Raw genomic sequence first — 47,212 nt, forward strand, 5'->3', positions numbered from 1 at the left:
CAGATTGTCCGTGGGATAAAAAGCAAAGCAATCATAGCCTCATTCCGTACGCGATTGAAGAAGCCTATGAGCTCGGCGAAGCGGTTCAAAGCGATGATGACGAAGATATCAAGGGCGAGCTTGGCGATGTGCTTTTGCAAGTGGTGTTTCATTGTCAGATGTACGCAGAGCAAGGGCGCTTTGATATTAGCGATGTGATTACCACGTTGCAAGAAAAGCTGATTCGCCGCCATCCGCATGTCTTTGAAGCCGAAACGCTACAAGGCGACGCTGCGGTAAAAGGTCGCTGGGATGAGATTAAAGCACAGGAAGACCAAGCTCGCGCCGCACGTGGCAAGCCGAAGCGTCGTTTGGATAATACCAAGGCAGGTAGTGCGTTGATGCAAGCGCAGGAAGTGCAAAAACAAGCGTCAAAATTGGGGTTTGATTGGGAAGGGGTCAGCGGCGCATTTGATAAACTCGATGAAGAAATTGCCGAGCTAAAGGCCGAGATTTTAGATAAGCCCCAAGTTGAAATCAAAACCAATATCAGAGAGATTGAAAGGGAGCTTGGCGATTGCATGTTTGCCTTGGTCAATGTCGCCCGTAAACTCGACCTCGATGCTGAAACTGCAACATTAACCTGTGTACATAAATTTAAATCACGCTTTGGTTATATAGAAGAGCAGTTAGCGGCTGCTGGCAAGCGTTTAGAAGATAGCGATATCAATGAGATGGATGCGTTATGGGAAGCGGCGAAACAGCATGAACGCGACTAATAAAAGCCTATTTATTAAATGGCAGCATGCTAATTTATTTAAAAATGCCGCCGTTTTTTTAGTAGGCATATTTTCTATCATGGTGATGCTGTCTCATCCTGCCCTTGCCGCACCATGTTTTGATAATGCTAAAAGCGCTTATCATTATCTATTGACGCAAGAAGCAGCACAAAGCCAAGCGCGCACGCAGACTAGAATTAATATCAATCGCGCCACAGAAGCCGAGCTGGTGGCATTAAACGGTATTGGCAGCAGTAAAGCGCAGGCGATTATTTTATATCGCGAGATGTTTGGCGGCTTTAAAACGGTCGATGAATTAACGAAAGTCAAAGGCATCGGCGCAAAAACGGTTGAGAGAAATCGCCAGCGTTTAAGCGTACAAGATTAAGCGCTTTATTTTGTATTATTTAACCCCCATATTGACAAAATAGCATGTAAGTAAATGTCATAACACACCCACCATGGTCAAAATTTGTTAAACTAGCGGGTACATCCGCCTGATAGACGCTGTGTTCGTCGGGGTGGTTAAGAATAAAGGCGAGGAGTAGATGCATGGCCGAGCGTGCCGCCAAGCAGTTAGAACTGAATAAATCTGAATTACCCAATTCCATTACCGAAGTGATAGCCACCCTAACCCGAGCTGGGTTTGATGCCTATATCGTCGGTGGCGGCGTGCGCGATACTTTGCTAGGCCTGCGTCCAAAAGACTTTGACGCGGTCACTGATGCCAAACCTCATGAGATTAAAGACGTCTTTGGCAAGCGTTGCCGTATTATCGGTCGCCGCTTTCAATTGGCGCATGTCTACTCTGGGCGCGAACTTATTGAAGTGGCGACCTTTCGTGGACCACCACTGAATAATTCTAATACCAATCAAGACGGGATGATTCTGCGCGACAATGTCTGGGGCGATATCAAACAAGACTTTGCCCGTCGTGACTTTTCTATCAATGCACTTTATTATCAACCGCTTAAAGGCGTGGTACATGATTTTTGCGGCGCCCTTGAAGATATCGACAATAAAGTTATCCGTCTCTTAGGTCATGCACCGACCCGTATCGAAGAAGATCCGGTCAGGTTGCTGCGTGCCCTACGTTTTAAAGCCAAGCTTGGTTTTGATTTTGATAGCGAACTCGCCGCCCAGTTCCACGATGACAATTGGGCGCTGCTGGAGCAAATCTCTCCGCATCGTTTGTATGATGAAACGCAAAAAATGTTTACCGGTGGCTATTTAGTGCCGCTACTACCGTTATTGTTTGAGTCGGGCGCGATTGACAGTTTAGTTATTTATCCGCCTGCCGAGCCAAGTGCCTTGGTCAAACAAGTCGCTATCAATACCGACAAACGTATCGCTGCTGGCAAAAGTATCAATCCTGCTTTCTTTTATGCCGCGTTATTGTGGGAAAATTATCTACATCAATTGGAAAAAGCCAAAAAACGCAATATGCCTTTTGCTGACGCGCAATTGCATGCAGCCGGCAAAGTCATCGACCGTCAGCGTATCAAGACCGCTATTCCAAAATTTGCCGAACAATTTATCCGTGATATTTGGATATTACAGCCAAAGTTGGCGGCGCCGCGCAGCAAACAAATTATCCAGTTGTCTGAGCATCCTCGTTTCCGCGCCGGTTTTGATTTCTTGCTATTGCGTGAGCAGTGCGGTGATGCCGAACATCCGCTTTCAGAGTCGACCAATGGCATGGGCGAGTGGTGGCAAACCTATCAAACCCTGACCGAACAGCAGCAAGATCAAGCGATTGATGATTTTGATGAAAACATTCGTCGCGGTGCCTATAAACAAGGGCAGCGTGGTCGCGGGCGTAATCGTCAAAAGCCGCAAGCTTTAAACACATCAAACCATGATAAGGTAAATCACATAGAAAACAATCAACAAAATAATGTAGACGGTAACGCCCATAGCAAGCAGGCTAATGATGCCTCAAACGTGCCGTCACGCCGCCGCCGCGCTGCCAGCCAGTCTACTCAACAGGCTAATAACAATGGCAGTCATAGTGCCAGCAATAATAGTCATCATAAGGGCTATGATAAGCAGCAAGCAGCACAAGATAATAATGAGCTGGCGCAATTGCAGCAGTTATCCCTGGCGAACACTGGCAAGCAAACGGCAAATAAGCGCCACGATGCCAAGCCTGCACCGTTATTTGTCATCGAGCATGAAAAAGTAGTTCCGCCATTACGCAAGCAGTTGCCAACGGACGATCAGCCAAAATCTAATGCTAAACCAAAGCAAGCGTCTGTGGAGCAAAGCCCAAAAGCTGAAAGCACTTCATTTAAGAAAGCAGGAGTTGCAAGACAATCTGACAGCTCTGCTAACGCTGATAAGCAAGCGCAGCAGCATGCAAAAGCTAAACCAGTCGATACCAAGTCTGCTGCTAGCAAAGCCGATTTTGACCAGTCAGCTTTATCTACAACGGCCAATACTAATGTCCATACTAAGCGTACTGTCGCCCAAACACCAGCGCTTGTCAGCATAAACAACGAGCCGATACCGTATAAACGTCGCCGTCATCAACCTACTGTGATAGCGGATAATAGTAATACTGACAGTAAAAATAACGCTGATAACTTGCTTAACGTAGCGGCAAAACCAGCTAGCGATAAAGAGCAAGTAGTAAATACGGCCAAGTATGAGAAAAAAGCCCCTAAAACTGCGGCAGAATTTGCTGAGGATGCACCGTCTGTTGCTAAAAAAGCTGCTTCTAACAAACCTGCTAAAACCAAGCAGGATACTAAGAAAAAGACCACTCAAACTCAGTCAGCTCAGAATCAAACAGCTGCTAGTAAAATGAATGAGCAAAAAGGGCCGGTACCATCAAAACGCCGCCGCCGTCAGCCAAGCACTAACAACGCTTAAGCTTACAAACCGACTTTAAAGTACTAAAGCACAGTGAGAATTATGAACAGGCACTTTGAAGCTAGTAATGACAACGCCAATGACAATAAAAGTAGTAACGGTATGACTTGGGTTACTTGTTATGTTGGTTTAGGCAGCAATCTAGAAAACGAGCTAGGTTCGCCGGTAGAGCATTTACAGCAAGCCGTCGTAGCTATGCAAGAAAATAAGCAAATACGAGCGGTACGTGTGTCTTCTTTCTATGCTTCGGCGCCAATGGGACCGCAAGACCAGCCTGACTTTGTCAATGCGGTGGTAGGTTTTGAGACTACCTTAACTGCGTTTGAGCTGCTTGCATTTTGTCAATTGCTAGAGCAACAAGCCAAACGCGCTCGTCTGCGCCGCTGGGGTGAGCGCAGCCTTGATGTCGATATTTTATTGTATGGTGATATCGAAATCTCAGAGCCGCAATTAACGATACCGCACGCAGGTTTGCATGAGCGTAATTTTGTTTTGTTACCGCTACGAGAGTTGGCGCCAGAGTTAATCATTTTAAACAAACCAATAACGGATTATCCGCCCAGTGACGATTGGACGGGGCTGAAGCTATTAAAACTGAATTAACGCCTCTTTAGTGCCTCTGTAGAGTTATGAATAAGTTGGATGCTACGATAGTGGCTGTGCATTTTATTAAAATATCAAAAGCTATAAATAGTTAACCGCATTGAGGGTGATATGACAACGTTATCTACTTTAAATAAATTTAAAAAAGACGGTGTTAAATTCACCTGTCTGACCTGCTATGACGCCATGTTTGCGCGTATGATGGACAACGCGCAAATCGATACGATTTTGATTGGTGACAGTCTGGGCATGGTGGTACAGGGTCATGATTCAACCTTGCCAGTTAGCGTCGATGATATGGCTTATCATACGGCCAATATCGCCCGTAGTAATAAGCATGCGCTGATTTTAGCGGATTTGCCATTTATGAGTTATGTGACGCTAGCAGATGCGGTCGCCAATAGCCGCAAGCTGATGCAGGCGGGCGCGCATGTGATTAAGATTGAAGGCGGTCGTGAGCTTTGCGATTTGGTCAAAACCTTGGCGCAAGCAGGTACGCCGACTTGTGTGCATTTAGGACTGACGCCGCAATCTGTCAATGTCTTTGGTGGTTATAAAATCCAAGGGCGCGGTGATGCTGCGGCAGAAAAACTGCTTGCTGATGCTAAAGCGGTGGTCGAGGCTGGTGCGGCGCTTTTGGTATTAGAATGTGTACCCGCTGAGCTTGCTAAAGCAGTTACAGAAGCCGTAGCTGTGCCAGTTATTGGGATTGGCGCTGGTGCTGCTACTGATGGTCAAGTTCTGGTCATGCATGACATGCTTGGTATGGTGCACGGCCGCGTGCCACGCTTTGTCCATGACTTTTTAACTGACGAGCGTAATAGCGCGGGTAGTATTGAAGGGGCTTTTGCGCTGTATCAGCAGTCGGTACGTGACGGCAGTTTTCCCACTGAGCAGCACCAATTTAGCTAGCCGTATTAAAGTAAATTGTATTAAAGTAAGTCGTATTTGATTTAATGATTTGACCATTATCAGTAGCACAAGCTGTCAGGATAAAACATAGTAACCATGCCAATTATTCATCATCACATCTCAGCACTGCGTAACGTTCTAAACCCTTATCGTGGTCAGCAAGAGGGCAAGCAGCGTATTGCGTTAGTGCCAACGATGGGCAATCTACATGATGGCCATCTTGAGCTGGTCAAGCTTGCCAAGCAACATGCCGATATTGTCGTGGTGAGTATCTTTGTCAATCCTACCCAATTTGGCGTCGGTGAAGACTTTGATAGCTATCCTCGGACGTTAGATGAGGACGTTGCCAAACTTACTACCGTGAATGCCGATTACGTGTTTGCGCCCAGTATTGATGAGATGTATCCGGTATTACCACCGCCAACGTCGGTTCGAGCAGGCGCAATCACCAGCCAGTTATGTGGCCAATCGCGTCCAAGTCATTTTGATGGTGTTGGCATTGTCGTCTCTAAACTATTTAACATCGTCCAGCCGGAAGTGGCCGTATTTGGGCAAAAAGACTATCAGCAGTTGGCCATTATTCAGCAGTTGGTGCGTGATTTAAGTTATCCGATTGAGATTGTCGGCGCACCTATCGTACGGGCGGCTGATGGTTTAGCTTTGTCTTCGCGCAATCAGTATTTAACTGAAACTGAGCGCAATATCGCTCCTATACTTCATCAAGAATTACAGCTACTAGCCGACCAGCTAATGAATGGCGCGCATATCGAACAAGGGCCTGCGCATTTATTAGCAGCGGCTAGCGCGCGTATCTCTGCCGCAGGTTTTATCATTGATTATTTAGAAGTCAAAACGGCGCAGCTTGAGGCTTTAAAGGCAGACAATTTGCAGGCAAGTTTAGAAGAAAATCAGCAAGATTTGGTGATTTTGGTTGCCGCATGGTTGGGCCGTGCACGCTTGTTAGACAATCAGCTAGTGACGGTAACACTGCCGTCATGAGCGCGGGAGTGGCTAGACGCAATGTATAAGGATGACGGATCATGAGTACAACTAAGGACAATGAGCACGCCAAATCAAATAACGAGCAGACACAGACACATAAAGATGGTTTAAGTATCTTGGTGGTGTCAGGGCGCTCAGGCTCGGGCAAAACCTCCGTACTCAATATCCTAGAGGATTTGGGCTATTATTCTATTGATAATATGCCTTTGTCATTGGTTCCTGAGGCGGCGCAAAAGCTGGTTTGTGATAGCGGGATTAAGCGCGTCGCCCTTGGGGTCGATATTCGCACTCCGCGTGCCGATTTGTCCAATTTTGCCGAAATACACGATACGTTAAAGCGGACGTATGGCGAAGAGGCGCTCACCGTCATTTATGTGACGGCGCAAGAGGATATCTTGGTGGCGCGCTTTAATGCCACCCGCCGCATTCATCCTTTGATGGTGCAAGATAGCAAAGGAATAGAAAATACCACTGACAATTTACCAGCGGCGATTGAAAAAGAAAACCAGCTTTTACAGCCGATATTTAGGCGTGCGGATCTTAAAATTGATACCAGTATGCTTAATATTCATCAGCTAAAAGAACGCCTGCGCGATTATGTTGGGGCTGACAATCAAATCGCCATTAACCTGTTATCCTTTGGTTTTAAATACGGCAGCCCAATCGATGCCGACTTTGTCTTTGATGTGCGCATTTTGCCCAATCCGCATTGGAACCCAAAACTGCGCGCCGCGACGGGTCTTGATGCGGAAGTTGCTGAGTTTTTTGCTGATTATCCAGAGGTGGCAGAGATGACTGACGATATCGCTACATTTTTGACGCGCTGGTTGCCAGATTTTTTACACAACAACCGTCATACGGTAACGGTTGCGATTGGCTGCACCGGTGGTAAGCATCGCTCAGTATTTATTACCAAGCACTTGCAAAATATATTGACTGCCAGCCTGCCCGAAGGTTTGAGCATTACCGCTAAGCACCGCGAAAAACATCGTTGGTAAAGCTAGGCTAGGCTAGTAATGCTAATTATTAATGGTTATTAGCTACGATGAATGCTCAAGCAATATAATTAGCAAGACGCAATAAAATCTATTATTTACTATCTCGAAAAATGGAAAGCTTTTATGATTGACTGGTCAGAACAGGATATGCGCGTCTCGCGCACAGAGCTCAAAAAAGCTCATGAGCGCTTACAGGCGTTGTCGATACCGCTTGCCAGCTTATCGAAAAAACAGCTCAAAAACCTGCCAGCAAGTGATTACTTTATGGCGGAGCTGATGGCGCTTGCTGATATTACCAGTGCCAATGCGCGCAATCGCCAGACCAAACGGGTCGGCAAACTTATCAGTGAAGAAAACCGCCATGAATTGGTTAAAGCCTTGTTCGACGCTTTTTTTCCAAAAGAGCAGATTTCTAAAATCGAAAGCTGGATTGAGCGTTTAAATATCAATGATGAAGGTACGCTAAAGCAGTTTGTGAAACAGTACAAAGCCTCTGAGCGTAATAGTTTGTATCAGCTGCTGCTATGGATTGAATACGCCAAACATACACAAGACGATGAATTGATGGCGGAATCTAAAGAAGATTTGGCCAGTTATATTCGTGAAGTGGCGATATTGTCGCAGCTTAAAAGCTAATTAATAATAATGCTTATATTAATTTATAAACCATGACCTATAAAAAAGCCAATCGTTAAAGATTGGCTTTTTGCATTTTTATAAACGTTCATTTTCTTAATAATTCACACACTTTAAATTATTTTTTCTCGGCGCGTACTTTATCAACGAGATAATCAACCACTTTAGGAACAGTGGCGCTTTCACCAGTCACCACATACTTGCCATGGACGACTACTGCTGGTACGCCCGAAAGCTGATAACGCTTAGCACCAGCTTGTGAGCGACCAATTTTTGTGCCAACGGCAAATGAGTTATAAAGACTATTGAATTTCTTTTCATTCACCCCTTTAGATGCGTACCATTTGCTCAGTGACGCTTGGTCAAATAACTGTTTGCCGTCTTTATGCACCGCATCAAATAGGGCATCATGGGTTTTGTCTTCATAGCCTAGTAATTGCGCGGCGTAGAAACCACGGGCGCTGGCTTCCCAAACAGGGTTTAGCGCGGCTGGGGTTTTGAAAAATGCCACGTCTTTGTCTTTGGTTTTTGCCCATTTTTCCATATGTGGATTGAGGACGTTACAATGCGGGCAGCCATACCAAAAGAATTCACGCACAATGATAGCATCACCGCTGATTTTTTCTGGATTGTCTAGCACGCGGTAGTCTTTTCCTGCGACATAATTGGCAGCTTGTGCGCCCATATTGGCAAACCCAATAGCACAAGCCAAACCAGTCAATGCGATGATACGTTTCATACTTTTTCCTTGAGGTGTCGAGATTCAGAATAATTGTTTCAGAAGGTTCGATTCAGCAGTCATTTAGCGCATTTGTATATAGGTCTCACAAGTTTAAGCGGCAATGCGTCGCCTAAATCACCCTTTTATAGACTACTGCCTATAATAGCGTAAAATGCCCATAGTTGTGAACCCGATTCTTAACTAACGGTTGTAAAGCTGTGAGCTATTATTTAAGGTATCTTACTTATGGTTTTGCGCTTATTTTATATCTTAAATTTCAGCCCGATCGTCAATCCAAAGTCGTTAAGCAAGATGTTTTACAGTTAAAAATAACTGACTTATAGCGCTATAACCTGCGCGTTTCACAAACGGTGACGATGTACTCACGACAAAGTTGCTGCTCTCATGCTAATATTGAGCATAGCATCATACTTCCCGATAATAACTATAATGCCAATAAAGGAAAAATCCTATGAGCCAAGTTTCACCTTCTGCGCAGCCTGTGAATCATCAACAAAACAACCCTACTGACAATATGAGCAATATCGATAATGCTGCTAGCACATTCAGTCAAAATACGGCAATTAATGTCGATGCCAGCGAAGTAGAAAAATTTAACAATTTGGCGAGCGAGTGGTGGAATAAAACCGGCGCCTTTGCGACCTTACACGAAATCAATCCGCTACGCCTTAATTGGATAGAAGACAACGTCAAGCGCGGCTTTATGAGTGCCGATAGCAGTAAAACCGCAGAGATGGGCTTGGCGGGTAAAAAAGTTCTTGATGTCGGCTGCGGTGGCGGTATCTTGTCAGAATCAATGGCGCGCCGCGGCGCTGATGTTACTGGTATTGACCTAGGTACCGAAAATCTCAAAGCGGCAGCCTTACATGCAGAGCAAAGCAATTTAGATGATACCTTGCGTTATCAGCACATTCCGATTGAGCAATTGGCTGAAAGCCATGCCGGTCAGTTCGATGTGGTGACTTGTATGGAGATGCTTGAGCATGTACCAGACCCAAACGCCATCGTTGAGGCGTGCTTTAAGCTACTAGCGCCAGGCGGCGTTTGCGTGCTCTCGACCATTAACCGCAACCCCAAATCCTACTTATTTGCCATCGTTGGCGCTGAGTATGTATTGCGCCTACTTGATCGCGGCACCCATGATTACGCCAAATTTATCACCCCAGCGGAATTGGATAAAATGGCGCTCAATGCAGGCTTTAGCCGTCAAGATATCATTGGGCTGCATTATAATCCGTTGACCAAACGCTACTGGTTGGCGCAAAACGTCGATGTCAATTATATGATGGCGGTACAAAAACCGCTGTCGTAAATCTTTTTTATAAGTATTCCTTTTTAACCACTTTTTAAATCAATGTTTTAAATCAAAATTAAGAGCGCCTGTTATGAGTCAATTTGTAAAAGCTGTCTTGTTCGACCTTGATGGGACGTTAATCGACACTGCCGCCGATTTCGTCCGGATTATTGGTAAAATGAGCGGCGAGAATGATTGGCAAGCGCCACCTGAAGCCGAGATTCGTGAGCAAGTTTCCGCAGGCGCTTCGTCGATGGTACGCTTGATGCTGCGGCACAACGGCCAGCTTGAGGTTAGTGAAGAAGAGTTGCTTGAGTTTCGTCAGCAGTTTTTAGACGATTATGAAGCCGATATATGCGTCGATAGCTGTGTTTTTAGCGAGCTTGAAGAAGTACTGCGCACCTTAGAGGATAAAGGCGTGCCGTGGGGAATTGTCACCAATAAGCCGCGCTATTTAGCAGAGCTTTTGCTAGAAACAATGCAGTTAGATGAGCGCTGCTCGGTACTGGTCTGTCCTGATGATGTATCACGCTCTAAGCCAGATCCAGAGCCGATGTATATGGCGTTGGAAAAACTCGCTATCCCGCGTGGTGCTGCTGAAAGCGTACTTTATATTGGCGACCATATACGCGATATCGAAGCGGGCAACGCCGCTGGTATGACAACCATTTTAGCTGCCTATGGTTATATCCCGCCTGAAGATCAAAAAAACTTAAAGAAATGGGGCGCTGACTATATTACCGACACTCCTAAAGAGTTGAGTAAGCTTTTACTCTCTTCTGGTAAGTTTGACTATTTATAAAATAACTACTTATAAAGCAAATAAGCCATTCATTGAGATAGCTAATAAGCAACCTACTATTAAATCATCAAATAATAAGCAGTGAGTAATGCCATGAGTGACAATACTAATCCGCCCACGCCGCAGCAAGCCAATCAAGCAGCTGCGCAAAACGCTGTACCATCTGTATCGCACGACGCTATTCGTAATTTTATACCGCCTGATAACTGCTTAGATGGTAAAACAATCTTAGTCACGGGTGCTGGTGATGGGATCGGCCGTGTTGCCGCCTTGACCTATGCGCGTTACGGTGCGACGGTGTTATTGTTGGGGCGTACCAGTAGCAAAATTGAATACGTTTATGATGAAATCGAAAGCTTTGGCGGCAGGCAGCCTGCCATGCTACCGATGAATCTCGAAGGCGCGACTTATGCTGAGATGCAAACGCTAGAGAATCTGATAGCAAAAGAAGTCGGACAGCTCGATGGGGTATTGCACAACGCTGGCATGCTAGGTGCTTTGACACCGCTTGAGATGTACGATGTCGATATGTTTGCTCAGGTGATAAAGGTTAATTTTACGGCCACTTTTATGCTCACCCAAGCGCTACTGCCGTTGCTTAAGGATGCCGCGCATGGTTCTATCGTCTTTACCTCTAGTAGCGTTGGCACCCATCCGCGCGCGTTTTGGGGTGCTTATGCACTCTCGAAGCAAGCGGTTGAGGGCATGAGTGATATCTTTACCCAAGAGACGCAAAATACCACCAATTTACGCTTCAATTGTATCAATCCTGGCGGCACCCGTACCAATATGCGTGCTCATGCATTTCCCGGTGAAAATCCGATGAGCCTGAAAACGCCAGAAGATATTATGGGCGGCTATGTGTTTTTGATGAGTGATGAAAGCATCGGCGTGCGTGGTCAAGTGGTTGAGCTGCAACCAAAAGACTAATCATCATTTGCTATCTTATTGCTCACTATTTTTATCGCTATTAATGGTATTTATAAACGCGTTTATTGATTGAAATAAGTGCTCTATAACCCCATCTATTTGTTATTAAAGACTTTTATCAATTAAAACCTAAATAGCATTAATAAAAAATAGGATACGATTATGGCAGGTGGCTGGTCAAGAGATGGAGCAGAACATGAGCAAATGGATGCAACGGTCAACGATGCGTTAGAGCGTGCACGGCGTGCGCTGCCAACGGGTGAAAGCGCTGAGTTTTGCGATGAGTGTGGCAATCCGATTCCAGAAGCGCGGCGCATAGCGGTACCGGGTGTGCAGCACTGCGTTAGCTGTCAGTCTGAGCTTGAAAAAGAAGCAAAGGCGACCGAGCTATTTAATCGCCGCGGTAGTAAGGACAGTCAATTGCGTTAGGCTTACGTACTAAATATTTAGCGTTAAACCAATAGTTAGAACAATAAAAAGCCCTGCACGTTGATTGCAGGGCTTTTTTATTGCATTAATTTTTATGGCAATAAATAGTATCAACATTGAATGCTAAAGCTATTCATTTTTAGCGGCTTCTACTTCTGCTTCATCGGGCACGAATACATAGCCGACGCCCCAAACAGTTTGGATATAACGCGCCTGTGACGGATTATCCTCAATTAGGCGGCGCAAACGTGATACTTGCACATCGATAGAACGCTCCATCGCGCCCCATTCACGGCCGCGAGCAAGGTTCATCAATTTATCACGCGTCAACGGCTCACGCGGATGCTGCACCAAGGCTTTTAATACTGAAAATTCACCAGTCGTCAAAGTGACCACATTACCATCACGTTTCAGGGTACGGGTCGATAAATCAAGCGTCCACGGTCCAAACTCAACCACTTCAAGCTGATGACTTGGCGCACCTGGCAGCTCACGATTCTGACGACGCAGCACCGCCTTGATACGTGCTAGTAGCTCTTTTGGGTTAAATGGCTTTGGCAAATAGTCATCAGCACCGGCTTCAAGGCCAGCGATACGATCGGCATCGCCACCTTTGGCCGTCAGCATGATGATCGGTATATCGCCATTGTCTTCACGCAAACGCTTACAGATACTAATACCGTCTTCGCCTGGTAGCATCAAATCCAATACCACCAATGAGAACAGCTCACGTTGCATCAATTTGTCCATCTGATTGCCATCATGAGCAGTACGAACGACAAAACCATCGTCTTCTAGAAAACGCTGCAATAAAGAGCGCAAGCGTGCATCGTCATCAACGACCAAAATACGCTGGTTTAAGGTGTCAGGGCTGTTGTTATCTGTCATACAGTCATCCTCTTATAAAAATTATTATTGGTAGAAATTGTGATTAAAAATACAAGGGTAAATATTTTTGTTAATAAAAATAGAATCCAGAAAAGCATCCATAAAGGTAACAATATTAGTGCTGCTAGCTAGAAATCATTCCATCGATTGCTAAAAATCAATAAATATAACAAACTAGTGTTCAGTACAGTAGTAAACTGCAATATTTGTGCGATTGAGACTTTAGTGTATAAGATTGCTGTAATAATTGCATCAACGATAATGCTAAATGCTGTATGCGTTTGTTTAACAGGGCGCAAGAACGGGCGATATCAGACGATTTTTGCCAGAAAACAGGTGATAAATAACGAAAAGATAAAAAGGATTTTTATTCATGCAGCTTTTGCTATAATGCAAAACTACATTTCTCAACGATTGATACGTCTATGAGTAGCACTGATACCTTAACGCCATCTCAAACCTCGACAAATGCACAGGTTTTGGATGCAACCACACACGCGAATATTCACGACAAGCTTGCTCGCGCGCTTGGCATTAAGACTGCTCAAGTCAATGCGTTTGTCGAACTTTACGATGAAGGCGCGACCGTACCTTTTATCGCCCGTTACCGTAAAGAAAAGACGCAGAATCTTGATGATGCGCAGCTGCGAGCTTTAGAGAGATCGCTCAATTATGAGCGCGATATGGCAACCCGTCGCCTCAAAATCACTGAGCTGCTAAGCACGCAGGGCAATTTGACTGACGAGCTGCAGACGCGTATTGATAATGCGACGTCGAAACTCGAGCTTGAAGACATCTACTTGCCATACCGTCCGCGTCGCCGCTCACCAGCGGCCAAAGCACGCGCCGCTGGTCTTGATGTGGCCGCACAAGCGCTGTCAACACAAGAGATTACGCCGACAGAGGCGCTTGCCGACTATCAAGCACAATCTAGCATTACCGACGATAGTGGTAATGAGATTGAAGTCGACTTCAGCGATATCGACAAGCAATTGGCAGGCGTACAAGCCATCATCGTTGATGAATGGACGCAAGCGTTAGACTTACTCGATAATCTACGCAGTGGCTTTGCGAAAACGGCGAGTATCGTATCGAGCGTTGCTAGTGAAGAAAAACGCGAAGTTGGTGAGAAGTTCAAAGATTACTTTGAACATAGTGAAAGCTTGGCGCGTCTGCCAAATCATCGCCTATTAGCCATGCTGCGCGGTCGCCAAGAAAACGTTTTAGGTCTTAAAATCGAAGGCGAAGACGCGCCATTTATCGAAAAAATCGTCAAGCACTTTGAGATTGATGCCAAAGCGCCAGCAGAACGTCAAGAGTTTTTAGTTGAGGCCGCGACCAGCTTATGGAAAGAAAAATGGCGTCCGCATATCGAGCACCGTTTATTGACGGAAAAACGTCTGACCGCTGAAGCGGATGCGATTGATGTATTTGCCAATAACTTACAGCATTTACTTATGGCAGCGCCTGCTGGCCGTAAAGTGATTTTAGGTGTCGATCCGGGTATCCGTCATGGCGTCAAAATGGCGATTGTTGATGCCCAGGGCCATGTCATGCTAGACAGTGAAGACAAGCCTGTCGTTGCCACCGTTTATCCATTCGCTCCTGATAATAAGATGGATGAAGCCAAAAAAGTCATCGATGAATTATTAAGCACTTATAACGTCGATTTGGTCGCTATCGGTAATGGTACCGCGAGCCGCGAAACAGACGCGATGATTAAAGAGATTTTGGCCGCTAACGCTGAGTTAAAAGCCAAAGCCGTAATCGTTAATGAGTCAGGCGCGTCCGTTTATTCGGCGAGTGAGCTTGCCAGCGACGAGCTTGCCAATTTAGATGTCTCGGTACGCGGTGCGGTTTCTATCGCCCGCCGCTTGCAAGATCCGCTATCAGAGCTAGTTAAGGTTGACCCAAAAGCGATTGGCGTTGGTCAATATCAGCATGACGTCAATCAAACCCAGTTGGCAGATAGCCTAGATAAAGTCACCCAAGACAGCGTAAACGCCGTTGGTGTCGATGTAAATACGGCAAGTCCTGCTATCTTGGCGCATATTGCGGGTTTGAATAAAAACGTCGCACAGCAAATCGTCACCTATCGTAAAGAGCATGGTGCCTTTGATAGCCGTGAAGCATTAAAGAACGTCCCACGCTTAGGGGTAAAAACCTTTGAGCAAGCGGCAGGTTTCTTACGTGTGCACGGCGGTAGCAATCCCCTTGATGCGACAGGTGTGCATCCAGAAAGCTATGCGTTGGTTGACAGCTTACTTGAGCAAACAGGTAAAGCATTACCAGAAGTTATCGGTAACGATGGCGTGTTAAACAGTATCGATACCACGGCACTGGCTGCTAATGATGACAATATCAGTGTCAAAGCCATCATCGAAGAGCTTGCCAAGCCTGCACGTGATCCGCGCCCTGAGTTTAAAACGGCTAACTTCCGTGAAGACGTTAATAGTATTAAAGACTTAAGTGAGGGCATGCAGCTTGAAGGTGTTGTTACCAACGTGACAGCTTTTGGTTGCTTCGTTGATGTCGGCGTCCACCAAGATGGTCTTGTGCATATCTCACAGATGGCCAATGACTTCGTTGCTGACCCGATGAACCGTGTCAAACCAGGCGATATCGTCTCGGTACGTGTGATTTCTATCGACGAAAAACGCGGCCGTATCGGCTTTAGTATGAAGCCTGAATCTGAAAAACCCGTACGCCCAGCTGCGAAGTCAACTGCAGAAGGTACGGGTAATGAGAATAAAACCAATCGTCCACGTAGCAACCGTCCAAGTGATAGTCGTCCAGCGGCTGATAAGCGTTCGTCAAAACCACGTGGCAATCGTCAAGATAAAGATAATGCCAACAACCGTCGTAAAGCACCTAGAGCGGAGAAAGCAGCAGCATCTAATAAAGAAGCACCTAATAAAATAGGCACGCTTGGCGCCCTGTTGCAGGAAGCTGGCGTTACTAAAACTAAAAAATAATATTTATCATAATGATTAACCAAAAAAGGCAGCCATCTGGCTGCCTTTTTTATTGAGAATATATTGGAGGATTCTCTTTAAAATTGATTTCTCTAATTATAATTTATAGCGCTTGCGTTGGCTCGGTATCTTCTTCGCTTTCTGATAACGCTTCTTCTTGTAGGGCTGCTTCTTCATCTAGCATAGCTTGCTGCAAATCTTGTTGTTGCATCGCTGCTTCATCATCTTGCATGGCTTGTTGTTGCATTGCTGCTTCTGGATTTTGCATTGCGGCTTGTTGTGCCTGCATGTCTTCTTGCATGGTATTTTGAATTGTCGCTTGCTCAGCTTGTAGCTCAGTAGTCATTGGCTGTTGGCTAGCAAGATTATTAACCTGTGCTCTTTTGATCGTTTGAGTTTCGCTTAACTGAAATGGATTAGAGTGATCGGCTGCGACTTCATTTGTAGGAGTGCCTTCAGATTCGAGGGTGGTTGCAGTGGCTGCATCTTCTACTGCTTCGCTATCAGTAGGGGCTGCCATAGCCAAACTTGGGATAGTGAGCGCTGCGCCCATAAGTAACGATAAAGATAGAGTACTTTTTTTCATTAATCCATTCCTTAATTTACAATCTTATAATGTCAGTTTAAGGGGTTTTAAACTTGACGCTTATATTGAGTATTGTTGTATAAAATAAAATTGCTATACCAATTCATTTAGTATTTCGCATTTATATATTTAATATATCTAACATTAAACCTATAGACAAAATAAAATCATGATAACCATTGAACGATTATCATGATTGATTTGGTTAAAGAGTTTTATAAGCTGAACTGGGTCAGTGATAAAAATCTAATAGGAGAATAGCAACTAAATAAGCATGGGTTCAGTAGCGCATCGATTAAAACTCTCACAGAGCGGTGTATGTAAGTGAGTTTGTGCAACTATTGTAGCGTTATTGTCAGGCTCGACAAAAGGAAAGCAAAAAAGACATTTTGCTTTCCTTTCTAATTTTAAAGACCGTATGGTTAATACTCAATTATCAACATTCTATTCAACGATCACATATTTACCGGTTCTTGGATCGACCACGCGTTGCTGGGTATTATTGTCCGGCACGCGAATCACAGGAAAGGTTTGGCTGATTTCGGTATCTTCAAGGACGCTGCTATCTGCTTCTTCACCAACGATGACGGCACGATTAGCTCCATCTTCTACCGCAATTGCTGTACCGTTTGCGGTATTCACCCGTTTAATTTGGTCTTCTGGCGCAATGATGACTTCTTTTACACGATACTTAGCAGGGCGGATAACGCGGGTAGTTTCGACAACGACTGGCTCCATACTGCGCTCTTCAGTGATGGCAACTTGAGGTTCTGGCGCTGGCGCTTCAGTTTCTTTAGCATCGCCTACAACAGGGGTAGGAAATTTAGCGCCAAAGTGGTTATCGCACTGCTGCATGCTGAGTCGTACCGGATTACCGGCTTTGTCCATATAGACGTTGACGGGCATATCAGCAGCAATAGGCACGTATTTACCCACTAAAGGACCTGAGACACCATAGCGGCCGTTTGACTGTCCAACGCCCAAATCACAAGCACCGGCTGAATAATCACTGGCTTGTAAATTATTACTATTGAACACGGTTTGAGGAATCATGACCTCAGACAAACGCATTTTTTTAATCGATGCTTCGCCTGCCTGCATCTTTGGTTTTTGGTAAGTATAAGGCGTATAAAATTTTGCCGAACCATCTTTGACCGCCATGACACATTCATCGTAGCTGTCGTAACCAACGTTACCATGGTTATCAGTCGTCATACCAGCGTTGGCGGTACTCGCAAACATGGTGACACCGGATGTCAAAACTGCGGCTGTTAATACATTTAATTTCATAGTCATTCCCTCTTAGTTGTTATTAATGTAGTTATTGTTAATATGTCTCTTTGGGCTCATTGAACTTAGGCTTGGTCTACAAAGTCCGTGCCATAACCTGTTTAATCCTACGTGAGTTGTAGCAATATGGCTGTGACATTAGTCTGGAAATGTGTAGCTTAATGTATTGAAAAAGGGCAAAGGGGCAACATCGTTTACCAAAGAAATACGCTTTTATCGTTTATTAACATTTGTCTAAAACTTGAAGAGTAACGAGGTAAAGAATATAAGTAATAAAAAACCGCCTCTTGCTACCAAGAAGCGGTCGTTACTGGCTTAGTTAAAGTCATACTCAATTAGCTAAATCTTGTTTTAATCTTAACTATAGTTACTATTAATCTTTTACTACTTCAAAGCTGAGACCAGAATGTTCCTCTAAACGTTCAATTAAGCGATCACCCATCGCCGAAGCAGGCGTCCAAAAACCACCGCCGACGTCGTCTTTACTGATAACTTGCGCGAGACATAAAGCTGCCTGCGCCAACATACGCGAGGTGCTGCCGTAACCAGGGTCTTTATCGCCAGTCACTTTGGTATTGATGGTATCGTTGTTGGCAGTTTCACCAAACAAGCGAATATCAAAGTAGCCGTTTTCTTGTTCTTCTTTAGAAGGACCTGAGCCAGATTTAGGCAGCACATGTTTAGATAACAGCTCGCGACTTGGTTTAATCATCATGGCGGTGGCAAAACCCATTAAGCCTGCGCTCATCGCGTAGCTTGATAATTTACCTTTTACGCCGTCTTTCATCCACATCGCTTCGTCATACTTAAAGTCGCGACCATATTCATAGCCAAGCAGCTGGTTACTGCGATGCACAATGCGAGTATTGATGCTGGCCATGACAAATGGTGCCAGCCAGCGTTTGTGCTTGTCATCGTATTCTGGCTTGCTGACATTATCTTGGCGCACGTTTGGTGCATCTTTGTCGTCGTTGAGCAGATAAGGGTTTGCCACTTGCTTACGGCGTGATTTGTCTTGACCAACTTCTTCAAAAATCGTCGCCATCGACGCAATCGTGCCGCCAGATAAACCACCTTTTGCCGCTTTGACGCGCATATGAATCACATCACAAGCGCGACCGAATTTTTCTTGTGCTTGCTGCTGAGTAAAGTAAACGCCCAAATCCGACGGAATAGAGTCAAAGCCGCATGAGTTGACGATACGCGCGCCGCTTTGCTTGGCGGCGTCCTGATATTTATCCATCATATCTTTGATGAATATCGCTTCGCCAGTCAGATCGACATAATCGGTACCATTATTAGCGCAAGATTTAATCAATGGCTCACCGTATTTTAGGTAAGGGCCAACGGTTGAGATAATAACTTGGGCTTGTTTGGTCATCTTATCGAGGCTAGCAGCATCGTTACTATCAGCAATGATAATATCGACTTTACTAGCAAGCTTAGACTGTAGCTCATTGAGCTTTTCTTCATCACGACCGGCTATCGCCCACGTGACATTCTCGCCATTTTTATCTTTAGCATTCGATAAAAATTCTGTTAAATAATGCGCCGTAATCTGACCTACAAAACTGGTCGCACCGTACAAAACTACCGCGTAAGGACGCTTCTCACTAGGGTTTGCAGGCTCTTGATTGGTTGATGCTTGTTTTGATGCCGCTGTTTCGTTTGAGTTTTCCGTATTCATAGTTATTTTCCTTATTAAATAGCGATTATTGTGAAATTGCTAAATCGCTGTTTTTATTCATTATGCAACTGACATTAGATATGTAATCTGCAGAAAGTAGCCGATTTAGGTTTATAGCAGATTTTGTCATAAAAATGAGCGAATTTAAGTAACTATTCACTATCTCTACACATAAGTCTTGGAAAGCCAAGTAAAAACTTAAAAATGGTAAGATTTGCTACAAAGCTTACATAACCTATCGACAATATTACCAAAATGAACGTCTTTTAGAAGAAATCATTGCTAATCTATATTTGTACGCAGTAATAAGTTGTATCAAAACAAAAAGAAGATTTTCAGGAAGAAAAGAGTGCAGTGGTAAAACGGTTGATTGATAAATAGTTTATTAATAACCAAAATTGCTAGCTGTATATCTAGTTTCTAACCACAATTTGAGGAGAATATTATGTTTCGTTGGGCCATTATTTTTGCGGTAATCGCGTTGATTGCAAGTTTCCTAGGCTTTGGCGGTGTCGCTGGTCTATCGGCAAACTTTGCTTATATCCTACTAGCTATTGCTGTGATTCTATTCATTGTCGCATTTGTTAGTCGCCGTATGTAATAGAGAACAGTGACTGTTTAGGTCGTAATTTTCCATATTGGTAATAAGAAAAAGTCCTCGATTGAGGACTTTTTTTATGGCTAAAATTTGACTATTTTGATTACTTTTAGTACCAAACGTCTTATACGGTTCTAGAAAGTTTTAGGCTGGATAATATGTTCCATACGTTTTGCAAGGCGAATATCTAGGCTTGTGATGCCACCCGTATCGTGCGTGGTCAAGCGGACATCAACAACGTTATAAGTATTACTCCATTCAGGGTGATGTTCGAGCGCTTCGGCATAAAAAGCGGCTTGATTCATAAAGCTCATCGCTTCAATAAAATCGCTGAAATGATAGCTTTTGACGATACTATTGCCGTCGCGCCGCCAGCCAGCCAAGTCTTCCAATTGTAAGTCGATTTGTTGGTTAGATAAACTACTCATGGTGATATCCTTTATTATTATTAGGGAGGGTTAGCGGTTTGCGGGTTTTTATTTCACTTTACATATCTTGTCTTGCCCAATGTCATGATAAAAAGCACATAGGACAAAAAACCCACCTAATTCTGATTGTCTTTATTACATCATTGCAAGCAAAAATATAATAATTATCGTCAGATAAATAGGAGGGTAGTCGTACGTTTTAGCGCTTAAACCAAGATAAGGCTTTTATAGCATAATTACTACTATATAGTTACTACTATAAAGCTTTATCTATCATTGGCTTGTTTTGTTAAGCTTAAAGCAACCCTTTATATTCAGGGTGTTTATCAATATATGAGGCGACAAACGAGCACTGTGGTACCACTTTTTTGTTCTTATCCTGCGCGTAGTTTAAAGCATGCTTAACCAGTGCAGACCCAACACCGCGACCACCCAATTCTTGTGGCACGATGGTATGGTCGTATACCAGTTGATCGCCGCGCTCTTGATAGCTGATATAACCAGTATGACCGTCGATTGACGTTTCAAAACGTTTGGCTTGCTCATTGTGAACGATATCTAGATTCTGTTTGTCGTTATTACTCATAGAAATTCTCCATTATCAATATTTATAATTATTTCTAGCTTTTAATTAGCTAATTATTAATTAAGTGATCATTATCTATTCACTTTTTAATATCTTATCCTAGGTATTGTGAGCTTTTTTAAATGAATTTTCTAGTCATTTACCGTAAGGCTAGATAGGGCGAATGTTAATAGCCTTACTTTAATTCAAACGTCACGACATGACTTTGTAAGGCGTGATTTCGCATAAAGGTATTGGCAGAGAAAGCTACTAAAACAGACAGCTAAGCGTAAAAAGCCTGCAAAAAAAGTTAAAAGGCATATAAAGACAGGTAAAACAGTCCGTTAGCTTGCAGGGGTTGCGCCACAATGCGATAATGGTAAACAATTTATAACCCTGATTTTTGAGGCGCAGTCCATTTGGCATGATTGCTAAGTCTGGTTTGCACGTCTCGTCTATGCAGTCTATCGGAGTGTTAATGGCTCAATATATCTACACGATGAACAACGTGTCAAAACTTGTTCCGCCTAAGCGTGAAATTTTAAAGAATATCAACCTTTCATTTTTCCCTGGCGCCAAGATTGGTGTGCTAGGCATCAACGGTGCGGGTAAATCAACTTTGCTACGCATTATGGCGGGCGTGGATAAAGATTTTAGCGGTGAAGCGCGCGCGCAAACGGGTACCAAAATTGGCTACCTACCGCAAGAACCACAGCTTGATGATAGCAAAGACGTCCGCGGCAACGTCGAAGATGGTATGCGTGAAGCTTTAGATGCGCTGTCACGTCTTGACGCCATTTATGCCGAATATGCTGAACCTGATGCCGACTTTGATAAGCTTGCCGAAGAACAAGGCAAGATGGAAGACATCATCCAAGCATGGGATGCGCATAATTTAAATACCCAACTAGAAAAAGCCGCTGATGCTTTGCGTCTACCGCCATGGGATGCGGACGTTAGTAAATTATCAGGTGGTGAAAAACGCCGTGTGGCACTTTGCCGTCTGCTGTTATCACGCCCTGATATGCTGTTACTTGACGAACCGACCAACCATTTGGATGCCGAATCGGTTGCTTGGCTTGAGCAATTCTTGCAGAACTACAGCGGTACCATCGTCGCCATTACCCATGACCGTTATTTCTTGGATAACGTCGCTCAGTGGATTTTGGAGCTTGACCGTGGCCATGGCTATCCGTACGAAGGCAACTATACGGAGTGGCTCGAGCAAAAGAACGTCCGTCTAGAGCAGCAAAATAAACAAGAAGAATCGTTTGCTAAAGCGCTGAAAAAAGAGCTTGAGTGGATTCGTAAAAACCAAAAAGGTCAGCAAGCCAAGTCTAAATCACGCGTGCAGCGTTTTGAGGAATTGAACTCAAAAGAGTTCCAGCAGCGTAATGAGACCTCTGAGATTTATATTCCACCGGGTCCTCGTTTGGGTAATAAAGTCATCGAAGTCAACGATATCTCTAAATCGTTTGGCGATCGTCTGCTGTATGAAAACCTCAGCTTTAATGTGCCAGCGGGCGCTATCGTCGGTATTATCGGTCCAAACGGTGCGGGTAAAACCACGCTATTTAACATGATTACCGAGCGTGATACGCCAGATACCGGCTCAGTCGATTTGGGTGAAAGTGTCAAAGTCGCTTACGTCGGACAGGTACGTGATAACTTAGATGACAAAAAGACTGTTTGGGAAGAAGTCTCTGACGGCCTCGATATCATCAAAGTAGGCGACTATGAAACCCCAAGCCGCGCTTATATTGGTCGCTTTAATTTTAAAGGTTCAGACCAACAAAAGCATGTCGGTCAATTATCAGGTGGTGAGCGTAACCGTTTACAACTTGCTAAGACACTAAAACAGGGCGCTAACGTCTTGCTCCTTGATGAACCATCAAACGATTTGGATATCGAAACCTTACGTGCGCTAGAGGATGCTATTCAAGTATTCCCGGGTACAGTGATGGTGGTGTCGCATGATCGCTGGTTCCTTGACCGTATCGCGACTCATATTTTGGCATTCGAAGATGAAGGCCCAGTTTGGTTCGATGGTAACTATTCTGAGTTTGAAACCTATCGCAAAAAGACCATGGGTGATGACGCCAGTCCGAAGCGTATGAAGTATAAAAAGATTTCTACCTAGAATCTTTGCTAAAAACTTTGTTTGTCATAAGTATTTTTAGACAATAATTTAGATATAAAAAAAGACCTCTAATCTATTAGAGGTCTTTTTTTACGTTCAGCTTTTACGTTGCTTTATGAACGCTTACGGCCAAACTTACGCTGCTTTTTATTGCTAATTTCAGTAATGGCGTGGGCAATTTCTTCTTCATTGAGGCTCGCCACTTGCTGCAAGATTTGCATCATATCAGGACTAAGGACATATTTTGCATGGTGGGCAATATTATCGATGCGCTGATCGAAAGTTAAGATGCCAGTTTCTTCATCTTTTTGCAGATAATCAAGACGAATCAAAGCACCGATAAAGCTGGTAAATAGCGCACGGTCAAAGAAATCTGGAATGTCGTCAGCATAGAGGACTGACAAACGCTGTCCAAGCAAATGACAGAGGTCAACAACTTCGTTTTCGGTTAGATTGCCCGAGCCTTGCTGCGCAAGTAGGGCAAGGGTCATAAAGTAACGCTCAAGGCTTTGTTCGACTGGGGTCGCAAGCACTTGTAGCTGCTGATAGCATTTACTATTGGTCTCAGGGACGCTTAGCATACCATCACTCAATTCTACAATCAGGCCACTTGCAAGCAGGCTATCGACTTTTTTATTCAGCGTCTCTTGAAGACCATGGGCGGAATAATAGAGGAACAGCTCACTTTGTAAAAAGGGATATAACTGCTCGGCGATACTATTGAGACGGCTGCGCTCAATGCGACCGTTACGCGCGACCAGAGCGGATAAGAAAGACAATAAAATAAAGACATGCAGGATATTATTACGGAAATAGCTTAGTAGCGCCGCCTGTTTGCCAGCAACCTGGATAATATCACCCAAGATATGCGGTATGCGTTCGATAAGTTTTAGCTTAATACCATAATCGATGATTTGCTGCGGCGTCATATCGGTGATAATCGTATCATCAGAGTAAGGCAAGTGCTGAGCCAGACCTTGATAAAGGGCGATTTGCTCACGGCAAATATCTTCATCAAGCGCCGCCTTTGGTGCCGATAATAATACCAATGACAATAACGACACTGGAGTGATGACCGCTGCCTTATTGATATGCTGCATGACTTTGACGCCGATATTATCCACCATGGCGCTGGTTTTATCATCGAGTGGCGTGTCGGTACGATCGGCAGGTAAGCTGTTGGCTGGCACATCGAATTTTTGCATGAAGTCGCTAAGATGCAGCGGCGTACCAAAGCTTAAATGTACATTACCAAAGATACGCTCAATCTTGCGCCCAACTTTAAGGAGACCGATTAGTGATTCTGACTCTTTTGGCTTGCCTTTTAGTTCGCCCACATAGGTGCCGCCTTCCATGATACGCTCGTAACCGATATAGGTCGGTATAAACACCACAGGTTTATTGGTCCGGCGTAATTGGCTATGTACCGTCATCGCTAGCATACCCATCTTTGGTGGCAGCAGTCGCCCCGAACGCGAGCGTCCGCCTTCGATAAAGTACTCAATCGGGGTATTACGGGTAATCAGCGTGTGCATATATTCACGCAGTACCGCAGTATATAGCGCGTTGCCACGGAAGCTACGACGAATGTAAAAGGCAACCGCGCCGCGTAATAACGGCCCCAATACCGGTACATCCAAGTTATCACCTGCGGCAACATAAGGGATGCTTAATCCGCGCATGTAAATGACGTAGGACAGCAGCAAGTAGTCGACGTGGCTGCGGTGACAAGGCACATAAATAAGCTCATAATCAGCGGCCAGCTCACGTACCCGCTCAAAGTGATGCACTTCTACGCCATCATAAAGCTGCGTCCACAACCACGTCAGGAACTTATAAAAACCGCGCACAATAGAGTGTGAGTAATCATTGACCATTTCATTGGCGTAGCCCTTGGCTAACATCCGCGCTTCCCGCACACTGGTGCCTGACGCCGCCGCTTCTGCTTCTATTGCATGTTTGATAGCAGGCGAATAAACCAATTTGTCGACCAAATTACGTCTGTCTGACAAGTCGGGGCCGAGCATGCTGGCGCGCTGTTTATCCAGATAAATATTGAGCTGCTGTTGTAATGAGCGCACCAGCTCACGATTGCCATCGGCTGATGACACCATTGCATAGCTTGGTGCGGCGTCACTTGGTACGGTATCGCTTAGTGCAGTGCCGCTGGTGTCATTAGGGCTGCTATCGCCATCACTTTTTAGGCTGTCATGAATAAGGGTGCGCAAATCTTGTGGCGGATGGAACTGGACAAAGGTATCACGCCCCATCACCCCGATATTAAATAACTGCTTGGTGATGCTAGGATCTTCCCAGTTATCAGCGGTCAACAGTTTAAATAGCGAGTCTTCTTTTTCTGGCGCGCGTCCCCATAGGATTGACACTGGTACCAAGCGCACTTGTAATTCTGGATGTTGTAAGACCGCGGCAACCAGACGCGATAGGCGAGGTGATAACTGGCTGTCTTTGGCATGTGGGTGATGTAAAAAGATAATGGCGGCATTTTCTTTAACATCATGAGTAATATCTTGTACCCCAACCAAGGCGGGCGGCAGATTATGCTCTTGCGTCTGTAGGTCAATCAAAATACTGTTGGAGCGCGAATAATCTTGCAATACATAAAATCTGAGGATATTGTCGTCATCGTCAAATTCTGGCAACTCGCCCAAAAGTTTTGGCTTCACAGCCACATCAAGCAGCTGACCAGATAGTTTGCGATAAAGCTGGTTAATCGGCGCATTGGTATAAAGAGTTGAGGCAACCGGCAGCATCTCAGTCTCTAACTCTGGAGTCAAGGCTGTATGGTCAGTTGCGACTGGGGCTTTAAAAATCCGTTTTTTTAAGAACTTCGGTATCATAATCAGTATCAAAATTAGTCAAATGTGGTGAGCTTATGATGCCATAAAAGCCATCAAAGCGATATATAGTGTCTGTATATACTGCCAATATTAGATTCATAACGGCATAGAATGCTGGTTTAATGCCAAAGAATATTTGACGAGCCAACCGTTAAAAGGCGAAATTATTTAAAGTCAGAGGTAGAAAAATCTGCGATTTCGCGCAATACTGTATGGCATTAAATCAAAATATTTACATTCAAATCTATGTAGAATTTTATCTTTTCACTTCATTATTCTAAGCCAGAACATTATGACCCCTGCTATCAAACTTGCCAAACAGCGCAACCTTGATTATAAGTTGCATGAATATACTCACGACAGCGCCGCCGTCTCTTTCGGGCTAGAAGCAGTAGAGAAACTGGGCATTACTGCCGAGTGTGTGTTTAAAACCTTGGTGGTAACAACCGACGCAGGCGCGCTGGCCGTGGCGATTTTGCCGGTCGATCAAACGCTAAATTTTAAAAAAGTGGCGAAAGCTTTATCGAGCACTAAAATGCTGGCTTGTAAAAAAGTACAAATGGCTGAGCCTAAATTGGTCGAACGGTCGACGGGTTATGTGCTTGGCGGCGTCAGCCCATTGGGACAAAAAAAGCGCCTACCGACGCTTATCCATGTCGCCGCGCAACAGCAGGCAACTATCTATGTGAGTGGCGGTCGCCGAGGTCTAGAGATTGAGTTGCCACCTGAGCAATTAGCGACCACGCTTGACGCGCGCTTTATAGATATCATCGATGATTAGTATTTAAGGAAAATTTTACAAGCCGTTTATTCTGCGCTTTTGTTATTTGCTCTCAATAGTGTTTGCGCTGCTTATTAGCAGATTCGCTATTTTTAAATAAGGATGTTACCCATGCCGCATTTAACCATTCAAGTGACGCCAAACGTCACGATTACTCATGAAGAATCATTTCTAAAAGCATTAAATCAAGTGCTATGGGACAGTGGCCACTTTGGTAAACCTGCTGATATAAAAGCCCGTATTGTACCGATTGAGACGTTTTTGGTTGGCATGGAAGATGACGAGCAGCGCAACGGCTTTGTTTATGCCCATCTAAAAATTATGAGCGGCCGTGACGAGGTCATTCGACATCAACTCGCTGAATTATTGACGACTGTTATAGAAGAGCGCTTGAATGTGCAGCAATCAGGACGCGCCGACATTCAAATCTGTGTCGAAGTAGAGGAAATCAGCGCGATTTATCATAAAGAAATGCTGAGCTAAACGCTAGGCTCAATTGTTTATAAAAGTGATTTATAAAAATGACAGACCAGCTATTTATCTGCACATAAGGACTTACTGGCAAACTTAGGCAGTACCATCACCTCAGCCTTATAACCAGCGGTTTTACCATGAGTCGCCATCAAATTGCGGGCGATACGTAAGCGATATTCGCCAGTTGCGGGTAGGCAGCCTTGATAAATAATCCCGCCTTTGGTGCCATCATATATACCATTTGGCATGTGCAGGACGCCGACATTAGCAGTCTCAGACGTACCAGTAAGTGGCGCAATATTAATAACGGCGTATTGCGCAGCGGCGGCATTAAAGCGGTACCAGCGCTCCTCTTCGTTAGGTTTTAATTTACCCGTAACCACGCTACTAATAGCGCCTTTGGCAAAATGAATGGGGGTATCGCTAGTTTTAGCCAGCGCGCTACTGGCACCAACGCTGATTAATGCGGCACTCAATAATAGCGTTTTTAGCGCTCGTGTACTTGATAAAGCGGTTCTGTTATTAATCGACAACATCATTGCTTCCTTATTAAAATATATTTTATCAGCTGTCTATTATTTGCATGTCTATTACTTGATGACTATGGTTCTAGTATCTTCTCTGACTTTATATTAAACATAAAAAAGCGCCTAATGAATAGGCGCTTTTCTTGTTAATTATTTGCTCAATTGTGAAGCAATCTTAGTCTAGGAAAGCAAAGTTATCGATTGCCATTGCCGTCATGCTCTCGCTTGGAGCAACCATACTTTCAGCATGGCCTGAGGTGCGCGGTAAGATTTTATCAAAGTAAAACTCAGCCGTTTGAATCTTAGCTTTGTAGAATTCTGGTGACTCAGTGCCGCCTTTTTCAAGCTTGTCATAAGCGACCGCCGCCATGCGCGCCCAGTGATAACCCATCATCACATAGCCTGAGTACATCAAAAAGTCATCTGATGCCGCAGAGATGATTTCACGGTCTTTACGCGCCATCAGCATCAAGCGTACGGTCAAGGTGTTCCACTCAGCACATAGTTTGGTCAGCGCCCAAACGAATTTACGCATGTCTTTATCAAGCGCATACTCGCCGCACCATTTCATGATGCTTGAGGTGTAATCACGGATGATTTTACCTTTAGATTGCAAGATAACTTTACGACCGAGTAAGTCAAGCGCCTGTACGCCAGTGGTACCTTCGTACATCGTCGCAATACGAGCATCACGAGCGATAAGCTCCATGCCCCATTCTTTGATATAGCCGTGACCACCGTAGATTTGCTGACCGTGTTTGGCCGCTTCAATACCAAGCTCAGTTAAAAAGCCCTTTAGGATAGGAGTATAAAAGCCCAATTTGTCATCCCATTTTTCAAACTCGGCGTCATCACCGTTAGCAACGCCTTGTGACATTTTATCGGCATAGCGCGCTGAGTGATAAATCATTGAGCGACCGCCTTCAGCAAAGGCTTTTTGGGTCAATAGCATACGGCGTACGTCGGCATGATGAATGATCGCATCAGCCACTTTTTCAGGGTCTTTAGTTCCTGATAGAGTACGCATAGAGCGACGGTCTTTAGCGTATGGTAGAGCATTTTGGAAAGACAGCTCAGTGTGTGCCAAACCTTGAATACCGGTACCGATACGGGCAGTGTTCATAAAGGTGAACATCGCTTTTAAGCCTTTATTTGGCTCACCGATAAGGTAACCAACTGCGTCATCAAAGTTTAAAACACACGTTGACGATGAGCTGATGCCCATTTTATGCTCGATAGAACCACAAACCACGCCGTTACGCTCGCCAGATTCGCCTTCAGCATTTGGCAAGAATTTTGGTACGATAAATAGTGAGATACCGCGTGTGCCTTCTGGCGCATTTGGTAGACGGGCCAAAACGATATGGACGATATTATCGGTTAAGTCATGCTCGCCACTTGAGATAAAAATCTTGGTACCGCTGATTTTATAAGTACCGTCATCTTGCGGGATGGCTTTTGATTTAACCTGACCCAAATCAGTACCACACTGCGGCTCAGTCAAACACATGGTACCCGACCACGTACCTTCGACCAATTTAGGTAAGTAGATCGCTTTTTGCTCGTCGGTACCGTACTGTAGTAAGGTATTGATACAACCGGTTGATAGACCAGGATACATCGCCCAAGGCCAGTTCGCCGTACCAATCATCTCAGCTTTGATAAGGTTGATTGACATGGGTAAGTTCATACCGCCGTACTCTTCAGGGTACGAAATACCTTGCCAACCGCCTTCGACGAATTGGTCATAAGCTTCTTTAAAACCTTTAGGCGTAGTGACCACACCATTTTCAAAATGACAGCCTTCTTCATCAGCTGGCTGATAAATAGGCGCAAGGACATTTTCAGCAAAATCAGCCATGCCCTGCAAAATCATATCGACCGTTTCAGGATCAGCGTTTTCGCCATTGTCCAAATCTTTATAATGCGTTTGATAGTCAAAAACATCATTTATCAAAAACTTGATATCACGCAAAGGTGCTTTGTAAGTTAACATAGTCGCTCTCTTTGATTATTTGGCTAGGATAGTTCGTTAGCATAGACTGTCGGCTCATTAATTGAGCCATGGTTCATGTAAACGGGTGTTTAATTATTTGGGATAAAGGCAGACAATATCACAGGTTGTCATCTAGGTTTATTAAGAACAGCTTGTCCATTTTGATAACCGTTAAGGCATCCTTGATAAAAAACAGCTGTCGTAGCATTGAGGTCAGTATAAATCTTCTATAGCCACAAATATACAACCGATAACTAATATTCATAATAAAATAAAAAATATAAAAATTTAAGTTATAAATAAAAATAGGGTGTTTATTTATAAATAGGCATCAATAAGGCCAGTTTTATAAACAACCATAGTTTTAGTACAGGTTGCACCGTAAGTTTCAGTATAGACAGCGGGATAGACGCAAAACAACCGCTAAGTGTATGAGTTACGTGCCCAAACAGAATAAAGGAACACAATTTATGAGCGCACCAAAGCGCAATTTAGCATACCAAACACAGCACAAAACGACGCCCGTATTTTGGCTAATGGCAGTAGTTGCGCGGTTAAAAAAACTTATCGATGGTGAGCTTAACCATTTATTAACCGTCAACCGTAGCAAACGACCGTGGCACATGCCGATTATCGCTGCAATTACCATTAGTTTTCCGGTGTTTGTTGGGGCGTATTTTGATGCTCTGCCGTCTGGTATTAAAGCGTCACTAGGGGCGATGGTTATTTTAAATACCCCGTTAGCAGGTAAGCTGCCGTTTCGTTTGGTGACAGTGATGGCATGGGGGTTTGCGATGTCGCTGTGTTTTGCCCTTGGTCTGATAGCGCAGCAAATCCCGCCCTTAAAATTGCCGATATTTACCTTGATGGCGTTTGGTATTGTAATTTTTGGGCGCTATTATCGCCAGCCGCCGCCCGCAGGTTTGTTTGTGATGATGGCGGGGGCGATTGCGCTATTTATCCCCCTGCCTTTAGAAGATGTCATGCCAGCCACGGGCTTGGTGATGCTCGGTAGTGGTTTTGCTTTGGTGATGGCGCTGCTGTATTCGTTGTTTTTATTGGCGACGCGCCCAACGACACCGACGCCGACCTATAGCTATGAGCCCGATACCATCACCGAAAGTCTGATTGTCGCCGGTTTTGTCAGTCTATCTTTAGTCATCGCGCTGAGCTTAAATTTATCAAATCCCTATTGGGCAGCGGTCAGCTGTTTTTTGATTATCCAAGGTATTCATTTGCGTACCATGTGGATTAAGCAAATCCATCGTTTGCTTGGCACCATGGTTGGCGTTGGGCTGGCGGGATGGATGCTAGCGTGGGGTTTGCCGATATGGGGCGTGGCGCTGGCGATATTAGGCTTAATGCTGTGTATCGAAACCTTGGTCGACCGCCATTATGGCTTGGCGGTGATATTTATCACACCGCTGACGATATTCATCGCCGAATACGGTAGTGGGTTGCCATTTACTGAGCAAGCTTATCAAGAGGTCATTTTAGCGCGTTTGTTTGATACCATGATTGGTTGTGTGGTGGGGCTAAGCGGTGGGGTGGTGATGCATTCGACCAATTTACGCGTGCCGCTGCGCCGGATGGAGAATTGGCTGTTGGCACGTTTTGGTTAACTTTATTAGCAAATAAAAAGCCGTATGCTCACATTAATACGGCTTTTTTAGTCGCGGTTTAAGGTATTCATTCAATGTACTTATAAACTGTCGATGATTTGCGCAACATCGACCTTATGTCCTGTCCAACGCTCAAAACTTAACGCTGCCTGCCCGATAAGCATGCCGTAACCGTCTGATGTTTCTGCCCCGTGCTTGGCAAAGTGCTGTAAAAATGGCAGCGCGCGTCCATACATCATATCGTAAGCATAATGGCCGTCTAGCTGGTCGCTAAGCGGCAGCGTATCGCCCGTTAGCCCAATCGAGGTAGCATTGATAATGATATCAAACTCACCGCTTAGCGTTTCAGTGCTACAGGCTTTAATCTGCTGCTGAGCAATTGTCTCACTTGCAGCGCTTAGCTCAGTAACCAAATTTATCGCTTTATTTAATGTACGATTGGCAAGGGTGAGCTTACTGATACCCACTTCAATCAATGGCAATATCACCCCGCGCGCCGCGCCGCCTGCGCCGATAATCGCCACGCGCGCGCCCTTTAGCGGCCAATCTAAACTTGTTATATGATTGACCAAACCTTGCCCATCGGTATTATCACCATATATCGCCTCAGCTATCGGCGTGCCATTTTTTAACAACGTTTTATTGATGAACAAAGTATTGACAGCGCCTGCAACCTTAGCGTGTTCAGACAAGCCGCCACGCGCCGCGCAGCACTGATAAGCTACTTGCTTAAAGGGCACAGTCACATTAGCACCAACGCCGCCGCCCTGAAAAAATGCCTCAATCACCGCAGTAAAGCTGGCTACATCATCAGGGCAATACTGGCGCTGATAGCTAATCTCTAAGCCTGTCTGCACAGCGAACTGCGTATGGATTTCAGGGGATTTGCTGTGGGCAATCGGATTGCCTATAACGATAAAATGCTGGGTCATAAAGGGTCCGCTGCTTGTAAAGGGTGAAATATAGGCAAAATCAACAGGTGAGAAGTTATCAATAAAAAAGTGGCCGTTTAATTATCTTATGCAATGTCATTTAATAATTGCTACTTATCATAGGGGATAACGTTAACTTTCACAAACCTATACTAAACCAACTAAGCTAAGCCAATTATGCTAAGCCAATAAAAGGGCAAAAACTGAGCGAATAATTGGCCAGACAGATCACGCCTTTATCTCGTGAGGTCTTTAACAAATCTGTACTCTGCCGGAGCGGTAAGTGTAAGGTAAAAGCTAGTCAAGTGTTAAGCAGTTGGGTAAACTAGGAAGCATGAAGATTTTAGTCGGCCTTGCATTTTACGATGATTAAAAGGCAGTATTTAACAATTTGACTGCTACCAAAGCCTATAACCAATAAATTATATAACTATAAAAGTTTAACAGACATTTTTCGTTATCAGCGGCAGCAAACCCCGCTCGTTAATATCGTTTTTGGATCCCTTTAAAAGTGTGAGTACATTGCCCATGTGGAATAAAAGCCTACAGACCTTGATGGTCAGTACGATAATGGCAGTTGGCGTGTCTTTGAGCGCCTGTAATAGCAATACAGAGAGTGATACTGCGGCCAAAGAAGCAGGCGCTGATAATAGCGAGCAGACCGCCGCTGAGACCTCCAAGGCAGAAAACCCCAATGCCAACGCTGATCTTGATGGTGCAACAGCTGCGCAAGGGACGCCAGTAAAATACGATATCGCCTCGTGGGGCACTGCCAAAGTAACCTCCTTAAGTATCGATGAGCTTAAAAAGATACAATCAGCCTTTGGTAAGGTGGTCAGCACCGACGAAAATAGCTTGGACTATGCCAGTAATCCGGCGTCCAAATATCGCTTTATGCAGGATGATGCGCCGTATTTGGACCTGATTGATTCTGAAAAATACCTCGAGCTTGGCTGGTATTTTGCCAATCCAACCGACTCTGATAAAGAAAAAGAAATCAGTCAAAACCATGCCAAAAAAGCTTATCAGCTGGCGCGTCAATTAATGGGCGATGAAGGCGGCAAGCTGGTCGCTGATATGCTCGGCGGTCAAATCGCCAAAAATAAAACCATCGGCGGTCAAAAAGTAGAGCTGGCAAAATGCGAGTTTTATAGCTGTATGCTGGTGATTAATAAATCCGCTGCTCAAACCGCTGATAAATAAGCGGGGCTGGCCTGAATGTCGCCCAGTAGCTGGATATGTTTGCAACCATCAAATGCTACACAAACCACGTTGTCGTTAGACAATCGCGGGCTGGCATACGGTGATGGTTTTTTTACCACTATGGGCGTCATCGATGGGCAGATACTGTGGTTAGACTATCATCAGCAGCGCCTTACCTCGCATGCCACAGCCTTGCATCTACAGTTGGACAGCCAGTTGCTATTAGCCATGTTAAAAACACATGCCAAGCAATTACAGCAAGGTATGCTAAAACTTATCGCCACGCGCGCCGAGCAAGAAGTCCGTGGCTATGGCTATACGCCAAATATTGGCGGCAGTGCGTGTGAGATTTGGCTTAAATCCTCACCAATGGCCATTACTACCGCACAATCGCTGCCACTCGCTAATAATCAATTTATCCCGCTACAACCTGCCGCGAGCGCCATTTGCTTATCCTCTCAAATTGCTTGTTTGCCGCCAATGCTTGCTGGACTAAAAAGCTTAAATCGTCTGGATAATGTACTGGCAAGTGGCGAGCTGAACGCTATCAAAGCTAAGACATGGCAAGACAATATAAAGCCAAGCATCGCCGAAGGTCTACTACGCGATATGAGCGGACGCTGGGTTGAGGGCACGATGAGTAATGTGTGTTATCAATTAGTAGAAGCGCCAGCCGCAAAATCGTCCAATTCTCCACACTCTCAAAACAACAGCAATTATTTATCCCAAGGTCAATGGTATACGCCATCGATGGCGCAATCGGGCGTTGCTGGCGTGATGCGGCAAGTGATTATCGATACATTATCGACTAGTGAAAATCCCGTTATCATCAGGTCGTTACAAGATGAGGATTTGCCCCATTTAAGCCAGCTATTCTTTTGCAATGCGCTACGCGGTATTATACCCATGAGTAGTCTGAGGTTACTATCGGGTGAAGTGGTGAGTTTTGAAGCGATTTAACCGTATTTAAAAATATTAAATTTGGTGTCAATTAAGTTATCAGGGTATAAAACAACGTCTTCATTGCGATACAGTTCTTGCGCTTTTAATAGTGCTTCTTGCTCGTTCTCTGCGCTAATTTCTATGATGTTACTTAGCATCTCGACAACCTCTATCTGAAAGGTTTTCTCTACTGTCTTATCACTTTTTATCATCACTATTCTCAACACATACTTATCAAAATTTCTTTAGGATTTATATCCGATAGCTTAACAAAGGCGCTTAAAAATAAGTGATCATCTTTTGTTAAGTGTGTAAAAGCTAAAGTATAATAAAAGCGCTTAATATAATTTGCGATAGTGACCACGACCGGTAAATTCAATAATGCCTTTATCGCGTAACACTTGTAATTGCTGACGGATTTTATCTCTAATATGGTTGTTTTCAGGGTGTTTGAGTTTGAATAAGTCAGCAAACGCATAAACCTGATTGAGAGAGAAATTAGTATCTAGGCTATCGATGCACTGCCAAACATCCAACGTCCAACCACGGGTCTGCTGTGATTGCTGACGCAAAAATAAGGTCTTTTGAAATTGCTCGGTAACATTGTCGCGTGGTATGACTTGCTGGTCTTTTACCAAAAACACTTTCCCTGATTCAGGCACTTTACGCAAATCAATATTGCAGCCGACCCAACCAGCACGTTTGGCAGTGATGGATAACGGCTTGCGTTTAATAATCATGTCCGGTTTAAAGAATTGCTTGGGGATGATTAAAAAGTTATTCACCCTATATTCTGGCGAGTAGGTCAAAAAGAAAAAGCTGGGATTATCCTCGCTATTGATACGCTCAATCATAGTGGCATAAGCACCATCATTAATAAGGTGGCTCAGTTTTGCCTTTTTACTTTTTAGCTCATATTCCTCGCTACAATGTGCGCAATAAAAATCAGCGACGGGTTGGTTATTGGCAAATTCAACTAAGGGTTCGGCATTGCAACAGGGGCAATAACTTTGTTTTGCGACCCAATCTTCACTGAGCACACGAATTTTTTGCGATTCAGATGTATAGTTTTTGGCAAGACTTTGATTGAAATTAAGGTTCATAGCCGATTTTCTTATTAAAGGAAAAATTCAAAGTGATAAATAAGCAATATGAGTATTAAGCCATATAATTTACTCTAACCACCAAGTTAATCGATAAGCTAAGCAAATACCATTGAAAATCGCCCAGTTCAGTGCTAAATTCTAGCAAACTTCTGCCTCGCGAGTTGCCATGAGCAAGCAAACACCTGAAATACCACCTAAACGCCCTGATGAGTCGCCAAAAAATGACCATGACGACGCGCCGGAGCAGCCTGTCGAGACGACGGCGCTGGACAAAAAACCTATCATTGACGACGTTAGCGCAGAGGAAGTACCGGCGACGGATATCTCACTCATTAGCGGTGGCACTAAACCGCGCCACTATAAAGCTGATAATCCATCGTTTTTTATGCAGCGTGGTTATCAGGTATTATTGGTACTTGGACTGATTGCAGCGTTTTTTTTGGTGATGGTCTATCAGACGCTGTTTGGCCGTATTGAGCAGCCGCAGCAGATGGTGACGATTGAGTCGGGTCAGACGTATTATGGGCTATTGCCGCAGTGGCAGCAGCAAATACCGCTGTTTTCTGCCACGATTGCCAAGCTTTATATGAAAACGCAAATCGATGGCCCATTGCATGCCGGTATTTATCAATTACCAGAAAACCCTACCTTTGCTGAAGCCTTAGAAGTATTGGGGCAAGGGGTAAAAGCGGCGATGGTCAAGGTACAGATTATCGAAGGCAAAACCTCAAAAGATTTATATCAGGCGCTACGAGATAATAAAGGCATCAAAAAAGAAGTACTGACGGCGGATAGCACGAATGCCAGCATCGCGCAGGCACTAGATTTGGTTGGCATTTTGCCAGATTCGGTGGTCAATAGTAATGATGCTATCGTCAATCACAATCTTGAAGGCTGGTTTGCGCCTGATACGTATTATTATGGCGAAGGCAGCACCGATAAGCAGGTATTGACCGATTTGTATAAGCGTCAGCAGCAAGCATTGACCAAAGCGTGGGAAAATCGCGACCCTGATCTGCCTTATGACAGTCCATATGAAGCGCTGGTAATGGCGTCGATTATCGAAAAAGAAACCAGCGTGGCAGAAGAGCGTCCTTTGGTCTCGGCGGTATTTAGCAATCGTTTGAATAAAAATATGCGCTTGCAAACCGATCCGACCATTATTTATGGGATGGGCAGCCGTTATGAAGGCAATATTCGCCGTCAAGACATCGATGAAAAGACGGCTTATAACACCTATCAAATCGATGGTTTGCCGCCAACGCCAATCGCGCTGCCATCTGCGGCCTCGATTGAAGCAACCTTGCATCCTGCCGATAGCGAAGCGTTATATTTTGTGGCGACCGGTAATGGCGGCCACAAATTTACCAATAGCTTAAATGAGCATAACCAAGCGGTCAAAGAATATCTCAGCGTCATGCGTCAGAAAAAAGCACAAAAACCACCGCCGTAATTTAATCCTTTATCTTTTCTAAAAACCTATCGTGTACTGAGCGTTATGTCTTTATATAGCTATTTATATAACTATCTATCTAACTGCATAACGTTCATCAATGACATAAGGTCATATCATGTCAGTATCCCTACCAGATAAATCAGTGCAAGAAAAATCAGCGCAAATAAATTCGCCTAAGCTTTCGATTAATCCAGCGTCTACTAATACAGCGTCCAATCAAGGGCGCTTTATCAGCTTTGAAGGGACCGAAGGCGTTGGCAAGACCACCGCTATTGAGCAGCTTTGCAACCAGCTACAAGCAAAAGGCATTGACTATCTGCGTACCCGTGAGCCGGGCGGTAGCCCGTTTGCTGAGCAGCTGCGTGCTGTTTTATTAGACCCGGATACCAAAATTAATGATGATACTGAGCTGCTACTCATGTTTGCGGCGCGCTGCGACCATCTACAGCAAGTGATTTTACCTGCACTGCAATGCGGTACGTGGGTAATATGTGACCGCTTTACCGATTCGACCGTTGCCTATCAAGGTTTTGGACGTGCCCATGGCGATAGTACTGTACGTGCTAAAATTGCTATGCTTATCGAGCAATTTGTCAAACAATTACCAGAGCTGACCTTGTGGCTAGATTTGCCAGTATTAGAAGGCATGGCGCGCGCCAATAAACGCAGCGCTGCTGACCGTTTTGAGCAGCAAGCGACGCAGTTTTTTACTCGAGTACATCAAGGTTTTAGTGTCCTTGCCAGCGAGCAGCCGGAGCGTATCCAGCGTATTGATGCGTCAGGCAGCGCCGAAGAAGTTAGCGAGCGTATTTGGCAAGCGGTGCAGGAAAAATTTGCGCTAAGCTAAGGTTTTTTAACGTTGTCATTTCTACCTTATATTGTCCAAAAAAAGCCCCAACTCAGCAGTTAGGGCTTTTACCGTTTATGGAAAATATTAAAAAGATAACTCTACTCTTTACCTATATCCATGCTGTCAACGTTATCAAGGCTGTCACCGCTAGAATCCGGCAAACGATTGGGGTCAAGCGTGCCTTTTTTAGTTTTTGGTGCGCTGCCATTACCGTTGGTACTGCTAGAGGTTTTGGTTTTCGAAGTTGCGGTCGAATTATCCGACATGACACCTTTATTTATAGCATTGGTAACCTTAGTAGAATTGTCTGCGCCAGTGGAGTCAGACTCTGCCGTTTGAATATTTACTTTTTCAGTAGTAGTGTTTGAAACCTCAGTTTTATTAGGCCTATCAGTAACGCTATCGGCTTGTTTGTCTTGTGCCTTTTCTGACTCAGCGACTTCTGCTACATTGGCTTCTTTAGCAGTGGTTGCTGCAGTCTCTGACGTAGTGGTGTCATCACTAGCATCGCTCAGCTCTATACCTTTACGCTTTTCAGGCGCTTTTGAGCTGGACTCAAAGCTGGCATCTGCCGCCGCGCGGGCCTGCTCTTGTTTTGCCGTCACATCGACCGCTTTTGGCTGCACTTCATCATCGACGACCAATGAAATCAGCTTACGATCACGCGGCACCACCCCATCGAAATTATCGGTAATCACGTGCAGTTTACCTTCTTTATCGACGGTATAAAGCGGCACGAATTGCTTATTATCGGCTTTATATTGCTCAAAGCTATAGCTGTCGGTAATGTTGGTGATTTTGATACGCGCTTTTTTCGACAGCATACTGGCAAGCTTGGCATAAGTCACATCTTTACCAAATAACCACTGCGAATGGAAGTTGCCCTGCTTATCATCGCGCTCGCTTTTGACCTTTTCATCACTGAATTTAAGGCGATAGATTTTACGCTCGCCAAACTCATGACGGTAATGAATCTCAGACAAGGTATTCATTTCCCTGTCGGTACTCATGGCAAACAGCCGCCCAATACCAATAAGGTCTAAATGATGGTCGGCATGGTCAGAGATGGGGTTGCCAAAGTAAGTACGCAGACCACTCATACGAGCTTTGGCGATATTGGTATAGTTATTATGGGCAACGATGACATCAAAACCTTGGTCTTTTAAAGATGTCGCCACCAATAACGCGATAGGGTTGGAGCCAACGACCAAGATACCATTGGTTTCAGGCTCGCGTACGCCCAAGAAATTACCAACCATTTTTGCGCCCAAGCCTTGAATCATCACCGTGCCAATAATGACAAGGAAAACCAAAGGTACAAGTAGCTCAACGCCTTGGATATCATATTCCTGCAAGCGAATGGCAAAAAGCGACGAGATTGCAGCGGCAACGATACCGCGAGGCCCAATCCAGCTAATCATCAGCTTTTCATTGGTTTTTAGATTGGAGCCGATAGACGAAGCCCATACCGATAAAGGACGCGCGACAAACATCACAATCGCGAGCAACACCAAGCCTGCAAAGCCAACACTCAGCAAACTGGCAAGCTCAACGCGAGCCGCAAGAATGATAAATAATACCGATACCAATAAAATGGTCAGCGATTCATTAAACTCTAAAATTGTCTCACGCGGGAATTTTGGCCAGTTAGCCAGCGCCACGCCAAGAACGGTGACGGTTAATAAGCCAGACTCGTGCTCTAAATGGTTGGAGATAGAAAACAGCAGCAGTACAAAAGCTAAGGTAAAGACATTGCGTAAAAACTCAGGAATCATATGGCGGCGCATTAAAAACGCCAATAACCACGCGCCCGCTAAGCCCATGGCCACTGCCAATACTACAATTTTGGCAAATAGTAAGATACTACTGGCTTCGCCGCCTGAGATGATATATTCATAGACCAAAACCACTGCAATCGCGCCGATAGGGTCGATGATGATACCTTCCCATTTCAAAATATTAGAAATGGTTTTATTCGGACGTACGCTACGCAGTAACGGCATAATGACCGTGGGGCCAGTCACACAAACCAGCGCGCCAAATAGCAAAGCAATCAAAGGGTCGACATCGAACAACAGGTAAGTCGATAGCGCCACAATGACAATGGTAATAAGCACACCGACCGACACCAGCATCTGTACCACAGAGCCGTGCTGCTTAATCTCATCGAACTCTAAAGTCAGCGAGCCTTCAAATAAAATAATCGCCACGCCCAATGAGATAAAGGGGAACATCAGCTCACCAAGTACCAAGTCTGGGTCAAAAGCGCCCAATATCGGGCCAACAATAATACCAATCAGTAATAAAAACAAAATGGACGGTTGCTTTAAATACCAAGCCAACCATTGGGCGGCAATACCGAGCCCAACCACGCCGGATAACAATAAGGCGGTATCCATAAATTAATCCTTTTATAATCTTGTCATATTTTATATCTATTCAGGCGCACTACCAGCGCTGCTAGCGTAAGCCGCAGCAAACGTCGTCTAAATATAGTGTTGCAATATCAGACACCGCTGAGCGCTAAATCTAGCGCTTGTTAATAAAAGCATCAACCACACTATAAACAAAGCACAAGTAATCAAAGCACAAGTGAGGTTGGCTATCAGTACGATATCGTCGTAAAGACAAAAGCTTTTTAGATCCCTAAGCAGAATCTAAAAAGCAAAAGATGAAAAATAAGCTGATGATTGCCGATTTGCTAAAATAACGATCTACCAAAATTAACTTTTGTTTGTCATATAAATTATTGGGCTTGTTATCATAACATGGTTTTATTTGACGTATTCTAGAGCAATCTTTGCGCCACTTGATTCTTGGTTGAAAAAGCCTATTAAAAGTAGTATGTCTAGCATGTTAGCAATAAGGTTATCTTTATGATAGAAAAGATAAAGTTTTATACCATAAGTCGAAAATGGACGGTAAACTAACAAGCATTCTTCTTTGCAAGTTTGCATTTCCCAAAGTTTATGGTAAACGCAGATAGCAAAAGCAAGCGGTAAAATCTCTCAGCCAGCAATGCAAAGACCAATATAAAAATCAATTTTTAAATGTTAGCTTTAGAGGTTAGCGAATGAGTAAACTGAGCGATTATCAGCATAATATATAAATAAAACGCCAAAATTATTATTCATAACGGTCCTATTCAAACCGTTTATAACAATTATAAAGACCCATTATATGGAGGGTAACATGCCTAAAAATATGTCTAAAACGTCGAATACAGCCAATTTAAGCCGTTGGTTACAGCAGAGCGCGTTGGCCATAGCGGTAGCCACTACTATGGCGGCAGGTATCAACATCGCGACCGTGCCAACTGCCCAAGCGGCCGTTACCACCGCAGATTTTTCGGGCTTGGTACAGCAAGTCACGCCAGCGGTTGCGCGGGTAAACGTCACCAAAACTGTCAGTGAGGCGGAGCTTGCTAAAGCCCAAACCGCTGAGCTATTACGTAAGTTCTTTGGTGATCGCTTACATATTCCTGACCAAGCAGCGACGCCCGCGATTGAACATGCCTATGGCACCGCATTTTTTGTCACCCGTGATGGTTATATGCTAACCAATCATCATGTAGTGGCAGGTGCGGACAAAATTACTGTGACGCTCAATGATAGAAGCGAGCTTGATGCCAAATTGGTGGGCAGTGATGAGCGCTCAGATGTGGCGGTGCTCAAGGTGACGGGGCGTCAATTCCCCGCCTTGCCAATCGGCGATTCTAACGCGCTAAAAGTAGGGGAGCCGGTATTGGCGATTGGCTCGCCCTTTGGTTTTGATTATTCAGCATCAGCGGGTATTGTGAGCGCCAAATCGCGTAATTTTTCCCGTGAAACCAGTGTACCCTTTATCCAAACTGATGTGGCATTGAACCCGGGTAACTCTGGCGGCCCACTATTTAATCAGCGCGGTGAAGTAATTGGTATCAACTCGCGTATTTTTAGTGGCACGGGCGGCTATATGGGTTTGTCATTCTCTATCCCGATTGATGCGGCGATGGATATTTATGAGCAGTTAAAAGATAACGGTGAAGTTGCGCGCGCTTATCTGGGTATTTTTCCGCAAGATATCGACCGGAATTTAGCCGAAGCTTATAATTTAGCGCGTCCGCAAGGGGCACTATTGACGCGCGTTTCACCAGACTCACCGGCGCAAAAAGCGGGGCTAAAGCCAGGCGATATTATTTTAAAATACAATGATGTTCTAATTATGGAAGCTTCCGATTTATTAAACCTGATTAATCGGGCGCGGCCTGACGATATATTTCGCGTTCAGATTCAGCGTGACGGTAAACAGGCTATCGTAACAGGTAAGCTTAGTAATGCTTCCAATGCTATGCAATCACAAACCGGCGCACAGCAGGCCAACGGCATCAGCTTGGGACTGGCGCTGCGCAATTTAACGCCGGAGGAGCAAATAGAGCTGGCTGCTGATAATAAGACCGGCGTGTTGGTCACCGCTATTGAGCCGACGGGACTCGCGGCACGCTCGGGCATACTGGCAGGCGACGTCATCACCAATTTGCACCAAAAACCGATTAAAACGGTCAATGATTTTTCTAGCGCCGTGGGGTCATTACCCGAAAAAGGGGTGGTGACGATTGAGATAGTCCGGCAAGGAATTCCAGGTATCATTGGTTTACGCATTGAATAGTAAAGGATAGCGTGATTAGCAGCGTTATGAATCGGCTGTCTTTATTTACAGCAATGCATATCGTCCGACCATTGCTATGTTGACGATTCGTTAAAATACCTAAAAAGGTTTTATCGCTGCTAACTAGTTACGCTACACTAAGCAGTTACGTTACACTAACTATTTAGTTTTCAGGCTTATTTTTTAAGCCAAATAACATCGCGCTTAGCATTATGATAGATTGCTAATTTTTTGCTTTATAGAAGTGTTAAGCATGAATTGTTTGATAGCGATGAAAGCAAAATATGCTACACTAGCAGGCGTTTTTATGGCTTGCAGTCAATCAAGTGGCGGCAGTTAAATAGCGTTAATCACGTTAGCATAATAAATACACAGTATGAACATCACGCAAGGTATTGTCCTGACGTTATTTTATCAAACGTTCAGCTCCATAGAGCAGATAGGGACACTTGCAAACGACTTATCATGTGATAGCTTTAATAAAAGCTAGGATATACAGGCACGGTTATGAGCACAGCATACGACGATATTAAAACCCGACTACAAGGCTCAATGGTAGCCTTGGTAACGCCCATGCATCCTGACGGCACGGTCGATTATAAACGTCTGGCAGACCTCATAGATTGGCAGATTGAGCAAGGTACACATTGCTTAGTCGCTGTCGGTACCACTGGCGAATCCGCCACTTTATCCATGCAAGAGCACAGCGATGTGATTCGCTACTTTGTTCAGCATGTCAAAGGTCGCGTACCTGTGATTGCAGGCACTGGCGCCAACAATACCATGGAAGCCATTAAGTTGACCCAAGATGCCGCCGAAGCAGGTGCTGATTGTGCGTTATTGGTCGCCCCTTATTATAATAAGCCGCCACAAGAAGGCTTGTTTCAGCATTATAAGGCCATCGCTGAAGCGGTAAAAATCCCGCAAATGCTTTATAACGTACCGGGACGTACCGTTGTAGATATCGCCCAAGAAACCGTTGAACGCCTCGCTGATATTGACAATATCGTTGCTATTAAAGACGCCACAGGTTCGGCTGTCCGCGGTGAGCAACTGATTAGAGCCGTTGGCGACAGAATGGTGGTGCTATCTGGTGACGATAGTACAGCTCTTGAGCTGATGCAGTTTGGCGGTAAAGGCAATATTTCGGTGACGGCTAACGTTGCCCCAAAAGCCATGAGTGAGACTTTTAGCGCCGGCCTGCGTGGAGATTTTGATGCCGCTCATAAGGTTCATGACGTGGTCAAGCACTTACACCGTGATTTATTTATCGAATCAAGCCCTATTCCTGTTAAATATGCGCTGCATAAAATGGGCATGATAGATACCGGTATTCGTTTGCCGTTGGTATGGTTGGCTGAAAAGCACCATGCGACCATTGATGAAGCTTTAATCCGTGCAAACTTACTTTAGATTTTTATAAATTTAATAAACATACCGCTTATAGTGGCTCTATAGGCTTTGACTATTAAGTAAAAAATTTTAGACATGGTAAAACTATAAGCGCTTTGCCTACATACGCACTAAATAAGCAATAACTGCGAATTCAGAGAGATAATATGATGACAGTATCATCAAACCCTGCAAAAATATTCCCGATGCTAATGACCGTGGTTTTGGGTAGTACGTTAGTGTTGAGCGGCTGCCAAGCGACCAAAGGTCTGTTTGGTAAGCGTGATAATGGTAGCCTTGAGTATCAGCAAAGCAAAAAACTGGCGCCATTAGAATTGCCAGCGGCGCAAGAAACAGCGCCATTTGTGCCGTTATACCCAACGCCTAATGCCGGCGCTAATACCTTGAAACTAGAAAATGAGTCAGGTAAACAATATCAGCTGCCAAGACCTCAGCGTACGGTTGCTGCGACCCAAGCAGCAGAATAAACCCCTTTTTTATCCCTATCTATACCGCTGATCTTTTATTATGGTTAAGCAGGTTTGTTTTATACCTTAATACAAAGCGCTTGGCGGTCACTGCGCGTTTTTACCACATAAGCTTGAACGAACAGGAACTCCCTCATGCAAAAGCAACAACTGCTCTATAAAGGTAAAGCCAAGTCTGTTTATGAAACAGAAGACCATGATCTGCTGATTTTACACTTCCGCGACGATACCTCAGCGCTTGATGGTAAGCGTATCGAACAGCTGGCTCGTAAAGGTGTGGTGAATAACCGTTTTAACGCCTTTATCATGCAAAAACTGGCTGACGCTGGTATCGAAACCCATTTTGAAAAGCAGTTGTCAGACGATGAAGTGCTGGTCAAGCGTTTAGACATGATTCCGGTTGAATGCGTGGTGCGTAATTTTGCCGCGGGCAGTTTGGTACGTCGCCTAGGTTTGGAGGAAGGTCAAGCTTTGACGCCGCCTACCTATGAGCTGTTTTATAAAGACGATGCGCTTGGCGATCCGATGGTCAATGAGTCCATCTCTATCTCGCTTGATTGGGCAACTGAAGCTCAATTGGCGAAAATGAAAGAGTTAAGTCACCAAGTTAATGAAGTGCTAAAACAACTGTTTGATGCTGGCGATTTAATACTGGTAGATTTTAAACTTGAATTTGGCGTATTCCATGATCGTATCGTTCTAGGTGATGAGTTCTCGCCTGATGGCTGCCGTATCTGGGATAAAGCGACCAAGAAAAAGCTCGATAAAGACCGCTTCCGCCAATCATTGGGTGATGTGATTGAAGGCTATGAAGAAGTAGCAAAACGTATCGGTGTGCCGTTAAACTAGAAATATAAAATATTTAAAGAATAAAAAACTGAGCCTTGAGCTCAGTTTTTTTATGGGGATAAGCATTTTAAAAACGGTTATGTTAAAGATTGCTATGTTAAAAACTGCTATATTATTTATCTTTACGCGCTTCTTTGATTTTCTTCGCTGCCATCTCCATCGCATCGGCAGCTTTGTCCGCTAATGTGCCAACCACTTCTTTGGCTTTAGTGGTAGCAGTGTCTTTTAAAGAAGACTCTTTGTCGTCGCTAGATTTAGAGTCATCATCTTTATCCTTCTTGTCAGAATCGTCACCATTTTTACTGTCGTTTTTAGCGTCTGATTGTTCGTCTTTTTTGGTACCGCTATTGTTTTTATCAGACGATTTATCATTATCGCCATCTTTACTATCGTTCTTGTCCGACGTTTTATCATCTTTTCTGTCATTAGCATTGTCTTGATTAGATGACTTATCGTCTTTGCTGTCTTTACTCTGTGACTGACTATTTTGCTTGTCGTTTTTACTGTTATCGTCTGTCTTAGACTGACTATCTTTTGAGGCGTTATCTTTTGAGGCGTTGTCCTTTGAATCGTGATTTACGTTGTTTTGAGAAGCATTATTGTCGCTGTTGTCTTTCATCGCTGCTTTTTTATTCGTATCTTTTTCGCTAGCATTTTTATTGCTATCGTTATTGTGCTGCTTATCATTGTTAGTATTAGAGTTAGTCATTGTTATATCCTTTTGATTGTATTTTTTAGTGTTGGATGTTTTTAGTTTTTTAACTTTAAAATTGATTGGCGAGTTTTAAGCTTACTATTAGAATGAGTTAACTGTCTGTATAGCAACAGTTGCAATAGGTAATAAGGTCTAACGCTTAGCCGCCTTACGTAGTTTTTTATGCTAAATTTATATCGTTGATAGTTAAATGCTGTTATAAAAAAGGTCGCCCTTGATGTTATCGTCCAAATTACCTGATACTCAATCCACGGTTTTAGAACCTAGCTGGTTTGCTCGCCCGACTTGCGTAGTAGCGGCAGATTTAATTGGCAAAGTTTTATGTCGACAGCTAATCGATAGTGATGGTAAGCAAAAAACCCTACGGATGCGCATCTCAGAGACCGAAGCCTATATTGGCGAAGGTGATGCCGCTTGTCATGCCCATGCTGGCACGCGTACGCCGCGTACCGAGATTATGTATAGCGAAGGTGGGGTGTTCTATGTCTATCTGACTTATGGTATCCATCATATGCTCAATTTGGTGAGCGGACCAGCAGAGTCACCAGAAGCGGTATTAATACGCGCAGGGTTTTTGACAGACGATAGCGCGCGCTTAATCGACGAGCAACTCCTTAGCGCAGATGAACAGCTAACCCATCCCAAGCAATTTGCAGGCCCTGGCAAGCTGACCAAACGGCTGCAAATCGACCGCGAGTTATATGGTGCGCCTATCACGCCCGCGTCACGGCTGTGGGTCGAAGACGACGGCTGTCAGCCGCCAGTATCGCTGCGCCCACGTATTGGCATTGATTATGCGGGGGCGGCAAAAGATTGGTTACTGCGCTATATTTGGACCGACCATCCTTCGCTGTCCAAAAAATAACCAATCTATAGTTGTTAGTAATTTTTTAAAAAGCATGAAAGGGGTAAGCGATGTATAAATTGACAGTTTTTATTCCCAATGAAGCGCTAGAGCTAGTAAAAGCCGCCTTGTTTACGGCCGGTGCTGGCAAGATTGGTGATTATGAGCAGTGCTGCTGGCAAGTGAAAGGAACAGGGCAGTTTATGCCGTTAGCAGGTAGTCAGCCGCATATTGGCGCGCAGGATACACTTGAAACGGTCGAAGAATGGCGCGTGGAGATGGTGGTAGCCGACGCGTATATTAAACCGGTGATTGAAGCCCTAAAGCAGACGCATCCTTATGAAACGCCTGCCTATGATGTGATTGAGGTATTGGACTTTTAAGGTCGTAAAT

The 47,212-nt window shown here is 44.5% G+C and carries 43 protein-coding genes (1 of these 43 running past the window's edge); 28 read left to right on the top strand and 15 right to left on the bottom strand.

Translation table 11 applies throughout. The features are described from left to right. The 8 genes from mazG to yjgA all read left to right on the top strand — a co-directional run. Positions 1-758, top strand: the 3' portion of a protein-coding gene (mazG, locus tag CXF58_RS13070) for a nucleoside triphosphate pyrophosphohydrolase (protein WP_102077763.1). 118 nt of this gene lie to the left of the window's left edge; 758 of the gene's 876 nt are visible here — the last part of the coding sequence; the start codon falls outside the window, past its left edge; the stop codon is at positions 756-758. Continuing rightward, the gene (locus tag CXF58_RS13075) at positions 745-1,146 is read left to right on the top strand and encodes a ComEA family DNA-binding protein (RefSeq protein WP_102077764.1); all 402 of its coding nucleotides are present in this window, start codon (positions 745-747) and stop codon (positions 1,144-1,146) included. Before mazG ends, CXF58_RS13075 begins: the two co-directional genes overlap by 14 nt. Positions 1,147-1,310: 164 nt before the next feature. After that, positions 1,311-3,632, top strand: coding sequence for a polynucleotide adenylyltransferase PcnB (gene pcnB / locus CXF58_RS13080; RefSeq protein WP_102077765.1), 2,322 nt, complete (start codon positions 1,311-1,313; stop codon positions 3,630-3,632). A 102-nt stretch (positions 3,633-3,734) separates the two neighbouring features. Beyond that, entirely contained in the window at positions 3,735-4,235 is a 501-nt protein-coding gene (gene folK, locus CXF58_RS13085) for a 2-amino-4-hydroxy-6-hydroxymethyldihydropteridine diphosphokinase (RefSeq protein WP_369958252.1), read from the top strand. Positions 4,236-4,346: 111 nt separating this feature from the next. Next, positions 4,347-5,147 carry a 3-methyl-2-oxobutanoate hydroxymethyltransferase gene (panB, locus tag CXF58_RS13090; RefSeq protein WP_102077767.1) on the top strand — a complete coding sequence of 267 codons (801 nt, stop codon included), beginning with the start codon at positions 4,347-4,349 and terminating at the stop codon, positions 5,145-5,147. Between the two features lie 96 nt (positions 5,148-5,243). After that, positions 5,244-6,146 (top strand): pantoate--beta-alanine ligase, encoded by a 903-nt coding sequence (gene panC, locus CXF58_RS13095; RefSeq protein WP_102077768.1) that lies wholly within the window; start codon positions 5,244-5,246, stop codon positions 6,144-6,146. Between the two features lie 41 nt (positions 6,147-6,187). After that, positions 6,188-7,147 (top strand): RNase adapter RapZ, encoded by a 960-nt coding sequence (gene rapZ, locus CXF58_RS13100; protein WP_102077769.1) that lies wholly within the window; start codon positions 6,188-6,190, stop codon positions 7,145-7,147. A gap of 123 nt (positions 7,148-7,270) precedes the next feature. Beyond that, positions 7,271-7,783, top strand: a complete 513-nt coding sequence (yjgA, locus tag CXF58_RS13105; RefSeq protein WP_068407800.1) for a ribosome biogenesis factor YjgA — start codon at positions 7,271-7,273, stop codon at positions 7,781-7,783. A gap of 118 nt (positions 7,784-7,901) precedes the next feature. Here yjgA and CXF58_RS13110 read toward each other — a convergent pair whose 3' ends face one another. Next, positions 7,902-8,522: a thiol:disulfide interchange protein DsbA/DsbL gene (locus CXF58_RS13110; protein WP_068407799.1), complete on the bottom strand. Its 621-nt coding sequence runs from the start codon at positions 8,520-8,522 to the stop codon at positions 7,902-7,904. Between the two features lie 454 nt (positions 8,523-8,976). On the opposite strand from CXF58_RS13110, the gene ubiG reads away from it, so the two are divergent. The 4 genes from ubiG (at position 8,977) to CXF58_RS13130 (ending at position 11,980) form a co-directional block, all read left to right on the top strand. Next, a complete protein-coding gene (gene ubiG / locus CXF58_RS13115) occupies positions 8,977-9,837 on the top strand; it encodes a bifunctional 2-polyprenyl-6-hydroxyphenol methylase/3-demethylubiquinol 3-O-methyltransferase UbiG (protein ID WP_102077770.1) in 861 nt (286 codons plus the stop codon). 73 nt (positions 9,838-9,910) lie between these two features. Continuing rightward, entirely contained in the window at positions 9,911-10,621 is a 711-nt protein-coding gene (locus CXF58_RS13120) for an HAD family hydrolase (protein WP_102077771.1), read from the top strand. 93 nt (positions 10,622-10,714) lie between these two features. Further along, positions 10,715-11,551: a YciK family oxidoreductase gene (locus CXF58_RS13125; RefSeq protein WP_102077772.1), complete on the top strand. Its 837-nt coding sequence runs from the start codon at positions 10,715-10,717 to the stop codon at positions 11,549-11,551. A gap of 162 nt (positions 11,552-11,713) precedes the next feature. After that, positions 11,714-11,980: a DksA/TraR family C4-type zinc finger protein gene (locus CXF58_RS13130; RefSeq protein WP_102077773.1), complete on the top strand. Its 267-nt coding sequence runs from the start codon at positions 11,714-11,716 to the stop codon at positions 11,978-11,980. A gap of 129 nt (positions 11,981-12,109) precedes the next feature. Here CXF58_RS13130 and ompR read toward each other — a convergent pair whose 3' ends face one another. Continuing rightward, complete coding sequence (ompR, locus tag CXF58_RS13135; RefSeq protein ID WP_102077774.1) at positions 12,110-12,868, bottom strand: osmolarity response regulator transcription factor OmpR; 759 nt, start codon at positions 12,866-12,868, stop codon at positions 12,110-12,112. Between the two features lie 425 nt (positions 12,869-13,293). Between ompR and CXF58_RS13140 the strand changes: the two genes are divergently transcribed. Next, the gene (locus tag CXF58_RS13140) at positions 13,294-15,843 is read left to right on the top strand and encodes a Tex family protein (RefSeq protein ID WP_102077775.1); all 2,550 of its coding nucleotides are present in this window, start codon (positions 13,294-13,296) and stop codon (positions 15,841-15,843) included. Positions 15,844-15,946: 103 nt separating this feature from the next. Here the strand turns inward: CXF58_RS13140 and CXF58_RS13145 are convergent, their stop codons facing one another. The 3 genes from CXF58_RS13145 to CXF58_RS13155 all read right to left on the bottom strand — a co-directional run bounded on the left by CXF58_RS13145 (position 15,947) and on the right by CXF58_RS13155 (position 19,406). Then, positions 15,947-16,429: a hypothetical protein gene (locus CXF58_RS13145; RefSeq protein ID WP_068407715.1), complete on the bottom strand. Its 483-nt coding sequence runs from the start codon at positions 16,427-16,429 to the stop codon at positions 15,947-15,949. A gap of 444 nt (positions 16,430-16,873) precedes the next feature. After that, positions 16,874-17,719 carry a hypothetical protein gene (locus CXF58_RS13150; RefSeq protein WP_102077776.1) on the bottom strand — a complete coding sequence of 282 codons (846 nt, stop codon included), beginning with the start codon at positions 17,717-17,719 and terminating at the stop codon, positions 16,874-16,876. Between the two features lie 373 nt (positions 17,720-18,092). After that, on the bottom strand, positions 18,093-19,406 hold the full coding sequence (locus CXF58_RS13155) for a saccharopine dehydrogenase family protein (RefSeq protein ID WP_102077777.1): 1,314 nt from the start codon (positions 19,404-19,406) through the stop codon (positions 18,093-18,095). A gap of 445 nt (positions 19,407-19,851) precedes the next feature. Between CXF58_RS13155 and CXF58_RS13160 the strand changes: the two genes are divergently transcribed. Beyond that, positions 19,852-20,007, top strand: a complete 156-nt coding sequence (locus CXF58_RS13160) for a DUF1328 domain-containing protein (RefSeq protein ID WP_068407724.1) — start codon at positions 19,852-19,854, stop codon at positions 20,005-20,007. A gap of 131 nt (positions 20,008-20,138) precedes the next feature. On the opposite strand, the gene CXF58_RS13165 is transcribed toward CXF58_RS13160, so the two are convergent. Next, positions 20,139-20,432, bottom strand: a complete 294-nt coding sequence (locus CXF58_RS13165) for a 4a-hydroxytetrahydrobiopterin dehydratase (protein WP_068407727.1) — start codon at positions 20,430-20,432, stop codon at positions 20,139-20,141. Positions 20,433-20,727: 295 nt separating this feature from the next. Then, complete coding sequence (locus CXF58_RS13170; protein ID WP_102077778.1) at positions 20,728-21,018, bottom strand: GNAT family N-acetyltransferase; 291 nt, start codon at positions 21,016-21,018, stop codon at positions 20,728-20,730. Between the two features lie 457 nt (positions 21,019-21,475). Here CXF58_RS13170 and ettA point away from each other — a divergent pair, with 457 nt between their 5' ends. Then, a complete protein-coding gene (ettA, locus tag CXF58_RS13175; RefSeq protein WP_102077801.1) occupies positions 21,476-23,137 on the top strand; it encodes an energy-dependent translational throttle protein EttA in 1,662 nt (553 codons plus the stop codon). Between the two features lie 113 nt (positions 23,138-23,250). On the opposite strand, the gene plsB is transcribed toward ettA, so the two are convergent. After that, the gene (plsB, locus tag CXF58_RS13180) at positions 23,251-25,995 is read right to left on the bottom strand and encodes a glycerol-3-phosphate 1-O-acyltransferase PlsB (RefSeq protein ID WP_102077779.1); all 2,745 of its coding nucleotides are present in this window, start codon (positions 25,993-25,995) and stop codon (positions 23,251-23,253) included. Between the two features lie 292 nt (positions 25,996-26,287). On the opposite strand from plsB, the gene ybaK reads away from it, so the two are divergent. Further along, positions 26,288-26,776 carry a Cys-tRNA(Pro) deacylase gene (ybaK, locus tag CXF58_RS13185; RefSeq protein WP_102077780.1) on the top strand — a complete coding sequence of 163 codons (489 nt, stop codon included), beginning with the start codon at positions 26,288-26,290 and terminating at the stop codon, positions 26,774-26,776. A gap of 111 nt (positions 26,777-26,887) precedes the next feature. Next, on the top strand, positions 26,888-27,259 hold the full coding sequence (locus CXF58_RS13190; protein ID WP_102077781.1) for a 5-carboxymethyl-2-hydroxymuconate Delta-isomerase: 372 nt from the start codon (positions 26,888-26,890) through the stop codon (positions 27,257-27,259). 50 nt (positions 27,260-27,309) lie between these two features. Here CXF58_RS13190 and CXF58_RS13195 read toward each other — a convergent pair whose 3' ends face one another. Together CXF58_RS13195 and CXF58_RS13200 are read right to left on the bottom strand one after the other, a co-directional pair. Continuing rightward, positions 27,310-27,789, bottom strand: a complete 480-nt coding sequence (locus CXF58_RS13195) for a hypothetical protein (RefSeq protein WP_228706612.1) — start codon at positions 27,787-27,789, stop codon at positions 27,310-27,312. Positions 27,790-27,952: 163 nt separating this feature from the next. Then, a complete protein-coding gene (locus CXF58_RS13200) occupies positions 27,953-29,773 on the bottom strand; it encodes an acyl-CoA dehydrogenase C-terminal domain-containing protein (RefSeq protein ID WP_102077783.1) in 1,821 nt (606 codons plus the stop codon). Between the two features lie 470 nt (positions 29,774-30,243). On the opposite strand from CXF58_RS13200, the gene CXF58_RS13205 reads away from it, so the two are divergent. Then, a complete protein-coding gene (locus tag CXF58_RS13205; RefSeq protein WP_102077784.1) occupies positions 30,244-31,395 on the top strand; it encodes an FUSC family protein in 1,152 nt (383 codons plus the stop codon). Between the two features lie 80 nt (positions 31,396-31,475). On the opposite strand, the gene aroE is transcribed toward CXF58_RS13205, so the two are convergent. After that, the gene (aroE, locus tag CXF58_RS13210) at positions 31,476-32,327 is read right to left on the bottom strand and encodes a shikimate dehydrogenase (RefSeq protein WP_102077785.1); all 852 of its coding nucleotides are present in this window, start codon (positions 32,325-32,327) and stop codon (positions 31,476-31,478) included. Between the two features lie 513 nt (positions 32,328-32,840). Here aroE and CXF58_RS13215 point away from each other — a divergent pair. Further along, positions 32,841-33,530, top strand: a complete 690-nt coding sequence (locus CXF58_RS13215) for a hypothetical protein (protein WP_323807200.1) — start codon at positions 32,841-32,843, stop codon at positions 33,528-33,530. A gap of 15 nt (positions 33,531-33,545) precedes the next feature. After that, positions 33,546-34,490, top strand: coding sequence for an aminotransferase class IV (locus CXF58_RS13220; protein ID WP_102077787.1), 945 nt, complete (start codon positions 33,546-33,548; stop codon positions 34,488-34,490). Here the strand turns inward: CXF58_RS13220 and CXF58_RS13225 are convergent. After that, a complete protein-coding gene (locus CXF58_RS13225; RefSeq protein ID WP_102077788.1) occupies positions 34,487-34,684 on the bottom strand; it encodes a DpnD/PcfM family protein in 198 nt (65 codons plus the stop codon). The genes CXF58_RS13220 and CXF58_RS13225 overlap by 4 nt on opposite strands. Positions 34,685-34,810: 126 nt before the next feature. After that, on the bottom strand, positions 34,811-35,575 hold the full coding sequence (locus tag CXF58_RS13230) for a DpnI domain-containing protein (protein ID WP_102077789.1): 765 nt from the start codon (positions 35,573-35,575) through the stop codon (positions 34,811-34,813). A gap of 169 nt (positions 35,576-35,744) precedes the next feature. On the opposite strand from CXF58_RS13230, the gene mltG reads away from it, so the two are divergent. Both mltG and tmk read left to right on the top strand, forming a co-directional pair. After that, positions 35,745-37,031, top strand: a complete 1,287-nt coding sequence (gene mltG / locus CXF58_RS13235; protein ID WP_102077790.1) for an endolytic transglycosylase MltG — start codon at positions 35,745-35,747, stop codon at positions 37,029-37,031. 118 nt (positions 37,032-37,149) lie between these two features. Continuing rightward, positions 37,150-37,881, top strand: coding sequence for a dTMP kinase (gene tmk, locus CXF58_RS13240; protein WP_102077791.1), 732 nt, complete (start codon positions 37,150-37,152; stop codon positions 37,879-37,881). 101 nt (positions 37,882-37,982) lie between these two features. Here tmk and CXF58_RS13245 read toward each other — a convergent pair whose 3' ends face one another. Then, the gene (locus tag CXF58_RS13245; protein WP_102077792.1) at positions 37,983-40,283 is read right to left on the bottom strand and encodes a cation:proton antiporter; all 2,301 of its coding nucleotides are present in this window, start codon (positions 40,281-40,283) and stop codon (positions 37,983-37,985) included. Positions 40,284-41,076: 793 nt separating this feature from the next. Between CXF58_RS13245 and CXF58_RS13250 the strand changes: the two genes are divergently transcribed. The 4 genes from CXF58_RS13250 (at position 41,077) to purC (ending at position 45,260) form a co-directional block, all read left to right on the top strand. Continuing rightward, positions 41,077-42,531: a Do family serine endopeptidase gene (locus CXF58_RS13250; protein ID WP_102077793.1), complete on the top strand. Its 1,455-nt coding sequence runs from the start codon at positions 41,077-41,079 to the stop codon at positions 42,529-42,531. Between the two features lie 507 nt (positions 42,532-43,038). Next, entirely contained in the window at positions 43,039-43,944 is a 906-nt protein-coding gene (dapA, locus tag CXF58_RS13255) for a 4-hydroxy-tetrahydrodipicolinate synthase (RefSeq protein ID WP_102077794.1), read from the top strand. 146 nt (positions 43,945-44,090) lie between these two features. After that, on the top strand, positions 44,091-44,411 hold the full coding sequence (locus tag CXF58_RS13260) for a hypothetical protein (RefSeq protein ID WP_223808496.1): 321 nt from the start codon (positions 44,091-44,093) through the stop codon (positions 44,409-44,411). Between the two features lie 135 nt (positions 44,412-44,546). Continuing rightward, positions 44,547-45,260, top strand: a complete 714-nt coding sequence (gene purC / locus CXF58_RS13265) for a phosphoribosylaminoimidazolesuccinocarboxamide synthase (protein WP_102077796.1) — start codon at positions 44,547-44,549, stop codon at positions 45,258-45,260. A gap of 112 nt (positions 45,261-45,372) precedes the next feature. Here the strand turns inward: purC and CXF58_RS13270 are convergent, their stop codons facing one another. Then, complete coding sequence (locus CXF58_RS13270; protein ID WP_180952594.1) at positions 45,373-45,969, bottom strand: hypothetical protein; 597 nt, start codon at positions 45,967-45,969, stop codon at positions 45,373-45,375. Between the two features lie 223 nt (positions 45,970-46,192). On the opposite strand from CXF58_RS13270, the gene CXF58_RS13275 reads away from it, so the two are divergent. Next, positions 46,193-46,840, top strand: a complete 648-nt coding sequence (locus CXF58_RS13275; RefSeq protein ID WP_102077797.1) for a DNA-3-methyladenine glycosylase — start codon at positions 46,193-46,195, stop codon at positions 46,838-46,840. Between the two features lie 50 nt (positions 46,841-46,890). After that, positions 46,891-47,202, top strand: coding sequence for a YqfO family protein (locus CXF58_RS13280; protein WP_102077798.1), 312 nt, complete (start codon positions 46,891-46,893; stop codon positions 47,200-47,202). The last annotated feature ends 10 nt before the right edge of the window (positions 47,203-47,212 follow it).

Origin of the sequence: Psychrobacter sp. Sarcosine-02u-2, from assembly GCF_002836335.1 — a bacterium.
GTDB lineage: Bacteria > Pseudomonadota > Gammaproteobacteria > Pseudomonadales > Moraxellaceae > Psychrobacter > Psychrobacter faecalis.

Excerpts from the sequence above, each read along its gene's own strand:
- CXF58_RS13200 (WP_102077783.1), bottom strand. The coding sequence starts at position 29,773 with ATGTTAACTTACAAAGCACCTTTGCGTGATATCAAGTTTTTGATAAAT.
- panB (WP_102077767.1), top strand. The coding sequence starts at position 4,347 with ATGACAACGTTATCTACTTTAAATAAATTTAAAAAAGACGGTGTTAAA.
- CXF58_RS13110 (WP_068407799.1), bottom strand. The coding sequence starts at position 8,522 with ATGAAACGTATCATCGCATTGACTGGTTTGGCTTGTGCTATTGGGTTT.
- folK (WP_369958252.1), top strand. The coding sequence starts at position 3,735 with ATGACTTGGGTTACTTGTTATGTTGGTTTAGGCAGCAATCTAGAAAAC.
- yjgA (WP_068407800.1), top strand. The coding sequence starts at position 7,271 with ATGATTGACTGGTCAGAACAGGATATGCGCGTCTCGCGCACAGAGCTC.
- CXF58_RS13250 (WP_102077793.1), top strand. The coding sequence starts at position 41,077 with ATGCCTAAAAATATGTCTAAAACGTCGAATACAGCCAATTTAAGCCGT.
- CXF58_RS13165 (WP_068407727.1), bottom strand. The coding sequence starts at position 20,432 with ATGAGTAGTTTATCTAACCAACAAATCGACTTACAATTGGAAGACTTG.
- CXF58_RS13270 (WP_180952594.1), bottom strand. The coding sequence starts at position 45,969 with ATGACTAACTCTAATACTAACAATGATAAGCAGCACAATAACGATAGC.
- CXF58_RS13205 (WP_102077784.1), top strand. The coding sequence starts at position 30,244 with ATGAGCGCACCAAAGCGCAATTTAGCATACCAAACACAGCACAAAACG.
- CXF58_RS13125 (WP_102077772.1), top strand. The coding sequence starts at position 10,715 with ATGAGTGACAATACTAATCCGCCCACGCCGCAGCAAGCCAATCAAGCA.
- CXF58_RS13220 (WP_102077787.1), top strand. The coding sequence starts at position 33,546 with ATGTCGCCCAGTAGCTGGATATGTTTGCAACCATCAAATGCTACACAA.
- CXF58_RS13150 (WP_102077776.1), bottom strand. The coding sequence starts at position 17,719 with ATGAAATTAAATGTATTAACAGCCGCAGTTTTGACATCCGGTGTCACC.
- CXF58_RS13145 (WP_068407715.1), bottom strand. The coding sequence starts at position 16,429 with ATGAAAAAAAGTACTCTATCTTTATCGTTACTTATGGGCGCAGCGCTC.
- CXF58_RS13160 (WP_068407724.1), top strand. The coding sequence starts at position 19,852 with ATGTTTCGTTGGGCCATTATTTTTGCGGTAATCGCGTTGATTGCAAGT.
- CXF58_RS13280 (WP_102077798.1), top strand. The coding sequence starts at position 46,891 with ATGTATAAATTGACAGTTTTTATTCCCAATGAAGCGCTAGAGCTAGTA.
- CXF58_RS13275 (WP_102077797.1), top strand. The coding sequence starts at position 46,193 with ATGTTATCGTCCAAATTACCTGATACTCAATCCACGGTTTTAGAACCT.
- mltG (WP_102077790.1), top strand. The coding sequence starts at position 35,745 with ATGAGCAAGCAAACACCTGAAATACCACCTAAACGCCCTGATGAGTCG.
- panC (WP_102077768.1), top strand. The coding sequence starts at position 5,244 with ATGCCAATTATTCATCATCACATCTCAGCACTGCGTAACGTTCTAAAC.
- CXF58_RS13245 (WP_102077792.1), bottom strand. The coding sequence starts at position 40,283 with ATGGATACCGCCTTATTGTTATCCGGCGTGGTTGGGCTCGGTATTGCC.
- CXF58_RS13260 (WP_223808496.1), top strand. The coding sequence starts at position 44,091 with ATGATGACAGTATCATCAAACCCTGCAAAAATATTCCCGATGCTAATG.
- CXF58_RS13120 (WP_102077771.1), top strand. The coding sequence starts at position 9,911 with ATGAGTCAATTTGTAAAAGCTGTCTTGTTCGACCTTGATGGGACGTTA.
- ompR (WP_102077774.1), bottom strand. The coding sequence starts at position 12,868 with ATGACAGATAACAACAGCCCTGACACCTTAAACCAGCGTATTTTGGTC.
- aroE (WP_102077785.1), bottom strand. The coding sequence starts at position 32,327 with ATGACCCAGCATTTTATCGTTATAGGCAATCCGATTGCCCACAGCAAA.
- CXF58_RS13230 (WP_102077789.1), bottom strand. The coding sequence starts at position 35,575 with ATGAACCTTAATTTCAATCAAAGTCTTGCCAAAAACTATACATCTGAA.
- CXF58_RS13195 (WP_228706612.1), bottom strand. The coding sequence starts at position 27,789 with ATGATGTTGTCGATTAATAACAGAACCGCTTTATCAAGTACACGAGCG.
- rapZ (WP_102077769.1), top strand. The coding sequence starts at position 6,188 with ATGAGTACAACTAAGGACAATGAGCACGCCAAATCAAATAACGAGCAG.
- ybaK (WP_102077780.1), top strand. The coding sequence starts at position 26,288 with ATGACCCCTGCTATCAAACTTGCCAAACAGCGCAACCTTGATTATAAG.
- pcnB (WP_102077765.1), top strand. The coding sequence starts at position 1,311 with ATGGCCGAGCGTGCCGCCAAGCAGTTAGAACTGAATAAATCTGAATTA.
- CXF58_RS13155 (WP_102077777.1), bottom strand. The coding sequence starts at position 19,406 with ATGAATACGGAAAACTCAAACGAAACAGCGGCATCAAAACAAGCATCA.
- CXF58_RS13170 (WP_102077778.1), bottom strand. The coding sequence starts at position 21,018 with ATGAGTAATAACGACAAACAGAATCTAGATATCGTTCACAATGAGCAA.
- plsB (WP_102077779.1), bottom strand. The coding sequence starts at position 25,995 with ATGATACCGAAGTTCTTAAAAAAACGGATTTTTAAAGCCCCAGTCGCA.
- dapA (WP_102077794.1), top strand. The coding sequence starts at position 43,039 with ATGAGCACAGCATACGACGATATTAAAACCCGACTACAAGGCTCAATG.
- CXF58_RS13075 (WP_102077764.1), top strand. The coding sequence starts at position 745 with ATGAACGCGACTAATAAAAGCCTATTTATTAAATGGCAGCATGCTAAT.
- CXF58_RS13225 (WP_102077788.1), bottom strand. The coding sequence starts at position 34,684 with ATGATAAAAAGTGATAAGACAGTAGAGAAAACCTTTCAGATAGAGGTT.
- purC (WP_102077796.1), top strand. The coding sequence starts at position 44,547 with ATGCAAAAGCAACAACTGCTCTATAAAGGTAAAGCCAAGTCTGTTTAT.
- ubiG (WP_102077770.1), top strand. The coding sequence starts at position 8,977 with ATGAGCCAAGTTTCACCTTCTGCGCAGCCTGTGAATCATCAACAAAAC.
- CXF58_RS13140 (WP_102077775.1), top strand. The coding sequence starts at position 13,294 with ATGAGTAGCACTGATACCTTAACGCCATCTCAAACCTCGACAAATGCA.
- tmk (WP_102077791.1), top strand. The coding sequence starts at position 37,150 with ATGTCAGTATCCCTACCAGATAAATCAGTGCAAGAAAAATCAGCGCAA.
- CXF58_RS13190 (WP_102077781.1), top strand. The coding sequence starts at position 26,888 with ATGCCGCATTTAACCATTCAAGTGACGCCAAACGTCACGATTACTCAT.
- ettA (WP_102077801.1), top strand. The coding sequence starts at position 21,476 with ATGGCTCAATATATCTACACGATGAACAACGTGTCAAAACTTGTTCCG.
- CXF58_RS13130 (WP_102077773.1), top strand. The coding sequence starts at position 11,714 with ATGGCAGGTGGCTGGTCAAGAGATGGAGCAGAACATGAGCAAATGGAT.